The sequence below is a fragment of the Phormidium tenue FACHB-1052 genome, assembly GCF_014696675.1.
Taxonomy (GTDB): Bacteria; Cyanobacteriota; Cyanobacteriia; order Phormidesmidales; family Phormidesmidaceae; genus Nodosilinea; species Nodosilinea tenuis_A.
Map to the genome: position 1 here is coordinate 512,932 of NZ_JACJQN010000001.1, position 55,261 is coordinate 568,192.

The following is a 55,261-nucleotide window of genomic DNA, read 5'->3' on the forward strand; positions in this document are numbered from 1 at the left end:
CGCCGAAAAACTCAACGGTCGCCTAGCGATGCTGGGCTTCGTCTCAGCAGTGCTGTTTGAAGCCGCTACAGGCCATGGCATTGTCACCTGGTTGACCAGCTTATAGCTCCGGCTGTTGCTGGGCTTGAGCCTCAAGCTTAGTGACTTGAACGATTAAATTTTCACCACAGAAAAGTCATCGTTCCCACACCCAAACTTCAAAGAACTTGTGTTACGTTAAGTGACAGGATATTGATTTCGCACCTCTAATCATTTAGGAGATATCCACCATGGAAACCAAAGAGACCAAGTTCGGCTTTGTAGACTTTGCAGAAACCTGGAATGGTCGTCTGGCTATGCTGGGCTTCGTGATTGGTGTAGCTACCGAGTTTCTGACTGGGCAAGGCATTCTGTCCCAAATTGGCATCATGTAGGGTTTTATCGCCCTCCGAGTTAAAAAATTAAATACCAAACGGAAGGGGAGGTGCTGGTTCTAGCGCCTCCCCTTCCGTTTGCGGGTTCCCAAATTCACCTAAAAGCAACCCAATTTTAACGCTGCAAACCCACCTAGAACATGCGGGTGAGAGCAGTAATTTTCGACAGCTTGGCGGCATCTAGCCCCTCTAGCTCATCCAAACTCAACCAGCCTTCTTTCACCAAACTCGAAAAGACAAACAGTAAAGCTGACTCGCGATCGTCATATTTGCCGTCGAGTTCGTGGCGGCGGGCACTGAGAAAGTCGTGGAGTTGCCAAAGGTCATCCATGCTATTGAGGCTGCTGGCGCGATCGCGCACGACCTGAACCAAGCCGCTAATCTCGCGGCTGTAGGCGGTGGCGATCGCCTCCTTAGCAATGGCTTTTTCTTCAGTTGACCACTGGAGTTCGCTGGTATGCATTACGACTTAAAAAAGGAACCTTAGAAAAAGACCTGCGAAAAGCTCGATGGCCGCCAATCGGCTAACCCAGTTACTCGGCCAATGATGGTGTTTAACATTTCTCTATATTAGAGACATGTTGCAAAACTTTGCAATGTGGCATTGAGGCTAAGCAAGCCTCAGCCGCCGCTACCCCCCTTCTTAGCCAAGCTCAAAACAATACTGACTGTTAGATCTTACGTCTAGGGCAAGACCCAACAGTCAGACAAGGAATATAGGTAGCCAGCGATGAATCAATGGCCTCAAGTGGGCCTGGTTCAGATTAGATTCTCAGGCTGGCGATCGCCCAGCCACCCTCCACAACCATCGACCTAGCGCACCAGGTTAAGCAGTTCCTTGGGTGAGGCCAGCAGGTCAATGGCAACAAAGAAAATTTTGCCATCGGGGTTGATCAAAAACCGCCAGGCAATATTCATGCCGACGCCCGCGCCAAACCAAGGGGTCTGCACCTTACCGGTCACTTTGATTTGCGTAAAGCCATCTTCAGCCTGCTCAGTCACCCCCCTCTCTGGAATCAGCTTGAGATTCTGACAATCTTCTTGAAAGAAGCGGAGAATTGCCTCTTTGCCGGTAATCGGGCGCTGGAAGGGAGGCTGTAGCGCACCGTCGGGGGTGAAGAGTTCGATCAACGCGTCGAAGTCATTGGCGTTGAGGTTATTCATGTAGGCCAGCACCGTGGGGTTGGTGACCCCCTCAATGGTGACCTGGCTGCGCTTAGCCATATCCTGGGGTGGCGCAACGGGTTCAGAGACGCGGGTATAGCTGCCCATCTGCTTGGCGTCAAATCCCATATCGACCACCGCATTGCGCAGCACTGTAATCTGCTGCCCAGACTCCAGGGTACGAATCGACTGCAACACGGCGGCGGCATTGGCCGACAGCTTATATCCTTCAGGGATAGGTGCCACAGAGCCTTCTTCCATCCACTGGCCCAGGCGGTACCAAAAGCCGAGCTTGATATTGGGTGACCAGGTCGAGTAGGTGCGACCAATCGGGGTGTCGGCCCGGTTCGCCAGATCGCACATCGTCTGAGACTGCTCCTGAAAGGGCATTTTGCGAATTTGCTCCATGGTGGCTTCAGCAAATTGCATACTGGCCGCACCGGGGGCCGCGATGGTAATGCTGCTTCCCATTTCCAGGTAGGCGAACCAGATCAGCGCTAGTTGGTCTTCGGCGCTGAGTTGGGTAAAGCGGGCAATGGTTGCGGGTACAGAATCCGCCGTTAAAGTATTGGGGAAAATATTACGAGCTGAATCGATCGTAAAAGGCATATGGAGTTTCCTGAGGAAAGGCGGGGGTTGTCAATGATTTCAGGCATTTTTCTCATCAAAGCTTGACCCCTCAAGGCCCAGTCTACGCAGGTACGAGACATAGCCCCATAAAGAAATGAGAACCGATGGGGCTTCCCATAGAGGTTGATCTAGATAAGAGATAGCGTTTATCACCGGGAAAATCGTCGATCGATCAGGTTGATGGCTCTGGTTTGGGGCCAAAATCCTTAGAATGGAGATGGCCTCTCAATATTTTTGGTAGCTATAGCCCATGGAAACGCTTGCCCTTACCCCTCCCAATGTGGAACAGGTTTTAGATGAACTGCGTCCTTACCTGCTGGCCGATGGCGGCAACGTAGAGCTAGTTGAAATCGATGGCCCAGTGGTCAAACTCCGCCTCCAGGGAGCCTGCGGCTCTTGCCCCAGCTCTGCTATGACGCTGCGCATGGGCATTGAGCGTCGCCTGCGCGAGTTTATTCCTGAAATTGCCGAGATTGAGCAGGTATTTTAGGAATGCTGATATTCTGATCTATTGGCAAGGGGTTTTTTGTCAAAACATCAGATTTCAGATTGTAGAGGGCTGCTGTGCTAGATCTAAAACAAATCCGAGAAAACCCGGAGCGGGTAAAGTCTGCTCTGGGCAAGCGGGGCAAGTATGATTTGACCCCGCTGCTAGAGCTAGACCAGCAGCAGCGCCAGCTAGAGACGGTGCGATCGCAGCTCCAGGCCCGCAGCAACGAGATCGGCAAGCAGGTGGGCCAAACCATCAAAGCCGGGGCCACCCCCAACGGCCCAGAAGTCACCGCCCTCAAAGACGAAGGCAACCAGGTCAAGGCCGAGCTGCAAACCCTGGAACCCCAGGAGCGCGAGATTAAAGCCCAGATCGAGGCCATTCTGCTAGGCCTACCCAACCTGCCCAGTGACACCACCCCCATTGGCAAAGACGAAACCGAAAACGTCGAAGTGCGCCGCTGGGGCGACGAGTACCTGCCCACCACTGCCGCCAAACCCCACTGGGAGATCGGCGAAACTCTGGGCATTCTCGACTTTAAGCGCGCCGCCGAAAAGATTGCCCAAAGCCGCTTCGTTGTCCTCAAGGGCGCAGGTGCTGCGCTAGAAAGGGCACTGATCTCCTTCATGCTCGATCGCCATACCAAGGCGGGCTACGACGAGATCATTCCCCCCTACCTAATTAACTCGGCTGCGCTCACCGCCTCGGGTCAGCTGCCCAAGTTTGCCGAAGAAAGCTTCCAGTGCCGCAACGACGACCTGTGGCTGACCCCCACTGCCGAGGTGCCTCTCACCAACCTGCACCGCGACGACATCCTTGCCGCTGACCAGTTGCCCATTCACTACTGCGCGTACACGCCCTGCTTTCGCCGTGAGGCAGGCAGCTACGGCAAAGATACCCGTGGCCTCATTCGCCTCCACCAGTTCAACAAGGTGGAGATGTACAAATTCGTGCATCCCGACACCTCCTTTGACGAGCTAGAGGCGCTGGTGGGCGATGCCGAAAACATTCTGCAACAGCTCAAGCTGCCCTACCGAGTGCTGGCGCTTTGCACGGGCGACCTGGGCTTCTCAAGCTGCAAAACCTATGACCTTGAGGTGTGGATGCCGTCTTCTGAGACCTACCGCGAGATTTCTAGCTGCTCAAATTGCTTGGATTTTCAAGCCCGCCGCGCCAATATCCGCTTTAAATCGACGGGGCAAAAGGGTACTCAGTACGTTCACACCTTAAACGGATCGGGCTTAGCCATTGGCCGCACCATGGCCGCCATTCTGGAGAATTACCAAGAGGCCAATGGTTCAGTGCGGGTGCCTGAGGTGCTGCAACCCTACCTCAACCGCGAGTATCTGTAGACGCCTACAGAGGAAAGCGATAGACGATCGCCCCAGTATCTTTGACATCAAAGGACGCGTTGAGCACCTGAGCTTTTTGATCGAGAAACGCTTTGGCCTGCTCAACCGGCATCTGCGCCGCCGCCGCAAACTGGACAATGGTGAGATCACCGGCCTGACTTTGAAGCAGCTGTAAAAAAAGCTGCTCCTGTTGGATTGATACTGCCTGGATTGATACTGCCTGAGATAACTGCTGGTGGTTAGATCGCAAATGCCATGCCAGCCAGGTGCCTAGGGCCATGGGAGCGACACCAAACATGACCAACGCTAACCCAGTCTCGGCTCGATCTTCCCAGTCATCATCGTCGGAACCCATCAGTTGGGTTGTTGCTAAAAGCGTGATGGATAGCCCAAATAGCAAACAGGCTCCAGCCAAGGCCTTTTGTAACTTCCGCATAGCCGTCTCCTCTACCGGTCGCTCTCGGTTTTGACGGTTATCGTAACCCTTATATCTCCAGCTCGCCCATGGAGATTGGCCACGTCTAACCCTCTTTATCATAAGAAGCAACTCAGTTGCCCTGGCGACTTATTTCAGCGAATACTTCATTGGGCAGACCAATCCACCTGGCTCGTAGACGCCTATAGGGGAAAGCGATAGACTACGGCCCCATTGTCTAAAACGTCGAACGAGGCATTTAGCTGCTGCGCTTTTTCGTCGAGGTAGACTTTGGATTCTTCCAGCGACAGTTGGGTGGCGGTGGCAAACTGAATTACTGTCAGGTCGCCTTTTTGGTCTTGAAGGAGCTGGAGAAACTGCTGCTCTTGCTGGTCAGCTAGGTCTTCTAGCGATCGCTCGTGTTGCTGGCGCAGGTTCCAGATTAACCAGCCGCCCAAGGCCGTTGGCGGCAGGCCAAAGAATGCCAGGGCAGCCATCAACCCCGATCGATCTTCAGGGGAAGTATTGGGGTTGAGGCTCTCAACCGTTGCCATCATGATGATGGGCAGCCCAATGATCAAGCAAACCCCAGCCGACACTTTTTGTAGCAGCCGCATAGACATCCTCTACAGATCTAGATCGATTGTGGCAGTAATGTTGCCCATCAATGCCCCTAGCTTACCCGCAGATATTCAGCCCGTTGAGGCTCCATTCAAGTTGCTTAACTCGATGTTCAGCAATTTAAACGGAGTTTAAGACTTAGGCACGCCAAGCAAACAACTGCTTGAGCACCGACAGCCGAGAACAATCCCAATAGTCAATATGAGAAATCACCTTGCCATCGTCCCCTAGCCCTAGCTCGCTGCGACCGGGGATCCTCATGCGCGGCTGCCATGGTACCGGAGCTATCCAACTCAGCGTCCAGCGGGTGTCAATTTGGCTAGGGCTAGAGTAGTCGATCCCGTGCAGTTGCAGGTCAACATCTTTGAACCAGTGGCTGATGAAACTAATCATGCGCCGATAGCGATCGACGCCGCGAAATTGGTTTAGCGGATCTTTAAAGTAGACATCCTCAGCGTAGAGGTGGTAGCTCTGATCGTAGGGGAACCGCTCGTAGTCGAGGCGAATCTGTTCGAGAATATCCACCTAGAGAATCTGGGAGAGAAACTTCTGGGTGCGATCTTCGCGAGGATTGCTGAAAAACTCTTGGGGGGTGTTTTCTTCAATTAGATAACCACCGTCCATGAGCACGACGCGATCGGCCACCTCGCGGGCAAAGCCAACTTCGTGGGTCACGCACACCATGGTCATACCCGAGTCGGCCAGGCCGCGCATCACATCCAGCACTTCCCGCACCATCTCAGGGTCGAGGGCGGAGGTGGGTTCGTCGAACAGCATGACTTTGGGCTGCATGGCGAGGGAGCGGGCGATCGCCACCCGCTGCTGCTGCCCACCCGACAACTGACCGGGGAACTTGTGGGCCTGCTCTAAAATCCCCACCCGCTCTAGCAGCTGCATGGCAACTTCTTGGGCCTTAGCCTTGGGCCAGCGGCGCACCCAGATCGGGGCCAGAGTCACGTTTTGCAGCACAGTCAGGTGGGGGAACAGGTTGAACTGCTGAAACACCATGCCCACCTCACGGCGGATAGCCTCAATATTTTTTAGGTCGTGGGAAATAGTGATGCCATCGACCTCAATGGAGCCCTTCTGATAGGGTTCGAGGGCATTGAAGGTGCGAATAAAGGTTGATTTGCCTGACCCAGACGGCCCCATTACCACCAGCACTTCGCCCTTATAGACCGTCATGCTGACGCCCTTGAGCACGTGAAAGCCGTTGTCATACCACTTTTCCACGTCGCGGGCGACGATCACGGGTTCGGTGCTCATGGCATGGGCCGATGGGTGCTCCGTCTGAAACTGTGTCATGAAAGGGTTCCTCTTTATCGCGCCCTCGGGGCTGCTAACAACTCATGAATTGAACGTTTTCACCATAGCTCAACCCGACAGGCGGGGACGCTAGCGCAAGATAATGCTATTTTGCCTTAACCCTAGGAGGTTTCTGGATTCCAGACTGTCAACTGTTACACGGAGAGATATTTTGCCGGGGGCATCTAGTGTTCGGTGTTGAGCTTCTCCTCAATTTTGCGGCTGGCCAACGACATGGCGTAGCAGAAGAACCAGTAAATCACCGCTAAGAACAGGTAAACCTCGGCGTAGCGCCCCAGATAGGCCGGGTTGGCCAAGATAGATTTACCGATGCCCAGCAGTTCTGCTAGGCCCACAATCGACAGCAGCGTCGTGTCTTGAAATAGGCTAATAAACTGCCCCACGATCGCCGGAATCGCGATCTTGAGCGCTTGGGGCAGAATGATCAGGCCCAGGGTAGCGGGGGTATTGAGCCCCAAAGACATAGCGGCCTCGCGCTGGCCGCGAGGCACCGCCTGCAAACCGGCGCGCACGTTTTCGGCCAGGTAGGCGGCGCTAAACAGAGCCAGCGCAATGACCGCCCGCAAAATGCGATCGGGCCGCGACCCAATCGGCAAAAACAGCGGAATCATCACCTGACCCATAAACAGGAAGGCCACCAGAGGCACCCCTCGCACCAGCTCAATGTAGGCCGTAGCCAACCAGCGCACCACCGGCAGGGCGCTGCGCCGCCCCAAAGCCAGCAGCAGCCCCAGCGGAAAGCACAGCACAATGCCACTCACCGCCGTAAACAGGGTTAGAACTAAACCGCCCCAGTCGTTAGTTGAAACTTTGGTCAGCCCAAAGCCGCCGCCTAGCAGCCAGAGAGCAACAAAATACGACAAAAACCAGGCTAGCGAGATCCCCTTGCCCACCCCAGGAAACTTGCGCCCAATCTGCCGCCCCGCCGCCGCTGCTCCAGCTACTAGAGCAACCATTGGCAACAGCTGTAGCGAGCTGGGTCGAGTCGGCGGAAACAGCACAATGAATGCACAAATGCTCCCTAGACCGATTAGCACATTCCGGCTAAACAGGGTGGAGACATTGCGCCCCAGCACGCCCCATGACAACCCTGCTAACCCACAAATCACGGCCAACAAGGCCCAAATACGAGGATAGAGACCCGAGGGAAAGGTTCCGGTCATAAACAGACCAAAATTATTGGGTATGACCTGCCATTGGGCGACGGTCAAGGCCCAAAAAACAAGGCGAAAAATACCCCAGCCAAAGATACCGACAATGACAATGGTCAGTAGGCTGTTGAACCAGTCGCTAAACAGATTTTTTTTGGCCCAAGCCACTGGCCCTAGGGCCAGCACATCAGGACGTGCAGAGGAGAGAGAGTCGGGTGTTGCGGAGGTCATAGCTTAGCGCTCCTTAAACTGCACAGATCGGTTGAACTGGTTCATCACTACAGTTATGAGTAGACACAGGGTTAAATAGGTGGCCATCATGACCACAAAGACTTCAACCGGTCGGCCAGTTTGGTTGTAGGTAGTGGTGGCGATCGAATAAATTTCGGGAAAGGCGATCGCAAAAGCTAGGCTAGAGTTTTTAGTCAGGTTCATGTACTGACTGTTCATCGGTGGAATAATCACCCGCAGCGCCTGGGGAAACACCACCAGCCGCATCACCATACCGGCATTTAGCCCGAGGGTGCGGGCAGCTTCCCACTGCCCCTTCGACACCGACTGAATGCCCGCCCGCACAATCTCTGCCACAAAAGCAGAGGTATAGAACACCAGGGCCGTGAGAGAGGCCACATATTCCCGCGACAGACGCAGACCGCCGGTTACGCCACCTCCTTCAACGCCCTCCGGTATAGTCCAATCCATACCCAGGGTAATAATGGCCAGCCAGACCAACCCCACTACCGCCAGAGCAATGGACTGAGCTTGGCCCCCAACCCCAGTTTCAATGCGAATTTTGGTGCGCCAGCGCCAGAGATAGAGGGCGGCGATCGCCGCCCCAACCGTAGCCGCAATGCCCAATACCGCCAGCAGCGCACTACTGGCCCAGGGAATATAAACCCCCCGGTTATTCAAGAAGGCAAGACCCAGGACCCCGATCTGCGCTTCGGGCCGGGGCAGCGCGCCAAAGATGGCAAAGTACCAAAAAAACAGCTGAAGCAGCAGCGGAATATTTTGCACCAGCCCCACATAGAGACGGCTGAGCTTTTGCAACAGCCAATTCTTAGAAAAGCTCGCCACCCCAGCCACTACGCCCAGCAGAGTGGTCAAAACAATACCGCCTACTACCAGGGTCAAGGTATTGCCCAGGCCCACCATCAGCGCCCGCCAGTAGGGATCGTTAGGGCGGTATTGAATCAAACTTTCGCCAATGCTAAAGCCAGCCGGGTTCCGCAAAAAGCTAAAGCCAAAGGCCCGCCCCTGCTGAATCAGGTTGCGGTTCAAATTGCCCAGGAAAAAGCTCAACAAGAGCAGGACAACGATCAGCGTAATTACCTGGAAGGCGATCTTCCAAAAGCGCTCATCTCGCAGCATTGCCTTAAGGTCAAAGGTTTTGCTGCCGCTATCGTGGGCCATTTACGTCACCTGTGGTGTATCAGTGCAAGGTATATCAGTGCAAAGGGAGCAGTTCTGGCGCTGTAAGCAAAATAATCTAAGAGCGATGTCAAGAAAAGTTCAATTTGTTACAAGGATTTATGAAAAAGGCGCAGTCGAGCTGCGCCTTTTGACAGGGTTAATCGGGAGTAGAGGGTTTCGGTGAGAGCTAAAGACTCCCACCGAGCAGCGGGCGTTCCCTAGCGGAAGGGGGGAGAGTACATCAGGCCACCCTCGCTCCACAACGCATTTTGGCCACGCTCTAGGGCAAACTCAGAGTCAGCGCCGACGTTGCGATCGTAGACTTCGCCGTAGTTACCCACTTGGGTAATCACCTGCACCATGAAGTCGTTGGGCAGCCCCATATCGGTGCCCAGAGTGCCCTCTTGTCCCAGGAAGCGGGCAATGTCAGGGTTTTCAGTAGCTTCAAAGGTGGCAATATTCTCAGAGGTAATGCCAAACTCTTCGGCCTGGATCAACCCATAGGTGACCCATTTGACAACGTCATACCACGCAGAATCGTTGTTGGTGGTTACAGGCCCCAGGGGCTCTTTAGACATCGTGACTTCGAGCAGGGTGTGCTCGTCGGGGTTGGGTAGGGTGCTGCGGCGAGCCACTAGCTGCGATTTGTCAGAGGTCATGCCCTCGCAGCGGCCTTCGTCGTAGGCCGCGTAGGCGGCATCGGCATCCTGAAACACCACCGGCTCAAAATCAACATTGAGCTGGCGCATTTGGTCAGTTAGGTTGAGCTCAGTGGTGGTACCGGTCTCCACGCAGATGGCCTTACCGGCAAAATCTTCCAGGCCAGCGATGCCGCTGTCTGCACGCACCAACATGCCCTGGCCATCGAAGAAGGTAGTAGGCGCAAACTCAAGGCCCACGCTGGTGTCCCGGCTGATGGTCCAGGTGGTGTTGCGCGAAAGCATATCAACTTCACCGCCCGAGAGAGCCGTAAAGCGCTCAGTCGAGTCTAACCGGCGATATTCTACGGCTTCGGCATCGCCCAAAACGGCAGCGGCTACGGCCTTACAGATATCGACATCAAGACCGGTGTAGGTGCCGCTTTCATCCACAAAGCTAAAGCCCGGAATACCACCATCCACGCCACAGATCAGCTGTCCACGCCCTTTGACGACATCGAGACGGCCCCCACCTGCGGGAGCGGCTTCCCCATCGCCTGTGGCGGTAGTGGTTCCGCCACCACAGGCGGCCAGCGTTAGCCCGAGGGCAGCTGCGAGTAAACCCCACTTGCGCATGAATTAATCCTCACTCACAAAAGACACTGCAAAACTTATACCCAAACCGTTGGAGTGTTGCACTGGGTTAACACTCCAACGGTTTGGGTTTTCATTTTGCATCAAAGATAACAATATACTGGCGGGGAGTCCAAACCCATCTGGATCCGTCTGGCTTGACGGTCTAACTTACGCCGCGTGATACTAATTTAGTGCTCCTGCGCCAGGTCGCGAATTAGGGGGATTTTGTCGCGAATGTAGTGATGAAGCTGATCGGCTTCGGATTGATTGATTGGCTGCTGCCCAACAAATTGCTCTAACAGCCAGCACACTAAACCATGGTCATCTAGAGCGAGAAGATGACTGCTCTGGGACCGTTCTACCAAAGACCACAGGTGTCTCAGAAGCTGAGGGTTCATAGCAGCTGTTAATAATTTCTTTAGATTTATACTAGAGCATTGACTCACTGGCGCAACAGGGTCAATAGATTATTAATATTTCCTAAGGAAGCTATAGCCATCTATCTTGGGTTCGAAGTTTTTTTAGTCTCGGTGGAAGCTGCCCAGGCCGTGGGACGAGCGACGGTGCAGATGCCCTCTACAGCGATGCCGCTGCGCCGCAGAGCCTGGGCTGCCGATTGAGCAGTGGCTCCGGTGGTGAAGATATCGTCGAGCAGCCAGACCGTAGATCGTTGGAGCGCCTTGACTTGGGCTGAGTTAACGGCAAAGGCCTGATCCAGATTTTGCTGGCGGCTGCAACGGTCGAGGCTGTGCTGGGCCTGGGTAGCCTGCACGCGCACTAGGCCATGGCTGTAGAGCGGCAGCCCAGTCAGCCGACAAAACCACTGGCCGATCAGGTCGGCTTGGTTAAAGCCCCGTTGCTGCAATCGGGTGGGGTGGAGGGGAATGGGGACGATCGCCACCGGACGAGCCTGTTCCCTAGAATGAGGGTTGTGATCGAGCCAAGTTTGCCCTAGCTCGGTGCCCAAAAACTGCGCTAGTCCCGTGTGGCCATTGTATTTGAGGCTGCCGATCGCCTGACGCAGGCTGTCTTCGTAGCGCCCCCAGCTCAGTACTGTCAAATCTGGAATACTGCGATCGCAGGGTGTTGGCGACTGGCACTGACGCACCTGGCGGCAGCAGCCGGAGCAGAGCACGGCCGCTGTTGATCGCTGACACAGGGGGCAAGGCTCGGCCAAAAACAGGCTGAGCAGCTGGCGTTTGCCCTGGCCGAGCCAGGTCTGAATAGAGGAGCGGCTGTGCATGCGATCTGCCCTAATAGCTAATGGCCGAGATGGCGCTGGATCTATTGTCAGAGCCACAGCGGGCAGAGACGAGGGTAGAAATAGGGATCTCTGGTGGGAAAGCACCCTATCCCACTAGCAGGGTAGAGGGCGAAGACGATGGCCATCGCGTAAACTCATAGATATAAGATATTGACTTCAATAAAGCGCTTCGTTGCGATCGCCCCTGGGCACTGCCAGTCGAGAGTTGGGGCAGGCTAAGCAGCCGCAGGGGCTAGCGGTGCTGGCGTTATAAAACCGAATACCTTGGCCACCTCCCTCACGCGACCGCTGAGGACTAGCCCTGTACCCCAGAATGACCTGGCTTCGACAACTGCACACGCTGGACATCGCTGATCTGCGGGCCGTCGGGCAGAAAGCATATTATCTGGGCTTGCTCAAGCAGCAGGGGCTGCCTGTGGCTCAAGGTTGCGTACTGACGGCAGCGGCCTGGCACCACAGTCTAGAGCAGATGGCCTGGCCCAACGGCGATGGTGATCGGCTGGCTTCAGTGTGTCAAAACGGATTCAGAACCCTCCAGCAGAGCAGCCAGCAATGGCAAAAAGCTCTGCGAGACATTCCTGCGATCGCGGCGATCGCAGACAGTGGGTTAGATTGTCCCGAGCCCGATGGGTTTATTCCTGCCGCCTGGATGCTGCGCGCATCGCTTTGGGTAGACACGCTGGGTTTGAACCAGGCAAAGGCGTCTAGACTGCTAAGCCCAGGCCTGTTGTCGGCCCAGATTGAATCTGACTGGGCAAATCTAGCCGGGGCGCTGCCACAGTTTTGGAGCCAAGCGCTAACGGCTCGCTGTCTACCCGTCTGGGATCTCCACTGCAAGCGGCTGCGTGATCTCAGCCTGGCTACGCTGATTATGCCGGTATATCCAGCCCTGGTGTCAGGCACGCTCATTCTGAGCCAAGAGCAAATTACTGTGACGGCGGTAGTGGGGCTAGGCATGGCCCTCACCCAGGGAGAAGCCATTCCAGCCTGCTGCTGGATCAGCCCCGGCCAAGTAGCCTCAGCGACTTGGCTACCAGGGTTTCAGGAGCGCATTTACCAGCTCAGGCCCGCCTCTAAGTACCGCCCCCGCCCATTGGCCAGTGCCCAACCCATTCAGGTGATCGATCGCGATCGCCCCGAGCTGACCGCCCCCCTCACCCAAGACCAGCTCGTCCGTCTAGTGCAGGTTGCAGAACGGGCTCAAACGGCTCTGGGTGGAATTGGGGCACGTCTAGAATGGCTGCTACACCCCAGCGCCAACCCCGACCAGCCCACCTTGATCATCACCGAAGCCGCCCCTTGGCCCGCCCCGTCGGTGACGGCCCCCGCCCCAGAGCGACCACCCCCAACCCGGGCTCGGTCGCAGCCCCCGCTACTGCCCTTGGCCAGCACGGTCGTACGCGGTATTGGGGCGGCAGCGGGGTGCATTCAAGGGGTTGCCGTAGTCGCCCAACGGCCCCAAGACTTACCGAAACCCCTCCCTGAGGGCTGCATCGTGGTGCTACCCGACCTGCAGCCCGATGTCTTCTTTCAGCTGCCGTCGGTGGCGGGCATTGTCACCGAGCGCGGCGGTGCCACTTGCCACGCGGCTATTTTGGCGAGAGAGGTCGGCATTCCGGCGGTAGTGGGTGCGCCCCAAGCCACCCAGCTGCTCGACAACGGCATGGTGCTCTGGCTCGACGGCGATCGCGGTGTAGTCTATGGCCTCACCGATGAGGCAGCGGCCTCGTTTCGCCCCCCGGTGGCCCCGGTGCCTGAACCGCTACCCACCAATCAACCGGGCCGCTACCATCGGCTACGTACCCAGGTCATGGTCAACCTCAGCCAGCGCCAGGGCTTAGCCAACCTGTCTCTCAACCATGTAGCGGGCATTGGCCTACTGCGATCGGAATGGCTCTTGCTGGAGGTGTTAGAGGGCCGCCACCCCTGGGATTGGGTCAACCGGGGCCAGGAAGCAGAGCTGCAAAGTCGACTGGTGCAGCAGTTAGAGCCAATTTTGCAGACCCTAGGGCCTAGAACCCTGCGCTATCGCAGCCTCGATCTGCGATCGCACGAATGGCAGGCCCTCCGAGGCAGCCCTCCGGTAGAACCCAACCCAATGCTGGGGCTGCGCGGCACCCTGAGCTACGACATTGACGATCGCCTATTTCAGGTCGAGCTAGGGGCATTAGCCACTCTGCAACGGGCTGGCCATGGCAACCTACAGCTAATTTTGCCCTTTGTGCGCAGCGTCGAAGAAGCCATTACCTGTCGCCAGCGGGTCGAGCGGGCCGGCCTCACCGACGTCACCGGCTTTGCCCTGTGGATTATGGCCGAGGTGCCCTCGGTGTTATTTTTGCTGCCCGCCTACGCCCAGGCCGGTATTCAGGGCATTGCCATTGGATCTAACGACCTTACCCAACTGCTGCTGGCCATCGATCGCGACCAGCCCACCATGGCTTCCGCCTATGACGAGCGCCACCCGGTCGTGCGCCTGGCCATGGCCCACCTGGTGCAGGAGGCCCGCCGCAACGGCTTGCTCTGCTCGATCTGCGGCCAGGCTCCAGTGCGTCACCCTGAACTGATTGCCGATCTAGTCGGCTGGGGAATTAACTCCATTTCGGTAGAAGCGGCGGCGCTGCCGTTTACGCTGGAGGCGATTTGGCAGGCGGAGAATGGTGGAGGGAGTGGGGGGTGAGGGAGTTGGGGGGGTGGGGGAGTTGTTTTTTTTAGAGAATAGGAGGGATAGGGAAGTGTCATCTTGGCTTGGGGGATTGGCCCAACAACCGGACAGATGACCGATAATAACAACGTTGTGCAGACCATTACCCCCTATGTCTCTTCCTTCTAACCTCGCCACCCTAGACGGTGCCCCTTTAGCCCCCGACGTGCTAGCCGACAAGGTGATTCTCTTTGTGAATGTGGCTAGCAAATGTGGCCTGACGCCCCAGTACAGTGGTCTAGTGGAGCTGGATAAGGCCTATGGCGATCGCGGCCTTGTGATCGTGGGCGTGCCCTGCAACCAGTTTGGCAAGCAAGAGCCCGGCAGCCCTGAGGAAATCAAAGACTTCACCAAAACCAAGTACGACGTTGACTTTACCCTGCTCGAAAAGCAGGATGTCAACGGCCCCGATCGCAGCCCCCTCTACCAGTTTCTCGTTGGCGACGGCCCCGACATCGGCTGGAACTTTGGCAAGTTTTTGGTCGGTCGCGACGGCCAGGTAATCGAGCGCTTTGAGCCTCAAACCCCTCCCAACGACCCGGCTCTCAAAGCTGCGATCGAGCAGGCGTTGGGCTAGAGTGCGATCGCGTTCAAACAGCATTTCTAGGCCAAAGCAATTCAGCGCAGGTTTACAGGTTGAACCACTCAAACGGTTCAACCTGTAAACCTCAACGGCAAAGTCAGGGCTTTGCGATCGGCTCAAACCTTCGCCGAGGCCAGAATCACGACGACAGCACGTCCCGCAGCAGGTCTTGGTGCATGAGGGCGCGATCCACCCGCGAACTGATTTGTTCGGGCGACAGCGGGTCGCCGTTGGCATAGACCTCCAGCCAGGTTTGGGTCATCTGCTCGGGACTATCTGGCCAGCGATGGCTCACCGCTTGGGGGTTAAGGTCAAACCCCGGCAGATCGAGATCGGTCATCAGATGGCTAACCTTGGGGTCATAGCTGAGCCCAAAGCAGCGACAGCCCTCAGCCGCCGCCATAATTAGCGCATGCAGCCGCATGCCCAAAGTCATCTCGACACCTCTAAACAGCCCCTTGAGCTGGTGTGGGTCAGCCAAGGCATAAATATGGCTAGGGCCAGGCAGCCGGGGCTGGATATATTCGGCAATGGGCAAGTCTTTGATCGGCTGAAAGGGCACCAGCAGCAAGCAGGTCTGGGTCGCCTTTTGAAACGAGGCCAGAGCCTGAGTGAATTGATCTAGGCGACTTTCGGTCAACCAGGGATGGGGTCGCAGGGCAACGGCCACCCGAGGAGCAGGCAGATCCCACAGTCCGTCTACTGGCGTAGATTCCAAGGCCCACACTGGGTCTGGGGCCTGCATACCCGGCACCTGCCAGCGAGCCAGCCACGCCGCCGACCCATTGTCCCTCACGCTGACGGCATTGCAGTGGCCCAGGGCGTAGCGACCTAGTCCCTGACTGAGAGGGTGACTGAGGGGGCCAATGCCCTGTCCCCAGGCGATGGTTTTGAGCCCCAACCACTGGGCGAGCACCATCAGCCCGCCATAGTAAACCGGGTTTTGCAGACTGGTGGCGTCTTGCAGCAGACTGCCGCCTCCCCAAATCAGCACATCGGCCCCCCGCAGCGCACGAATGACTGGGCCTAAGGCCTTGCGGGGCACAGTTTCTACGCCGTAGCGCTGGGCGGTTTCGACGGGGTTGCCAGACAGCACCACGGGCGTTACCCCCGCAGGCAGCATTTGCAGCAGGGTAGCTAGCAGGGCTTCATCACCGCCGTTGCCCATGCCATAGTAGCCACACAAAACCGCTCGCATTCTTACCTGCCTCTAGCTAACCCGTGGGTCAAACCGCTATACGCCATACGCCGACCTCTCTACAATAGAGGCTGTTGTTACGCCCTGAACTCCATGCACGCCCTCTCGCTGCCCACCTGGATGATCCATATTTCAAGTGTGCTGGAGTGGATGGCGGCGATGTGGTTTATTTGGCAATTTGCCACTGTGACTCAGCGGCTAGTGTGGCGCTGGCTGGCGATCGGCATGCTTCCCGCCCTGGTGAGCGCCATGGCCGCCTGCACCTGGCACCTATTCGACAATGCCCCTGGGCTCGCCTGGCTAGTCACCCTACAGGCCGCCATGACCGTGATCGGCAACGGCACCCTCTGCCTCGCCGCCTGGTGGATCTGGCGACAAAGCAGTATCTCGACCGCTAGCCCCAAGTGAACCCAAACTTAGTACCTGAGAACGCTAAACGTGGCAAGGTCTAGCGGTCTAGGGTTCAGAGTTTGAGGTATACGGTTTAAGGACTGCTGTGAACCTTAGCCCCCATTAACTTCGGCTTGGCAAACTACTAACGAATTTTAGAACTGCGGATTTGAATAAAAGATTGTCTGCCTAAATTCTCTTCCCTCCACTCTCCTACCCATCCACCCCCTACCCATCCACTCCCTACCCATCCACTCCCCACCCATCCACTCCCCACACCCAACCATGCTCGACAAAAACACCCTCTTCGCCATGTCCCTCTTCCCCTACCTGGGGTTTCTCTGGTTTATGACCCGTACCCAGGAGACGCCGCGGCTGGCACTAACTGGCTTCTACGCGCTGCTGGTATTTGTGGCAGTAACTATTCCAGCAGGCATTTATGCCAAGGTGGGGCTTGGGGAAGAGCTAGCTAACGTGGATTGGCTCCACGGCAGTGCAGAGGCGTTTTTGACGCTGTCAAACATTCTTGTGGTGCTGGGGTTTCGCCAAGCGGTTGTGCAGCATCGGGCTGAGGCACAGGGGGAGAGTGATTAGTGGGGAGGGAGGGTGACGTTTAGGCGGATGGAAGATGAGGGGAATAGGGGGGATGGAGGTGGAATTCATGCTTTAGCGCCTCATCACCTTCCCCACCTTCCTCTCCCTCCCCGTCTTGCGAACCTTCCTCATGCTCATTCCAGGCCAATAAACTCCTCTGCGGTAGTGGGATGAATCGCCAGGGTGGTATCAAAATCGGCTTTGGTGGCACCCATGGTCACGGCGATCGCAACTCCCTGCATCAGCTCTGCGGCGTGGTTGCCAACCATGTGCGCCCCTAGCACTCGGTCGGTGGATTTTTGCACCACTAGCTTGATTAGGCCCTGGGTCTCTTGATCAGAGGGTCTGTAGTACAAAGGCTGAAACCGGGAGCAATAGGTTTGAATATCGTCTTTGCCAAACTTTTTGGCGGCTTCTGCTTCGGTGAAGCCAACGGTGCCCATTTCAGGCGTGGTAAACACAGCGGTGGGGATGGTGTCGTAGTCGAGGGTGACGGGTTGGTGGTCAAATTCGGCATCGGCGAATAGGCGGCCCTCCCGGATCGCTACGGGGGTGAGGCTGACGCGATCGATGACGTCCCCGATCGCAAAGATGTGGGGGACGGTGGTGCGATAGTGAGCGTCGACGGCGATCGCCCCCTTCTTCACGGTCACACCGGTATTCTCTAGCCCGAGGCCCTTCACGTTGGGGTTGCGTCCGGTGGCCGCCAAACTGACCGCATCGCTGAGCACGGTCTTTTGCCCCTGCTCAGTGGTTACGGTCAGGGTTAAGCCTGACTCGCCGGGGGCGATCGCAATCTGATCGCTATTGGTCACCATGGTGATGCCCTGTCGCTGCATCGCCCCATGAATTTCACGGCGCAGGTCGTCATCAAAGCCGCTCAGTACTCTGTCACCCTGAATGATTTGGGTAACTTCGGTGCCCAACCCATTGAGAATGCTGGCAAATTCGCAGCCGATATAGCCACCGCCAATAATCACCATGCGCTTTGGCTGCTGGGGCAGATGAAAGATATCGTCGGAGGTAATGGCGTGCTCAATACCATCAATATTGTTGGGCCGGGTGGGCTGACCGCCAGCAGCAATCAAAATTTTGGCAGCGGTGACGGTGGTTTCGCCCACGGCGAGGGTGTGCTCATCGACGAACTGCGCCCGATGGCGAAACATCTCTACGCCTGATTTGTCGAGCAGGTCTTGATAGACACCCCTGAGGCGATGCACTTCCCGATCGATGGCGGCAATTAGGGTGGGCCAGTCAAACCGGCGCTCCCCAACGGCCCAGCCGTAGCTGGTAGCCACGTCAGACTGTTCTGCAAACTGAGCGGCATAGACCATCAACTTTTTGGGTAAGCAACCGCGATTGACGCAGGTGCCGCCTATCTGCCTCGCCTCCGCTAGACCCACCCGGGCACCGTGGCTGGCAGCTCGCCGGGCTGCCGCTATACCGCCAGAGCCGCCACCAATTACTAGTAAATCAAAGTCGTAGGTCACGGCATTCCCCAGGGTAGTATCGCTCTCTAGGATTGACCGCAATCTATCTTAAAAACATCCTCAGTTAGGCACAGTTTGGGGCAATCGCGCTCCTGAAGGCGATCGCCAGGTCAACCGCTCACCCTGAACCATGAGACCAAACACCTTATTGAGCAGCCTCAGCAGCGGTAAAGGCCATTTGCCAGAAGTTCGCTTCGAGGTCGGCCACCTGCAAAAAGGCAGCTTCGGCCTGGGCCTGAACCTCTGGGCTAGCTATAGCTAGGGCGGCATCGGCCTGGGCGGCCAGCAGGTGCACGTAGTCGGTAAAGCCGGGGTTGCCCCAGCGATCGGCGAACTCGGTGTAGGGCTCAGGCATGGGGCCAGGTAACTGCCAGCCCTGGTTGTAGGCGTACTCGATCGCCCACAAAGCAGTAGCCTGTACCGAGTAGGGCCGCGCGGCCAGGCTGGCCATAAACTCGCAGTAGCGCTGGCAGGTGAGCTGGGGAGACGTGGATAGGTTGAGCGATCGCTCGGCGGCCTTAGCCTCAAACCACAGCAACTCATCCTTCAGGGCACCAAGCCCCGCCAACAGCCCATCGATATGGTCATCGGGGGCCGCCCCCAGCACCCGCCCCACCATGCGGGTAAAGTCTTTGACAAACAAAAAATCCTGCACCAGCCAGGTGTTGAACTGGGCGGGGTGCAGAGTGCCGCTCTGGCAGCCAGCTAGAAATGGGTGGGTGGTGGCGCTGTCCCAGGGAGCGGGGTGGGCTTGCAAGAGGGATTGACAGGTCAGAGGCATGGAAATCTTCCTCCTAATTCGGCACGATCTCGGTCACGACGCGGCCCCCGTCAACCACTATGGTCTGATCATCAATGCGGCCTACAGCGCGCGCGCCGTTGAGGTTGACGTTAGGGTTGACCTGGCGATAGTTAACGCCACCCTCGGCGACTAGGGTTTGGGTCTCTACGTTCCAGTCGAGGCGATCGCTGGTCATGCGGGCCTGGTTAGCTTCGCCCACGGCCACCACATCTTGGGAGAGAAAAATTTGCTGCGCCGCCAAATCCATGCGGCCCTGGCGGGCGGTAACCCTGATTTTATTTTCGGGATGGATCAGGGTGAGGGGCTGGTTGACGGTTACCTGCTCTTCGGCCACCTGCCAATCTAGAGCTTCGCTGGCCATATTGAGTGGAATATCTAGCATCTGCATGGCCACCTGCCCGCGTAGGTTCACTAGCTGCGTAGCCAGGTTTACCGTGCCGCGCTGGCCCACTACCACATCGGAAATCGCGTTTTGCTTAAACTGCTCTACCCGCAGGGGCTGAGCACTGTCGATGCGCTCCTCATCCCAAAACCAGGCGAGTTCCTGGGCCTGAAGCTTCAGCCAGGGCTCGGTTTTAGGGTCGGCAACCACCGTACTGGCCACCACATTACCGGCTAGCTCCATACGGTTTTCGCGGTTAAACACCCGCGCCTCGTCGGCTACAGCCCGCAGTTGCGGATGAGTACCGGTAATTTGGTCGCGCATAATCAGCACATCGTTCTCGGGACGCCACTCCATTTCGTTGCCCCGCAGCACGGAGCCATTCTTAACGCCAGTGGCCACAATATTGCCGCGCAGCAAAATTACGCTGCCGTTTTCGCGCACCTCGCCAGTGTCAGCCACCACTTGATAGATAACTTCGCCGTCTTGAAACAGGTCGCCATCGGGCCGGGTGATAAACGCCACCTGCTGGTCAGGGCTGTAGGTCACCTCCTTACCCTTAACCCGCCAGAGCAGCTGTCCCTGTTCGTTGGGCTGCTCTAGGGTGACATCTCGCAGTGTCAGTCCTGGGGGTGGATCTCCAGCAGCCGGGCCATCGGCACCCGGCTCTGAACCAGGTCGCCCAAGCAGGCTATACAGCCCCAGGCCCAGAGCTGCGATCGCAGCCCCACCAATCATCAACTGCCGCCATCGTGCCATGGTGCTGCGCCTGTAACACTACTCGCTGATTGTCACGCCGTCGTCTACCGCATCGCCGGCAGCCGCTAGGTTAGACAGAGGGCGGTAGGTGTAGCTGTGACTTGCAGAGGTGCGGGGCATTTTTCTAATGTCGTCTTTGATCCCTTCAAGATCGATGTAGCGATCGGCCACATTGATCAGGCTGTCGCTGGTCATCGATCGCAGACTCACCACCTCAACCCTCGCCCCCCGATAACTAGCAGCATCGGCAGCGTAGGCTAGATCGCCGTCACCGCTGACCAGCACAGCAGTGTCGTAGTAGCCGACCAAGGCCACCAAATCTACCGCTATTTCGACATCTAGATTGGCTTTTTTAGAGCCATCGGGCAGTTGCACCAGGTCTTTGGCAATCACTCGATAGCCGTTGCGCCGCATCCACAGCAAAAAGCCCTGCTGCTTTTCGTTCGTGCGGTCTACTCCAGTGTAGAAAAACGAGCGAAACAGCCGCGAGCCAGCCGTGAGCTTACACAGCAGCTTGGTATAGTCAATCTCAATGCCCAATTGCAGGGCCGCATAGAACAGATTCGAACCATCAATAAAAATGGCTACCCGGCCCCGATTTTCGAGCACTTGCTCAGGGGTGAAGATGCCGTCTTCGCCAAGTAAAGAGTGGTTGTTTAAGGAATGGCTGTGAGTATCTAACATGGTTTTTTATTAAGGTGTTAAATCGAGCTGAAAGAACAAGCTAAAAACAAACGTGAAACGAACTGGAGCGGTTTTAGGCTAAGGGCTGCTCACGGGTTCGGGCAGCTCTAGGCGCTGAAATACGGGGGAGGCTTCTCCCAAAACCTGAGCAGGGGGTAAATAGCCCCAGGCAGCATGGTCGGCATAGCTAATCTGCTGGCCGATGGCTTTGTCGTCAAAATCGATGGCAAAGCCTAGCTGAGCATAAATTTGGTTGCTAATGCCGGGGATGATCGGCGACAGCAGATAGGCAGCCTGCCGCACCGACTCCAGTACGGCGTATAAAACGGCCTCGGTTTCGGCCTGTTTGCCCTGTTTGTAGAGACTCCAGGGAGCTTGCTCATCAAGGAACTTGTTGCTGGCCTGCACTAGCGCCAAAATCGCGGTACAGGCTTGGCTAAAGGCCAGGTGAGTATAGGCCTCAAAGACGGTTTTAGGCAGCGCTGTGCCGATCGCCCGCAGAGAATGGTCAGTTGCAATGCTCTGAGGATCAACATCGGGCACATGGCCATCGCAGTAGCGCCCGGCCATCTTCAGAGTGCGGTTGAGCAGATTGCCCAAATCATTGGCCAGATCGGCATTCAGCACATTGATGAAGCGAGTTTCGTTAAAGTCGCCATCTTTGCCAAACTCGATTTCGCGCAAAAAGTAGTAGCGCACCGCATCAGGACCGTAGGTTTCCACCAGCGCCACCGGATCGAGGGTATTGCCCTGGCTCTTGCCCATCTTTTGGCCGTCTTTCGTTAAAAAGCCGTGGCCATAGACTCGTTTGGGCATCGGCAACCCCGCCGACATCAGCATGGCGGGCCAGTACACGGCATGAAACCGCAAAATGTCTTTGCCAATCAGGTGAGTATTAATGGGCCACCAGTGGGCGATCGCCTGCTCCAGGCTGGGCGGGTCGCTGGGATCTTGAAGGGCGGTAATGTAGCCCAGCAGCGCGTCAAACCACACGTAAAGGGTGTGATCGGGGTCGGTGGGAACTGGAAAGCCCCAGTCGAGGTTAACGCGCGAAATCGAGAAGTCTTGCAACCCCCGTTTCACAAAGCTGAGCACCTCGTTGCGACGGGCCTCTGGCTGAATAAAGTCGGGCTGCTCAGCGTAGAGCTGCTCAAGCTGCTCTTGGTATTTCGACAGTTTGAAGAAATAGTTTGACTCGTCGCGCCACTCCACCGGCTTGTTGGTGTGAATGGCGCAGTGCTGATTGGGCAGCAGATCACGCTCTTCTTTAAATTCTTCGCAGGACACACAGTACCAGCCCTGCTGCTGGCCTTTATAGATATCTCCCTGTTCCCACACCCGCTGAAAAAACTCGTTGACGATGGCGTTGTGGCGAGCAGAAGTAGTGCGAATGAAGCGATCGCAATCAATATTTAGCAGCCCCCACAGACGCTCAAACCCAGCCACAAATTCGTCGCAATGTTCCTGGGGTGAGACACCGCGATCTTCGGCAGTGCGCTGAATTTTTTGGCCGTGCTCATCGGTGCCAGTAATCATTAGCACCGGATGCCCCATCAGCCGATAAAATCGGGCCACTACATCGGCGGCAATGGTGGTATAGGCGCTGCCAATGTGGGGTAAGCCATTGACGTAATACAGCGGCGTAGTAATAGCAAAGGGCGGTTGGTCTACAGGGGTAAAAGTCATACAAAAACTGAAACATCAGCCCACTAAAAGGCCCATGAGATAACAGCAACAATCGGCGCGCTAGCCTCTAGACAAAAGGCTTTAAACTAACCCGACAAATACTAAGGATAGCAGCGCCAGGAAAAAGCTAGACCGAGGCCCCTTGCAAAACCCACAGGCCCAAGCTAGTATCCTAGACTGCTATGTTAGGGTTCCCTGAATAAGCCCCAGAAGTTTTAAGCATCTGGCTTAACCCCGCCCTAAAAATTGCCAATCAATCGTCAAGCAGGCCCAGGCGATCGGGTGGCCAAAATCGCACCACGGCTTTGCCAATGATATTTTCTTGGGGCACAAATCCCCAGGCGTGGCTGTCATAGCTGCTGTTGCGGTTATCGCCCAGCACCAGGTAAGAGGCATCTGGCACGGTCTCTGGGCCCCATTGGTAGTCAGGCGCAGCTTTGATGTAGGGCTCAGTCAGCACCTCGCCATTGCGAATCACCTCACCATCACGCACCTCGACCACGTCGCCCGGCAGACCAATAATGCGCTTGATATACGCGTCTCGGCGCTTTCCAGGGGGCGTGAGGCTGTCGGGCGGCCAAAACACGACAACATCCCCGTGCTCAGGGGGGTTGAGGTAATAGCTGATCTTTTCAATCACGAGGCGATCGTTAATTTGCAGCGTGGGTTCCATAGAGCCCGAGGGAATGTAGCGTGCCTCTGCCACAAAATGTCGAATGCCCAGGGCCAACACAACGCTCAGCCCGATGGTTTGCAGCCCTTCTACCCAGGGATTAGGCTGGGGTGCCTGCTGCTTTTGAGTCGGGCCTGGCGTTAGGGATGACTCGGGCGGCAGCGAAGATTTATTAGACTGGTCGGTCACAGGTGTGTCCCCGAAGATACAGAGAAAGATTAGCCCCAGTAGCTTCCAGGGCAAAGTCGCCCCAAACGTACCCGCTAGGCCTGTCCTAGTGTAGTCGATCTACTTTGCAACCATTCGTCTCCAGTGGACGGTTGGTTACAGAGATAACAGACAGCGGATTTAGTTATCCCCAGAGCGTTCCTTTAGGGAGTAGCAGGAGCCAAATCCTCAGACCACAGCCCTTTTTCTTCGAGCCAGGGACGGCTGTAGATGCGCGACTGGTAGCGGGAGCCGCCATCGCACAGCACGGTGACGATTTTGTGGCCGGGGCCGAGCTGCTGAGCCAACTTTACCGCCGCCGCCACGTTGATGCCCACCGAGCCACCCATAAACAGCCCGTCGTTGTAGAGCAGTTGATAGATGGTGCGCAGCGCCTCAGGATCCTCAATTTGGATGGCGTCGTCGATGGGCGCCCCCTCCATGTTGGCGGTGATGCGGCTATTGCCAATGCCCTCGGTAATGGAGTTGCCTTCAATGTGAACTTCGCCGGTTTTGACGTAGCTGTAAAGGCCGCTACCCATGGGGTCAGCCACCACACAACGAATGCTGGGGTTCTTCTCTTTGAGAAACATGGCTACGCCAGCGTAGGTGCCGCCAGTGCCCGTAGCTGCCACCCAGCCATCGACAGTGCCCTCGGTCTGCGCCCAGATCTCGGGGCCGGTGGTTTCGTAGTGAGCTAGGCGATTGGCCAAATTGTCGAACTGGTTGGCCCAGACAGCGTTGTCAAGCTCCGCCGCTAAGCGACCTGAGAGCTTCACATAGTTGTTGGGGTCGCGGTAGGGCACGGCGGGTACGGTGCGAACCTCGGCGCCGAGGGTGCGCAGCAGGTCAATTTTTTCCTGCGACTGAGTATCGGGGATAACGATGAGGCAGCGGTAGCCTTTTGCATTGCAGATATGGGCCATGCCAATGCCGGTGTTGCCAGCGGTACCCTCAACCACCGTGCCACCGGGCTGGAGCAACCCCTTTCTCTCGGCATCTTCGACAATGTAGAGCGCGGCCCGATCTTTGACCGAGCCACCGGGGTTAAGAAACTCTGCTTTACCCAGAATGTCGCAGCCGGTGGCCTCGCTCACGCTGTTGAGGCGAATGAGGGGAGTGTTGCCAATTGTGGCGACAAAACCTTGTTTGATATCCATGCCTTCCGTAACCGTTGACAACAGTCTGTTCGGGGCCAGGCGATCGCCCAACCTAGCGCCTGCCCAAGGCAATATCCCCAGCGCAGGTCGCCTCTTCATCCTACGGTGAAACGGCTGGCTTCTCGGCTATATCGGTCAGTTTTCTGGGGTTCGCTCGACAAGTTCAGCTTATAGGTAGAGTTTTCTAACCGGCAAAATTCCCCTGCTGGACTTCGCCTTTCTGAGCGTAGATTTGGGTTATCGTTGCGATCGCTTACTCTATTATCCTTGCCCCCTGTCTTGTGCCACGATGAAAACCCTTGAGGCGCTAATTTTTGATGTCGATGGCACCCTGGCCGAAACTGAGCGCGACGGCCACCGCGTGGCCTTTAACCAGGCGTTTCAGGAGTTTGGTCTGCGCTGGCACTGGCCGGTGGGTCTCTACGGTCAGCTGCTGCGGGTGGCGGGGGGCAAAGAGCGCATTCGCTACTACATTCAGCGCTACCAGCCCAAGTTTGAAGCGGAGGATATCGATGGGCTGGTGGTAGCCCTGCACCAGGCTAAGGCCCGGCACTTTCAGGCTCTTGTGGAAAGCAATGTGATACCGCTGCGGCCAGGGGTGCGGCGGCTGATCGAGGCGGCCCGGCGGGAGGGGGTGCGGTTGGCGATCGCCACCACCAGCGCCAAAGACAGCGTTATTCCCCTACTTGAGCGCCTGCTGGGGCCAGACTCACCCAGCTGGTTTGAGGTAATCGCTGCCGGAGACATGGTGCCCGCCAAAAAGCCCGCCCCCGACATCTACAATTTGGTGATCGACGCGATGAATCTCAGCCCCGCCACCTGCTTGGTGATTGAAGATAGCCCCCAAGGATTAGAAGCGGCAGTTGCCGCCGGACTCCCCACCGTGGTTACGGTCAACGACTACACCCGAAGCCATGCTATGCCCGGTGCTCGCCTGGTCATCAGTCATCTGGGCGAACCCAGCCTGCCCTTTGAAGTCCTTTGGGGCAAGGCCAGCAACGCCTACTATTTCTCTCTAGATCTGGCCCAGACGCTGTTGTCAGATTCAGCAGCCCAGGGGTAAGGACTTTTGGTGACCACATCATTACTCTAGCAATTGAGTCCCCCCAGGACACGCGCTGTGCGCTCCTGCCTTGGGCATACCAATCATCTTCCTACCCATTCACCTATCCACCCACTCTCCATGTCCCTATCCCTAGCCCTCTGGCACGCCAATGATGACCTGGCCCAGGACTGCCTCAACCACCCCTTCGTCCAGGGCATTGGCGATGGCACTCTGCCAGTAGAAAAATTCGCCTACTACGTGGGACAAGACGCCTTTTTTCTCGAAGCCTTTGCCCGCGCCTACAGCATCGCCGCCGCCAAAGCGTCTACTTGGGAAGACTTTCAAGTGTTCCACCAGCTGGCCGATGGGGTGCTGGCCGAGCTAAATCTGCACGGCGGCTACGCTCAGGAATGGGGAGTAAACTTAACCACCATTACCCCCGGCGCCGCCACCCGTCGCTACACAGATTTTTTACTCAGCACCGCCTGGGGGCAAACGCCTGGCGCGACGGCGGTAGCAATGGCCCCCTGCATGCGGCTCTACGCCTTTTTGGGTCAGTCTTTGGTGCAGCTTAACCCACCGCCCCATCGCTACAGTCCCTGGATTGACACCTACAGCAGCGACCAGTTTGAACCTCTGGCCGCTCAGCTCGAAGCGCTGATTGATAATTCGGCAGCAGACAGCCCCAACAACCAGACGGCCTACCGCTACGCCATGGAGTGCGAACTCGCCTTTTTTGAGGCCGCATGGCAGATAGACAGCTTCCAAAAGGATGACCTCAAGGATGGGTTAAGAGATGAACGTAGGTAGGACAGGGATTTAGTGTGTTGACCAGTGCCTGATCAGCTGTCCAAAACTCCGCTGACTCCAGATCGGCAACCGCGAGAAAAGCGGCATCGTAAAGGGTGGCTAGGTCGAAGGTCTCTGCCAGTTGCCAGGTTTTTGTGTGCAGGCGATCGCTGTCTAAATAGTTGATAGGCATCTGACAAAAGTCGTCATAGAAGCCTGCGGCCTGAGCTGCTGTAATTAGCCCTAGGCGAACTTTTTTGCGCAGTACTGAGCCCACCTCAGCCCACGCGAACCCCGGAGCAACTAGATATTCGCCCGATAGCAACAGAGGGGTAATCAAGCTTCTTGCTTCGCTTTGCAGGGGCTCAGGCACAAGGTAAGGAATCCACAGGCTGGTATCAATGCACTTAGCCACGTCGTCCCTCGCCGCCCCGCAACTGGCGAATCAAATCAACAGAACTGGGCTGAATGCCGGTTTGCCCTTCAACCTCGGCACTGCGAGCCAGAATGCGCTGATGGGCCGCAAGGGTTTTGCGCCGCTGTACTTCGCGAGCGATCGCCTCAATCACCAGCTCATTCAGCGATTCGCGACTTGCCTGAAAATGCTTTGCCTGCTCCAACAGGTCAGTGGGCAGCCGAATAGTTACCGCTTGGCGTTCCATACTTTTACCTATGACATCACGATGTGATGTCATCTAGTGTAACCATTGCCCTGTTTACTAGTGGTGAAATCGCCTTGGCCGGAGATAATAGACGCGGAACCCTCTACTGGCCGACCCCATGACTGCGGACATTCGTCTACTCGTGCTCGATATCGATGGCACCCTGGCTGGCGTGTCTAACCAGATCAGCGAGCCGGTGCTGGAGGCGGTGCGCGAGGTGCAGCAGCGGGGGATTGCGGTGGCGATCGCCACTGGGCGCATGTATCAATCGGCCCTGCGGTTCTACGAGGTGGTGGGCTCTACCCTGCCGCTGATGGCCTACCAGGGGGCGTTCATCAAAGACCCCGCCACGCAGAAACTGCACCGCCACACGCCGCTGCCCCGGCGGCTGGCCCTCGAAATTCTCGCCTACCTGGCCCCGATGGAGGCCAACAACGACCTGTCGATTCACCTCTATATCGACGATCAGCTCCACGTGCGGGCGATTATTGAAGACACCAAGGCCTACGCCGTGCGATCGGGTGTGCAGCCGATCGCAGCGGGAGACTTGGCCGCTCTGCTATCCGGTAACGTCGTCATCGAAACCACCAAGCTGCTGACCCTGAGCGAAAACGTGGACTTATTGAGCGACATTCTCAGCGATTTGGGGCAGCGCTACCCGCTGGATGATCTGTACCTGACGCGATCGGTGGAATATTTCGTCGAAGCCACTCATCCCAAGGCTAACAAGGGCGAAGCGGTGCGGTTTTTGGCCGAAGACCTGCTGGGCCTGAAGCCTGACCAGGTGATGACCGTGGGCGACAACTACAACGACCTCGAAATGCTGCGCTATGCGGGCATTGGCGTGGCCATGGGCGATGCCCCAGAGCCGGTTAAGCAGGGGGCTGACTGGGTGGCACCGGGGGTTGAGGCGGATGGGGTGGCGGCGGCGCTGCGGGAGTTTCTGCTGTAGGTTTGGCCGAGCTGTCGATTAGCAGGCTGTCGTACAGCTCAGAGAGGGTGACGGCGCGGTAGCCCTGTCGATCGATCAGCGCCAGCAGGGTGGGCAGAGCGTAGGCGGTCTGCACGCAGCGCTCCATTGAACCGCCGTGTATGACAAAAATCGCCCCCGGAAAAATGAACTGCGCCAGGTACCAGGTGTTGAGGTGGGGAGTACTCAGGCTGCGCATGGTGTCGAAGGGAACCATCGAGGCCAGGGCCACCAGCGACTCGTAGCCGGGAGCGAGGCGAATATGCTCGACCATGGCTCGGTTGTAAAGGCCGCGCCCAGGACGATACCAGCGCAGGGGCTGCTGAATCAGGTCGGTGATGCGATCGTGGGCCTCTTGAAAATGGCGGGCAAACTGGGCGGGCTGCAAAATGGCCGGGGTGGTGTCGGTGGTGCCGTGGTTGGCGATTTCGTGGCCGCTGGCCAGAATGTCTTGCAGAATGGTGCTGCCGGGGTTGAGGTGGTCGGTAATGACAAAGAATGTGGCATGTACCGGCTGTTTGGCGGTGCGGTTATAGGTATCCAACGCGTCGAGAATCATCCGGGTGGAACGATCGTCGCGATCGCCCGGCGTCGGCACATCATCAATGGTCAGCGCCACCAGGGGAGCTTTGGTCGGCGCATAGAACAGCGCATCCGGAAACATCCGGGCGACCTGGGTCAGCAGTTGGTGATGGGGAGGAGCCATAGCATTGGCGGCCATAGCCTTAACGACTGGTGGGATCTAGACTATCGCGGAGGCGATCGCCCAGCGTGTTAATGCAGAGTACTGTGAGAAAAATTGCCATGCCGGGAGACAGCACCAGATAGGGAGCACTCTCGATGTAGTTTTGGGCGTCGTAGAGCATGCGCCCCCAGGTGGGCACATCGGGCGGAAATCCAACCCCGAGAAAGCTGAGAGTAGACTCGGCCAAGAGGGCATTACCCACACCGATGGTCGCCGCCACAATCACTGGCCCTAAAATATTGGGCAGCAGGTGGGTTTTGACAATGCCCCAAGGGCGTGCCCCCAACGCCACGGCTGCCTGCACAAAGGTGCGCTGCCTCAGGCTCAAGAACCCGGCCCGCACCAGGCGGGCCACCGACATCCAGCTCAGACCGCCAATCAGCAGCACAATCAGCAAAAAAATGCCCCGCTCTGGCCCCAAAGTGCGGCGCACCGGGTCGCCCAGCAGGTAGACCACCAGCAGCACCAGCGGCAGCTGCGGTAGGGCCAGAAACAGATCGGTGACGCGCATCAACACGACATCTACCCAGCCGCCGCAAAACCCGGCCAGAGCCCCGATCGCCACCCCCAAGCTAATGCCCACCAAGGTTGCCGCCAGCCCCACCGCTAGCGAAATACGTCCGCCGATCAGCAGGCGGGCCAGCTGGTCTTGCCCCAGGTCGTTGGTGCCCAGGGGCTGCCCCACGCCGGGCGGCAAAAAGGCACGAGCAAAATCGATGGTGCTGGGAGAGCCGGAGTAGAGGATGGGGCCGAGGGCGATCGCCAGCATCAAAATTCCCAGCACTACTAGGGCAAGTTGAGCAGTGCGATCGCCCCACAGCCGCTCCCAAACCCGATTTTTGCTGCCGGTAGGAGCCACGACTCCCGGAGCAAGGTCGGTATTAATGGCCATAGCGCACCCGGGGGTCAATGATGCCGTAGAGCAAGTCGGCCACCAGGTTAAACGCCACCACTAGCACTGCGTAGATAAACGCAATCCCCATCACCACGGGCGTATCGCTGCGGTAGATCGACTCGATCAGCAGCGCCCCAATTCCCGGCACCCGAAACACCTGCTCTGTCACCAGCGCCCCCGTAAAAATCGTCGGAATATCCAGCGCCACCAGCGTCACCACCGGAATCAGCGCGTTGCGCAGCATGTGCAACGTGACGATACGCCAGCGGCCCAGCCCCTTCGCCCGCGCCGTTTTCACATAGTTCTGCGGAATTTCTTCGAGCATAGCGGCCCGCACAAACCGCAGCAGCACCGCCGTTTGAAACAACACCAACGTTGCGATCGGCATGATTGACTGCTTCAGCCACCGCCCCAGGGTCGCGGCATCGCTCACCACCAGCTGATTGTCGTAGATAAAAGGCAGCCACCCCAGCCGCACACTCAGCACAATGATCAGCACCAGCCCCGAAAAAAAAGGCGGCGTCGAAAACCCCATAAACGCCAGCGTCGTAATCGCTCGGTCAATCCAGGTGTTGTGCCGCAGCGCCGCCACCATCCCTAGGGGCAGCGCCAGGGTCACGCTCAGCAGGTAGGCCACCCCAATCACCCACAGGGTGACCGGCAACCGCTGGGCAATTAGCTCCACCACCGGCAGACGGCTGGTAAACGAATAGCCCAAATTGCCGCTAAACAGCGCCACCGTCCATTTCAAATAGCGAATGGGAATCGGCTGGTCAAGGCCGAGCGATCGCACAATGTTCTCCCGCACCTCCGGCGTAACCGCCGGATTCGTCGCCAGATCGCCCAGGGGATTGCTCGGTGCCAGCGCCAGGATGAAGAAGATCACCGCGCTAATAGCCAGCAGCGTGGGGATGGCAATCAGCAGACGTTTGAGCAGGTAGCCGAGCATAGGGGAGAGATGGGGAAGGTGAGGGGGGTGGAGAGAAGTTTTGAGTTTTGGATTTTGAGTTTTGAATTGTTTTGGCCAGAATTTAACTCAAAACTCAAAATTTAACACTCATAACTTATTCACTTCCCTACCCCGCCTTCGGAGCCAGCGCCGCCTTCGGGTAAGCAATTCGCTTGTGGTTGTACTGCTGCCACACCTGAACGAAAATTTCGGCAATCAGGGTCATGTGGTCGCGGGTGAGGCCCGATTCTACCAGTTGGTTATCTTTCCAGCGGGCGCGCAGAATGCGATTGACCATGGCCAGGGCTTCATCGGGGGTGGCATTGGTGAGCGATCGCAGCGCTGCCTCACAGGAGTCGGCCAACATGACAATACCGGTCTCGGGCGACTGGGGAATGGGGCCATCGTAGCGGAAGTCAGCTTCTTGCACCGTCAGGTTCGGTTCATTCTTGGCCAACTCCTGGGCTTGGTGGTAGAAGTAGCTGATCAGCATCGTGCCCTGGTGCTCAGGAATAAACGATCGCACCGCCTTGGGCAGGCGGCACTTACGGGCCATCACAATGCCCTCGGTGACGTGCTTTTTGATGATGGCGGCGCTGAGCCAGGGGTCGTTAAGTTCGTCGTGCTTGTTGGGGCCGCCCATCTGATTTTCGATAAAGCCTTGGGGGTCGTGCATTTTGCCGATGTCGTGGTAGAGCGTACCGGCCCGCACCAGCTCGACGTTGCACCCCAGGGCGCGGGCAGCGGCCTCGGCCAGGCTCGACACAAACACCGTGTGCTGAAAGGTGCCCGGCGCTTCGGAGGCCAGCCGCTTTAGCATGGGGCGGTTGGGGCTCGACAGCTCGGCCAGGCGAATCGGGGTGACCAGGTCAAACAGGTGCTCTAGGTAGGGGCTCAGGCCCTGGGCGGCAATGCTAGAGATCACCCCATAGATGCCCTGGAGCGCCGCGCCGGTGAGCATCCCCGACCAGGCAGAAATTAGCGAAACCGGGCTCACCACCAGGGTCAGCAGCAGGTAAACCACCCCCTGGGTGAGGCCGACACCACCGCCCAGCAGGGCCAGCTCTTCGCGCGATCGCATGCGGCTGGCTAGCAGGCTGCACACCAGCGCCCCCGCCGCCCCCGCTATAAACGAAATGCTGCTCACCGCAGAACCCACCGGCAGCAACACCGCCACCAGCACCACCAACGTGCCGCCCAGCACCGGGCCGTAGAAGCTGCCTGCCAACAGACCAATAGCCGGTAGCCCGTAGGCTGCTATCCCAAAAATTTGCATCACCCCGGTGCTGACCACCATCGCCGACAGCAGCAGATAGTCTTTTTGGCGCAGCCGCTGGGGCACCCAGTGCTCGACCAGCAAAAACAGGCCTACCCCGCCCGCCACCAGCCCACCAAACATGGCCAGCCCCCAGTAGTTAAAGCGGCGCTGGCTAAGATTAAAGGTGTCGAGCAGCACAAACTGTTCCTGACTGATGGCTTCTCCAGCGGACACAATCAGCGCGCCCTGCTGCGCCTCGACAATCACCGGCTTCACCGACTCTGCAGCCATGTCGGCCTGCTGCCGGGTGCGATCGCTATCTTCGACCAGGTTGGGCTCTAGGGACGAAAGCAAGAGCTGACGGGCAAGGGGCTCGATGGGGCGGGGCAGATTGTCTTTGAGCTGAAGGTAGGCGGCCCGATCGAGCATCTCGGGCGGCAGCCCAGCATGAATGCCCTGGGCCAGCATGCGCTCGGCAGCTTGGCGAATCTCGGCCTGGGCGCTGACCCAGTCTTGCACCGGCAGATCAAACAGCGGAGGAGCCTCAGTAACACCTTCGGCCTGGGCGGCCAGCAGGGTTAAATTGGCCATCGCCTCTTGATAGCTCTGCCGAGACTTTTCTACCGCTGTCAGCAGTTTTGCCAGCTCTTGGCTACTCGATCGCTGGCCGTAGGCCCACAGCTCGCCCAGGGCCGTCTGCTGGTCAGGGGTAATGGTTTGCTTGCGCAGCAGTGTCTCCAGGGGCACCTGCTCACCCCTGGCGCTGTCGTCGGCCAGGGGGTCGATCAGGCTGCGCAGCTTTAGCCAGGTGGCGTCGTCGGAGCGGCGCAGGTAGATCTGTACCTGAGTTGACAGTTTGCTGGTCGCCACAAAGGGCACCCCACCGGCCTGGCGGCGAATATCGCCCACTTGATCCATCAAGGCGTTCAGCGATCGCAGCACCGAGTCATCGACGGTGGGGTCAACTCGAAGCACCCGTAGGGCACCATTGCGGGCATCACGGCGGCGCTCTTCGGTGGTTTCTTCATCTTCTACGCGCACCGTGCTTGGAGCCAGCACGGTGTTAGGGGCAATGCTGCCCACCTGTAACTCTGGCTGATTGTAGAAACGCTGCCCCAGAATAGTTGTCAGCCCTAGCGTGGCGACCGCAAAGGCAAAATGGGGATGGCGAATATTTTTGCGCCGTCGGAGCGGGCGGCAGGGCTGTGGCCAGCCTTCCACGCGGCGCTGGGCTGAGGTAGCGATCACCCCGGCATCCACCGATTCCACAGTCAGAGATAGCGATCGCGGTGACAGCGTAGAACGTGGGGGAGTCGGCTTTGTAGCCCGCTGCTCTAGAGCCCACCAGCGCTCGACCGCAGCCACAATGTCCTGAATTGCCTTCATAAATTGAGACATTTAAAGGGGGCGGGCAGAGGCCGAGGAACTCCAGACTAAAGGTTTGAGCGCGCCGCTTCCCCGAACCACCAGGGCTTTGAGCCCAACGAAGACCTCTCAAACGCTATTATAGGCGGCGGCTATGGTCAACGCCTGTGCCCACCGCGTCAACCCCTCAGCCCCAAAGGAAAACTGGGCGCTAGGTTGGGCGGCGCTACCCCTGCCCAACGGCGATGCAGTGCCGCCGCCAGGACCGCCAGAGCACCGGCATCTAACCCTTGCCAGGGATCGGGCAGAGCAGGGCAATAGTCAATCAGCCAGCGCTGGCGCAGCGCGGTCCCTAGCCCAGCACGTCCGCCTGTTAGCCCCGTCAGCAGACCTACCAGGGCAATCGCCGCCGCCGACCATTCTCGATGACGAGCCAGGCCCAAGGCCACCGCCAACTGCCCCTGGCTCTGAACCACTAGGCTAAGGGCCTGCACCACCGGGCCATTGTCATGCCAAGCACTCACTCCACTGGGCAGGACAGGGGCTAGAGCACTTAGGCTATAAACCGATCCCATCCGCCGACAGAGGATGGCAAACAACTGCTCGCAGGCCACAGCCGCCGCCGGAGACAGTTCCAGGTCTTTTATCCAGCGATACACAGCGCCTCGGTGGTGGCCATGGGCATCAGCCATGACCCACAGATAGGGTAAAGCGTTCAGCGCCACCGCCGGACTAGTCAGCGATTGAAAGTGGGCTTGCCAATGCGGCCCCAGCAGCCGCTCTCCCCTAGCGCAGGCGGCAGCCGTTTGCAGCAGGCCCGCTTGCCACCCCAGGTCTGCGGTGACGTTAGGAAGGCAAGCGCTGCGATCGCTAATCACGACAGCCTCTAGGGCCGCCGCCAGACGATCGTGCTGTGTACTGGCTTGAACCATGGCGTATTTCGCTTATCCATCGACCCGAATGAAGTCCCGGTTGAATTTTAAGGGGTGTAGTAGTCTATTTGCTGACAGCAATCCTATAATGCTTGCTGTCAAGCCCTTGGGGTTCTCTTGCGTTCTGTCACCCTGCCTGGAGCCAAGTCTATGTTTTGTGTCTCCCCTTTTATACAACGGCTGACTCCAGGGGGAGGCCGCCGCGTCCGGGGAGCAGTCGCGGCGATTCCCCTTTGGGGAGGCTGCGCCATCGCCCTAGGCTTAAGCCTGACCACGTCCGTGAGCTGGGCTCAAACCCCAACCGAGGAGACGCCCCCGGCTAGCCAACCCGCTACGCCCACGGTGAGCGGCGGTCGCATTGTCCGGCCAACCCTTCAGCTAGGCAGCCAGGGGGAGTCAGTACGAGAACTACAGTCGATGCTGATGCTACTGGGCTACTACCCTGGCCCGGTCACCGGCATTTACCAAGAAGACACCGCCGCCGCCGCCCGCCGGTTTCAAACCGCTACAGGCATTACCGCCGACGGCATTGTTGGCCCTGCCACCTGGAGCCGCCTGTTTCCAACCCCGCCGGGGGAGGCCAACCCGCCGACGGCCACAACTGGCAGTACAACTTCATCGGCGACTGCGGCCCCTAGCGGTACAAGACCACCGGCAACCAATCCTCCAGCCACGACCAACCCTCCGGCCACGACTACTCCCTCAGCCACGACCACGCCCGCAAACCCTAGCAGCAGCACCCCAGCGGCTCTCCCCGTGCTGCGCCCCGGCATGGAGGGCGACGCTGTGCGGCAGCTCCAGCAGCGCCTGCGCACCAAGAAATTTTACAGCGGTGCCATTGATGGGGTATTTGGCAGCCAAACCGAGGCCGCCGTGCGTGCTGCCCAAGCCGCCAATGACCTGACCGTAGACGGCATTGTTGGCCCTGCCACCTGGCGAGCGCTCAACTAAAAGCACGACTGCCTACCGCAAACAACCAAAATAAAGCCGCCTAAGACACTTCTCGGCGGCTTAAATATATTTGTGTTGGGCGAAATCTTAGTCTGGCTGAATAAACCAGTCGTTTAAAGCGTTGGCCGACTCAGGCAGAGTAGCGCTGGCGTAGGTAAAGTAGGGGATATCTAGCGCTTCCATGGTAGACATCTGCTGGCTAGCGTGATCCATATAGAGCATGTAGTTGCCCATCAGAAAGTAAACCCCCATCAGGGCGGCAGCAGAGGAGGCCACCAAGAAACCCGCCAGCATCAGGGAAAATTCCTGACCCTTAACGGCCTGCTCCATTAAGCGGAGCGCCCAAGCCACCAAGGCAATAACAATAGTCAGGATAAGCAGCAGCATGGAACAATAACTGTTGTAACGATATGAATAGTCAGATTAATGACTAAGTCTATATGTTACACATCGTAACAGGCATTCATAAAACTGGCGTGGCTTCCACAGAATGTCTTTAGGTTTGACCTAGGGAGAGGAAACTTTAGGTCATGCGCACGGCCACCTGGCGATCGCGCAAATGCTCCTTCACCTGCTGCACCGTCAACTGTCCGTAGTGCAGTAGTGAGGCCAGCAGGGCCGCCTCGGCCTTCCCATCGGTGAGAGCCTGGTGAATATGGTCGCAGTTGCCCGCCCCGCCGGAGGCAATCACCGGCACCGGCACGCGATCGGCAATGGCGCGGGTGAGGTCGAGGTCGTAGCCCGCCTGGGTACCATCGGCATCCATGCTGGTGACCAGCAGCTCGCCCGCTCCTTGGTTGACGACTTCCTCGGCCCAGGCGAGGGCATCAAGCCCCGTATTCTCGCGCCCGCCACGCACGTAGACATCCCACCCCGGATTGGCAGGATCGAGGCGACGGCGGGCATCGATCGCCACCACAATGCACTGCGCTCCAAAGCGATCGCTGGCCGCTTTGATCAGCTCTGGCTGCTTAACCGCCGCCGAGTTGATGCTGACCTTGTCGGCCCCGGCCCGTAACAATTTTTTAATGGTCTCTAAGGATTGCACACCTCCCCCCACCGTGAGGGGAATGAACACCTGCTCCGCCGTGCGGTAGACCACGTCGTAGATAATGTCGCGGTCTTCGTGGGTGGCCGTGATATCGAGAAACACCAGTTCATCGGCTCCCGCCTGGTTGTAGGCCTGGGCTAGCTCCACCGGATCACCCGCATCGCGCAGGTCAACAAAATTGACCCCTTTTACCACCCGGCCAGCTTTGACATCTAGACAGGGCACAATCCGTTTGGCCAGCATTGCGTTCTCCTTACCAATGGCAAATTAACCCATTCCCCGGTTCCACAATAGAGGATTATGACGATCATCAGAGGCCAAGACGCTGATACACTGTCTCTTGGTTTTATCGTTGGAAACGCAGTTGGAGCCCTTAGTAGACATGGCTTTAGAGATTGGCCAGAAGGTGAAAGTATCCCGTCTTCGCGATCGGGTTTCTAAGAATGTGGCAGCTTACCTCGGCAAGCGCGGTGTCGTGAGCCAGTTTAAAATGGTGGACGGCAGCGACGTTGGCGTCGTGGTCGAGTTTGAGGATAGCTACACCACCTGGTTCTTTGAAGATGAGCTGTCTGCCGTTCAGTAGCGAACGGCCTCGCTGAGGCACGCTTGAGAGCTGCTAGGTGCTTGGCATGATGTCTCTGCCCCCGTCATCAAGGGGGCAGACGCGAGGCTTCTAACTATCGGCTTCTGAACGCGAAAGAGAAAGAATCTGAAGCCAATCTCCTCTTTTAGAGAGATTTCATCGCTATCAGACCCCGAGATGATCGATGTGGATTCCCCTGGTTTGGGATGCAGAGTCGATTGGCTCCAGGCGGCCTTGGCCCCCGTGGCAGCGGCAACAACTTGACCAACGCAAAGGCCCCGTTTTTCCTATGGCATTAATTCTCACCTATTTGGGTAAGGGCGGCAGCGGCAGCACAACTGTGGCGATCGCCGCCGCTAAGCAGCGGGCGCGGGCCGGTCAGCGGGTGCTGTTGGCCATTCAGGATGTAACGCCAGCTCCAGCACTGCTGCTGGGTCAGGCCCTGAGCGTCGAACCCCAGGAGCTAGAGCCCAAGCTGTGGGTCATGCAGTTTCAAACCGCAGCGCTGCTAGAAAAAAGCTGGGACGAAGTCAAAGCGCTGGAATCGCAGTATCTGCGGACGCCCTTTCTCAAGGCGGTCTATGGTCAAGAGCTGGGGGTGATGCCGGGCATCGATAGCGCCCTAGCGCTAAACACCTTGAGACAGCTCGATGGCAGCGATCGCTACGACGTGATCATTTATGACGGTAGCGAAGCTCTGGCCACCCTGCGCATGCTGGGTATGCCCGAAATTCTCGATTGGTACCTGCGGCGGTTTCGCGGCGTGTTTCAGCAGTCCGATGTGGGCCGGGTAATCTCACCCTTTTTGCAGCCTATGGCCTCGGCGGTGCTTGCCGTTGACTGGTCGGGGGATGTGCTCGATCAGCCCACCGGGCAGGTGCGATCGCAGCTCGAAGAGGGCCGCCAGGCCGTCACTAACCCCAGCCGCATGGCCGCCTTCTTAGTCACCACGCCCACGGCGGGGTCGGTGGCGACGGCTCGCTACCTGTGGGGCAGCGCCCAGCAGATTGGGCTGACAGTGGGCGGTGTTTTGGTCAACCACGGCGTGCTCGATGCCGAGCAGATCCACGCCTTTGCGCCCCTGCCCCAGGTGCCCCTGCCCTCAGTCATCGACCAGGGATGGGATGCAGCGGTGGAAGCTTTGCCCGACCCAGCCCAGTGGGCCGCCGCCGCCCCACGCCCCGTGACCGTGGATGCAGCGACGAAGACCGTGCGGCTCTTCTTACCTAGTTTCGATAAAACCCAGGTCAAGCTCACCCAGTATGGCCCCGAGGTCACCATTGAGGCGGGCGATCAGCGGCGCAACCTGCTGCTGCCCCCTGCACTCCAGGGCAAAGCGGTCGCCGGAGCCAAGTTTCAGGATCAGCACTTGGTGATTTCCTTTAGTTAGGGCGTTCGCGGCTAGCTGCTCGATGTCACGGGTTCGCAGGAAAATCTCTCCTCACCTTGACTAGGGTTTGATTCTGACCCAGGAAATGTGGCACCGTGGGTAGGGATGGCAATTCCCCCGCCCAAGTTTTGCTTAAGCTCTGATCGACGTTGTATCAACCTGTAGCAGTTTCCCCACCATGGCTGAACCACCGTCCTCCACACCGGTCAACGACGCTCCAGACCAAACCCCTGCTGCTGAGATTGCTGCTGAAATTGCACCCGAGGCCCAGGGCAACGCCGCCCGCCAGCTCTTGGGCATGAAGGGGGCGAAATCGGGCGAAACCTCGATCTGGAAAATTCGCCTCCAGCTAATGAAGCCGATCACCTGGATTCCGTTGATCTGGGGCGTGGTGTGTGGAGCAGCCTCCTCCGGCAACTACCGCTGGAGTTTAGAGCACGTGCTGATCGCCGCTGCCTGCATGCTGTTTGCGGGGCCGCTGCTAACGGGCTACACCCAAACCCTCAACGACTTCTACGATCGCGACATTGACGCCATCAACGAGCCCTATCGGCCCATCCCCTCGGGGGCAATCTCCATTCCCCAGGTAGTGACTCAAATTTTGGTGCTGCTGGTGGCTGGTATCGCCATTGCCTTTAGTCTCGATCGCTGGGCCGGGCACAGCTTCCCGATCATTACCGCTCTGGCGATCGGCGGCTCGTTTGTGTCGTACATTTACTCCGCCCCACCGTTGAAGCTCAAGCAAAACGGCTGGCTGGGCAACTACGCCTTAGGGGCCAGCTACATCGCGCTGCCTTGGTGGGCGGGCCACGCTCTGTTTGGCACCCTGACTTGGAAGATTGTGGTGCTTACCCTGTTCTACAGCCTAGCGGGCTTGGGCATTGCAGTGGTCAACGACTTTAAGAGCGTGGAGGGCGATCGCCAGATGGGCCTCAAGTCGCTGCCGGTGATGTTTGGTGTCACCACCGCCGCCTGGATTTGCGTGTTGGCGATCGACATTTTCCAGGGGGGCGTCGCCGCCTACCTGATGGCGATTCACCAAAATCTCTACGCCGTGCTGCTGGTGCTGTTGATCATTCCCCAGATCACGTTTCAAGATATGTATTTTCTGCGCGACCCGCTGGGCAACGACGTCAAATACCAGGCCAGCGCCCAGCCTTTTTTGGTGTTAGGTATGCTGGTAACAGGGCTGGCCTTGGGGCATACGGCACTTTAGGGATCCGCGCGATCGCGGCTGTACCCTTGAAGAAATGACCGAAACCCCATACAGTTCACAGAGGATGTGAAAGGCAAAGCTGCTATGGCTCGATCTTGGTTAACCCGGCTGCCGTTTCCTTCGAGGAAATCGTCGCATCCCTCAGGACGCAGCAGGTCTGGGGGTAGTGTGATCAGTGGCTCACGGTCTCGTCAGTCGGCAGAGTCTCAGCCTGGGCCATCGGGCGAAAAGCCGGAGTCACCGCGCAGCTATCGGCCTCTGTTTTTGCGCCCTTTGTTTTGGGTGGTGCTGCTGGCTGGGGCGGGCATAGCCGGAGGCGGCACCCGCGCTTACCGCGTCATTGAGGCGACTAACGCCAGTTTGCCCGCTCCTGACCAGGCCCTCACCTACCAGCGCGACGGCACCATCACCATGACGTCGGCGGACGGGGTGATCTTGCAAAAGCTTGGCCCCGCCTCCCGCGAGACCATTACCTACGACTCGATGCCCGAGCACCTGGTGCAGGCCTTTATCGCCTCCGAAGACCAGCGCTTCTACGAGCACAGCGGGGTTGACTATCGGGGCATTGCCCGCGCTGTCTGGGCTAACGTGCAAAACCGCGATCTGGTGGAAGGGGCCAGCACCATTACCCAGCAGCTAGCTCGCATCGTCTTTCTTGACCAAGAGCGGAGCTTTCAGCGCAAAATCAAAGAGGCCATGATGGCCACCAAGCTTGAAGAGAGCTTGACCAAAGAACAAATTATTGAGCGCTATCTCAACCTGGTATATCTCGGTTCTGGGGCCTACGGTGTAGCCGACGCCTCCTGGGTGTACTTCGGCAAAACCATCGACCAGCTCACGGTAGCTGAGTCGGCGATGATTGCCGGTATGGCCCCAGCCCCCAGCCTGTATTCCCCTACGGTCAATGCCGAGGCCGCCCGCAACCAGCGCGATCGCGTCATTCGCCGCATGCTAGCGACCGAAGCCATCAGCGGCGTCGAGGCAGAAGAGGCCATTACGGCAGAGGTGGCCGTCACCCCCAACCAGCCCAAGTTTCTCTACAGCGAGTTTCCCTACTTCACCATTTACATTCAAAAGCAGCTAGAGGCGCTGCTGCCCCCCGACCAGCTAGAAGCGGGCGGGCTAACGGTAGAAACCACCCTCAACGTCGTTTGGCAACGCCGGGCTGAAGAAACCGTTGAAGACGCCGTCGCCCGCTACAGCGGTTGGCAGAATGTGGGGCAGGTCTCGCTAGTGGCCGTAGACCCCCGCAACGGCGAAATTAAGGCCATGGTCGGGGGCACCGATTTTACCAGTGAAAACCAGTTCAACCGGGTGACCCAGGCGCAGCGACAGCCGGGCTCTACGTTTAAGACGTTTGTGTATGCGGCGGCGATCGCCGGGGGCATATCGCCCTACAAAAACTACATGGATGCCCGCTACGTAGTCGATGGCTACGAGCCAAAGAACTACGGCAAAGACTACAGCGGCAGCATGGAGTTGCTTCAGGCTCTGCGCAACTCGGTCAACATTGTGGCGGTGAAGCTGCTGGTGGATGTAGGCTTTGACCCGGTGGTAAAACTGGCAGAGCGCATGGGTATTGAGTCGCCGCTGCTGCCCGCCTATTCTCTCGCCCTGGGCACCTCTGAGGTCAACCTGCTAGAGCTGACCAGCGCCTATGGCACCCTAGCCAACAAAGGCATTCATCGCCCCGCCCACGGCATTCGCCGGGTGCTGAACAGCAGCGGCGAGGTGATCTACGAGCGCCCTAACGAGTCGGAACAGGCGATCGATGCCGACAGCGCGGCGATTATGACCTGGATGCTGCGCGGCGTCGTAGAAGGCGGCACTGGCAGCAATGCCTACTTAGGGCGACCTGTTGCTGGCAAGACCGGCACCTCCGAAGAGTACCGTGACCTCTGGTTTGTCGGCTACATTCCCCAGCTGGTGGCTGGCGTGTGGATGGGCAACGACGACAATACCCCCACTAACGGTGCTAGCAGTATGGCAGCTGGGGTGTGGCGTAGCTTTATGGCTAAGCTCACTGACGATATCCCCGTTGAGCAGTTTCCCAGTGTGCCGCGGCTAGGTGGACGTGAGGGCAGCATTACCCTCAGCCCGGTCAAGCCCGGTCGCGTGATTGCTGAGAGTGGCCCGTCGCGATCGGCAGAGGCGGCCTCTAGCTCTGGCGGTGGAGAGCGCCGCCGATCGCGACGCTCAGAGAGCAGTTCTAATACGAGTAGTGGCGGTGAAGCCGCAGCGCCGCCGGCACGAGCCTCTAACAATAGCTCTAGCGGCAATAGCTCTAGCAGCAGACCACCGGCATCACCCGAACCGGCAGCCCCTGCCCCAGCGGCTCCTGCCCCAGCGGCTCCTGCTCCGGCCCCAGCCCCACCGCCGATCAATACTGCCCCACCTGCACCGGCCCCGGCGGCTCCCGCTCCGGCCCCAGCCCCGCCGCCGATTGTGGCACCGCCGCCGCCCCTCGTAGCTCCGCCGCCCGCCGATGGGGAATAGGCCTTGGGGTAGAGTGCTGAGCTACAACCAAGCCCTACAGACCTCTCAAGGGTCAGACCTGGGGGTGATCCCTAGGGGTAACCTGCCGTCGTAGGATGATACACAACTGATTTTGGAGTTTAGTTAGCTATGTCACTCTATTTTGCGACCGCAGGTGAAGCTGCCGCAGGTTCGTCGTTTGTGCTGGTGTATGTAGTGGGCTTCATCGCCGCAGTCACCATTGGCTCTGTCGCCTGGTACAACTCCAAGCGCCCCGCAGGCTGGGAAAACAAAGAGAAGCCTGACTTTGTTCCCACTGTCAATGCAGAGGAAGGCGAGGAGGTTTAGGCCATCTGCAATCGCTACAGCTTCAGCCTCACTGCGGGCTAGGGGCATAGGGATGGCGTTTTAGCGATCGCGCTGCCGTCTGAGCTGTGGGCTTGGGCGGCGATTGTCTTGCGATTTTTCAGCGATCGCTATCTCTGGTAGGGCAGGTCATCCAGGCAGGCTTAATCAACTACCCGCAGTCGTCCCTGGCGAATCGCTTCAAATACCCGCTGGGCCGTAGCGTGGTCTTGATTGCTCAGGGTGGGCTGGCTGAGCAAATTCTCCATCAGCTCTCGCTGCACCTGGCGACTAATGCGGCGTTCGGCAAAGATTTGATCGACGAGGGCTTTGAGCGACTGGCTGGTGGTTTGAGGCATGGTGACGACCTGAACTATTGAGGCTATACCCAATATCGCCTGTAACTCCCAATTGCAGAGTGATACAGCCTTTTCTCAAGCATGATCCTAAGCTGGTCACGCGGTGACAGACCGCAGCTCTAGCTGTGGTTTAGATCACTGCAAAATAGTTTCTATGCTGTAGGCCAAGCGGCGGCTGAATTGATTGACGCAAACAAATCAAGCTTAATGAGGCGATCGGCCCAGCTATTGCATCTTCTCTACAGAAGCCCAAACCTGCCAGTAGGTTCCCCAGATCAGAGTCGATGATGGCTTTAGGTTTTCTGGCGCTGGCGATCGCCCCAGTAGCGCACATACTCGGCTATCCCGGCCAGCAGAGCAGAGCCCAAAATTAACACTACGCTGAGGGCATTGATATCGGGCTTAACCCCAGTGCGTACCCGGCTAAAGATTTCGATAGGCAGAGGGTTAGCGCCGCCCCCAGCGGTAAAGCTAGAGATCAGCAGGTCATCCATGCTGAGCACAAAGGCCAGCAGACAGCCCGCCAAAATCCCCGGTGCTAGCTGGGGTAGCAGCACTTTGAACAGAGCCTGGGTGTGGGTTGCCCCTAAATCTAGGGCGGCTTCTTCGAGGTTGGGGTCAAGACGCTGGATGCGGCTAGATACCACTACTGCAATGTAGGCCAGGCAAAACACCATGTGCGCGGCAATGATGGTGGCCAGACTGAGGGGTACTGCTACCGACGCCAAAAACACCAGGGTCGCCACCGCGATCGCAATGTCAGGAATAATCAGCGGCAGATACGACATGCCCCGATACAGCCCCTTACCTGGGAACCGATGGCGGGCCAAACCAATCGCCATCAGCGTGCCCAGCACCGCCGAAATCGCCACCGCCACGATCGCAATGATCAGACTATCTTGCAGGGCAGCCAGCAGACGGCGATCGCTAAACAGCGATTGGTACCAGCGCAGGCTAAAGCCGCCCCAGCTAGCGCTGTAGCGCGAGTCGCTAAAGCTGTATGCTCCCAGCACAATGATCGGGAAGTACATGAAGGCGTACATCAGCGCGGTGAAAAGGCTGGGCCAGGTGACGGAGCGGGATGGCATAGGTGAAGAGTGAGGGGGATGGGGAGTCAGGCTTCGGTGACGGTGTTGCGATCGCCGTAGCGGATCAGGAGGGCGATCGCCAGGCTGACCGCCAAAATCAGCACCATGCTGAGGGCTGAGCCAAACCCCCAGGCGCGGGTGGGGCCGAGAAACTGGTTGTAAATCAGTCGCGAAATATTCATCGACGAGGCCCCACCGAGCAATGTAGGCACGACAAAATCGCTGAGGGTGCTGATGAATACCAGCAGGCTGGCCGCTGCGATGCCGGGCAGGGTTTGGGGCACAGTGATTTTCCAAAAGCACTGGCGGGGGGTAGCCCCCAGGTCAGCCGCCGCTTCTAACAGCCGGGTGTCGAGCTTTTCGAGAGATGCGTAAAGAATCAGCACCATGTAGGGCAAAAAGCTGTAGGTGAGGCCAATAAACACCGCCGTCGGTGTATTGAGCCAGTTTTGGGCAGGTAGCCCGATCGCCGTCAGCATCGCGTTGAGCACGCCGCTGGGGCGCAGAATGGTCGTCCAGGCATAGGCCCGCAGCAGCGACGACGTCCACAGCGGCATAATAAAGGCCACCAGCAACAGGTTACGCCACCGCTGGGGCGACATCAGCGCCAGCCAGTAGGCCACCGGGAAGCCCAGCAGCAGGCACAGCGCTGTCGAGCCGACCGCAAACGCCACCGATCGCCCAATCACCCGCAGGTACACCGGCTGCAAAATTTGCAGGTAGTTGCCCAGGCCATAGCCTTCGCTGGGCTGCCCCAGCCGCAGCCCCGGCACCAGGCTGATCTCAAGAATCAGCAAGGTGGGCAGCACCAGCAGCACCAGCAGCCACACCCCCGCTGGCCCCAGCAGTGTCACCGGCCCCAGCCAGCGTCGAGGGGCAAGGCGATCGGCCCAGGTGGTCGAGGGAGTAGGGGAGGGGGCAGGGGTCATGGGGGAGGAGCCTGTAGAAATGCAAAATTCAAAGTTCAAAATTCAAAACTTTGAATTTTGAACTTTGAAGTCTCTAAGCGCTGGTCACTTCAGTCCAAAACTGGTCAAACAGATCGGTGCTGGCGGTATTGACGGCCACAATGCCTTCGCTCTTAGCCAAAATCTCATCAGGGGGATAAAGGTCGGCGTTGTTTTGAATATCAGCGGGCAGCAGGTCAAAGGCAGCCTGGTTGGCGGTGGCAAAGAACAGGCGCTCTACGGCGGAGCTAGCCACCTCTGGCTCCAGCAGAAAGTTGATCCACTGGTAGGCGGCATCGACGTTGGGAGCGGTGGCAGGGATCGCTAGGGTGTCAGTCCACAGGGATGCTCCGCTGGCGGGAATGATGTACTGCATGCGCTCGTCTTCGAGGGTGAGGGCGATCGCATCACTGGAGTAGGCCATCGACACGCTCAGGTCGCCACTGAGCAACTCATTCTCAAAGCCCGTAGTCTTAAAGGCCGCGATATGGGGCCGCAACTCTAGCAGGCGGTTGTAGGCGGCTTCAATCTCGTCTGGGTTGTTGGAGTTGTAGGAGTAGCCCAGCGACTTGAGGGTGGCTCCCAGGGTTTCGCGCATATCGTCCAGCATGGTGATACGGCGGGAAAGTTGAGCCTGGTTATCCCAGAGAAAGTTCCAGTCGGTGGGTTCGCCGGGGGAGGCCTCGCGGTTGTAGAGCAGCCCCGTGGTGCCCCAGCAGAAGGGCACGCTGTGGGCGTTGTTGGGGTCGTAGGCGGGGTTACTCCACTGAGCTCTGAGATTTTCTAGCCCAGTAATACGGCTTTGATCGAGAGCGGTGAGCAAGTCTAGCTCCAGCATTTCCGACACCATATAGTCGGAGGGGTAAATGATGCTGTAGGCGTCGCCGCCCCCCGCCTGTAGACGGGTGAGCATGATCTCGTTGGAATCGTATATGTCGACGACCACCGGAATGCCCGTGCGTTCGGTAAAGGCCTGGGCAAGGCCATCATCGGTGTAGTTGGCCCAGGTGTAAATGTGCAGAGCGCCGTCGTTTGAACCCCCACCCGCCGGTGGCCCCGCCAGGTTTTGGCGGCAGTTGGCTGCTGCCAAGCCTGTTACGACCGCTGCTGACCCCTGCAAAAACCGCCGCCGACTCACGGCAAAACGGCGCGAGTCGGCGGGCGTTTGTAGTCGCGTTCCAGGCACAGGCATTCTCCAGGGGGTTAAGGGGCTAGACATAGCAGCGGTCGCCGCCGTCTTTAGCGCGAAGAGGGAGCGACCTTACCTTTAGTTTCTAAGTATATGGCGATCGGCCTGGGGTAACGCTCGATCGCCGCGATCGCCGCCCCAAAGTCACCGCCGCCTAGGCCGCATCAAGCACCAGGCAATCGTCGGCGGCCCAGTGCACATACACGGCGGTATCAACTCCCACCAGCGATTCGGCCCGGTTGGGCTGGCGCACCATCAGCGTTTCGCCTGAGCCCAGACGCACTACGCAGTGGAGGTGGGTACCCAGATACATCAGATGGCTAATGTGCCCCTGATAGCAGTTATTAGCGGCAGTCGGCGCGCTGAGGCTAAGGTTAATTTTTTCGGGTCGCACACTCACAACCACGGTCTGAGCCTTGCTGCTGTCGGCTGCGCAGGCCAGCACCCGCAGACCACTGCCGGTAGTGACTTGCACCTGGCGGGGATAGACCTGATCAATGCGCCCAGGCAGCAGGTTGGTATCGCCAATAAAATCAGCGACAAAGGCGGTACGAGGGCGATCGTAGATGTCGCTGGGGGTGCCGATCTGCTCAATCTGACCGTTGTTCATCACGGCGATGCGGTTAGAGAGCGATAGAGCCTCCTCCTGATCGTGGGTGACCATAATAAAGGTGATGCCTAGCTGGCGGTGCAGGGTAGTCAGCTCGACCTGCATCTGCTTGCGCAGCTTTTGGTCGAGGGCACCCAGAGGCTCGTCGAGCAGCATTACCGCTGGGTGGTTGACCAAGGCGCGGGCCAGCGCCACCCGCTGCTGCTGCCCACCAGACAGTTGGGCGGGATAGCGGGTGGCCATAGATTCCAGGCGCACCAGGCGCAGGGCTTCGGCAACGCGATCGCGCACCTGGGCCGATGCCACGCGGCGAATTTTGAGGCCAAAGGCAATATTGTCTTTGACCGTCATGTGGTCAAACAGGGCATAGCTCTGAAAGACCGTGTTGACGGGGCGGCGGTGGGCGGGCACGGTGCTCACGTTGGCCCCCTGAATCAGCACATCGCCAGCGGTGGGCGTTTCAAACCCCGCAATTAGGCGCAGAGTGGTGGTTTTGCCGCAGCCTGAGGGGCCTAAAATACTAAAGAATTCGCCCGGTTGCACCGTCAGGTCGAGATCGCACACGGCCATCTCGGCTCCAAAGGCCTTGACCACCCGCCGCAGTTCGACATCCGGCAGGCTTGCTGAGGTTGCTGTCACTGCCGCAGAACGCACCGTCTGAGCCATGGCCGTTTCTCCTGGGTTCATCCCAACTGTAGCGATCGCCCCTGGGATAGACAAGTCGCTGCCGTCACAACCACTGCCCTGGTTTTAGCCCTAGTGTTAGGCCGATGCCAGCGCAGCACTGCCTTTACTTTACCCACCTTGGCGATCGCCGACGCATCCTGCCCTAAAAAAGCCGATATTCCCCGCCTTAGCCGCCAAAAAGACGGCATTGACCAGCCAGCAAAACGTTACCATGGCACCAAATAGTGCTCGGGAGTACAGTTATGCCCGCAAAACTTGACCAGTCGCCGCTTCAGCGCCGTCGGACTACCCTGGCAAGGTGGGCAATGGCGATCGCTGCGGGGGTTGCGATCGTCGGCTGCCGACCCAGCCCGCCGCCCCAAAGCGAAACCCTAACCCCTGCCCCAGCGTCCCCCACCGACTCTGCCCCTGAAACCCCAGCCGCACAGCCCACTCAAGCCCCGGCTCCGACCCCAGCCGCCCCAGCCAACACGCCCACCGCCACCCTGCCCAATACCCTAATCAGAGAATGGCAGCCCCTCAGCAACGTGTTGCTCGCCTTTGGCCCCATGACCCTAACCCCTGAGCAGGTGCAGTGGAGCAGTGGACAGGTCAGCCCCTACACCTTGATCAGTACCGAGGGTGGCTATCTGCTGGAACTAGAGGCCCGCCCCAGCTTTTACGACACCCAAAACCGCTACATCAAGCTGATTCCCAAAACCGACGCCAACACCGCCGAGTCGATTGAAGTAGCCTTTTATCCGGATGCCACCCAGCTTCAAAACGACGAATACATCATGTATGGCGGCTACTTCGCTGAGTAGTCATTCATCCTCAGCAAAAAATAGGGCAGATGCATCCAATCATTGCATCTGCCCGTTTAGTTAATCGTCTTCTTTACAGAAAACCTGTGAACCTTTACCCACCCAAATAGTCAGCTCGCAGCAGGAAAATGGATTATTCTTCCTGGCGACCTCTATTTTCCAAAATCTCTTGCACAGACTCACTGGGGGTGTACTGATAGCCAAAGGTCGACTGGTCTGAGTCATCTAGAATCTGGGGTGTCAGCAGCACAATCAGTTCTCGGCGCTGGTTGTCGGTCACCGTGCTGCGGAACAACGCCCCCAGAATGGGAATATCGCCCAAAATGGGAATTTTGTTGACGCTGTTGCGCTCCGACTCTTGAATGATGCCGGAAAGCAGCAGGGTTTGACCATCGCGAATGCGCACCTGACCCGAGCTAATTTGGCGCTCTGATAGCAAGAAAAACGTACCAGCGTCACTGGTGAAGCTGTCGGTCGGGGCCGAAATACTAGGAGCTACCGAGAGCGACACAAAGCCATTGTCATCAATGCGATCGACGTCAATTTGCAAAATCAAGCCAGCCGGCTCAGTTTCAATTTCTAAGGTAGTCAAGGTTCCCGTCTCGGTCACCTCAATGGTTTGCGTCAGCTCAGTCACCACATCTTGAGTGAGCTGAACTGTAGCCGTCTGCCCCTCCTGCACAATCAAAGTGGGGTCAGTAATGATCTTACCGTTGCCGTTTTGCACCGTTCCTAGCAGCTGAGCCAAGAAATTGCCGGAGGTATTATTGGCTCCAGGGCCACCTAGCGGACGCGGCGTGATCGGTGTGCCCGTGGGAGTGCCCTGGCTTATAGGATTAGGCGTACCACCATCGCCAATATTCAGAATACCGAGACCGCCAGAGCTAAGCACCCCAAACAGCCCGTTCTGGAATGAGAAGCTGGTACCAAAGGCATCTAGGGAGTTGAGATCAATGTCAATAACTCTGACGTTGACCGCAACCTGCCGTCTCCGCAAGTCAATGCGGGTGAGTTGCTCGGTGGCAATAGCGATCAGATCAGCCCGACCGACGAGGGTTACTGAGTTAGTGCGCTCATCAGCAACTACCTGCAACCCGCGAAGAATTCCTTGGCTATCTTCATAGTCGACCCGGCTCACCTCGATCTGTTCAACCGTTGAGGTCTGGGTTTCGGTAATTGGGGGAGTTCCCTCTGCAACGGTCACAGCATTGACGTTGGTGACCAAGCGCTCTCGACTGACGGCGCTCTCGGCACCCAGGGCCACCAGGAAGTTGGTGGCCACAGCAGCATCAACTTGATTCAGCCGTAGAGTTCTAGCAGAGACATTCTGGGCCGAAACCGGCAGCGTCGGGCCAACATAGACACTGCGGCCTACCCGGTTAGCCTGCAAACCAGTGACTCGCAGAACGTGGTTAAACACATCCTGCACAGATTCATTCTCAATATCCAGACTGACGGGCGGGCCATCAGCACTGCCACCTTCTGCCCCACCTTCAGTCCCGCCCCCAGCGGGGGTAAACACCAGGTTGAGGCCTGCCGCCCGCGCTAGCAGCGACAAAACCTCGCGGGCTGGGGCATCCCGCAGCAGCAGCTTGGGAATTCGCTCGTTGCTGCCCAAGTTGATGTTGTTAAAGGAGGGCACTCCCTCCGCCACGGCAATATCGCCAATTGGAGGAGCTACAGCCCGGGGCAAAAAGGGAGGCGTTTGCTGCACCTGAGGGCGAGGCACAGGGGTGCCATCAATGGTGACTTCAGGGCTGGGTACCAGCACATCGGGACTGGCCGGAGTGGGCACCTCTGGAGCAGCTTCGGGAGCCGGTTCCGGGGCCGGCTCTGGGGCGGCTTGGGCGACAGTAGGAGGAGTGGCCGGAGCAGGTACGGTTTCGATCTCAGCAGGCACGGGGGTAGGAGCCTGGGCGGTCTCACCATCGTTGCGAATCGACAGCACCACCTGGTTGTCGCTGGATTCTACGGCCCCAGTGGGGGGCTGGCTGGTGCCACTGACGGTGATGCGCACGCTGTTAGCGTCGAGGGGCACCACAGATACCTGGCTGATGCCGGGGGCCGGGTTAGCCTGGGTAAAGCTACCACCGTCGGGTAGGTTGAGCTGGGCGCGGGTGATGTCGGCCTGTAGGGTGTTGCCCTGGCTGACGGTAAAGATGCTGCTGTTGTCGCCTCCCTGGGTGTCAAACACCAGGTCTAACCCTGTGGCGGTGGGGTTGAGGCGGACATTGGTAATGCTGGTTACTGAGGCCAGGCCAGGCTGGGCGGCTAGGGCAACGAGGGTGCTGCCAAGTAGAAAGGGTTGCAGGTTCATTAGACGGTTCACGGTTCACTCCTCCATCACAGATGCGGCTGGGCCGCGCGGGGTTTGACTAGGCTAGGTGGGTAGATTAGGCCACTGGGGTGGCAGTAGCAACGGGGTTTGAAGGGCTGGACTAGCCACCCTCAGGCGGAGGCGCACCTTCGACGGGGGCTTCACCCTCGGCGGGAGCAGGCGGCGGGGGCGGCTCGGGCGGAACGCTGGGGTCGCCTATGGGCACGAGCACTTCGAGGGTGAAGTCGGTGAGCAGCAATCGGCTAATACCGAGCAGTTCCTCTTCGGTGGCGTCAGCTGGCGGCGGCGCAATGCTCTGCTGCATATCTTTAATAATGATCAGCGGCTCTAGGCGCTCAATGTTGCGCATAATGCTGAGCGTCTGCGGGAACAGCGCCTGCATCGATACATCGACAGTGACGCGCTCTAGTTTGCCGTTGAGTTCTGGGGCGCGGTCAGTAACTGGCTCTGGTGGGCTGGGGTTAAACCGCAGCAGCTCAGAAGAAAAGAGCTGTTTTTGTACTTGGGGAGTAGCAGCAAACTGAGTCTTGACCCGCTGAATCTGCTCTCGGGTAAGCCCTAGGGCCGCGAGTTGGGCATTGTCGAGGGTAGCGGGGTTGGCCCGCAGCACATCGGCGATCGCAGCGTTGCTGTTTTGAATCTGCTGGTTGATGTCGAGCAGCAGGGTATCGAGGGTTTGGGAACCACCCAATAGGCTGTAAACGCCCACCCGTTGCTCTAAAGCCGAATTTAGCTCAGCCTGTAGCGCAGCGCGGTCTTGAAGACTGGCCCGCTGCTGGTCAACCTGAGCCTGCTTTTCGGCGACCTGGATCTCCAGGGCATTTTTTTCCGCCACTACAGGCTTGACTAAAAAGTTGTACAGGGCAAAGGATCCGGCCAGACCCAGCACTGCCAGAGCAATACCCTGCAACTTGGGGGTGAAGTCAATACCAAAAACGTTGGGGTAAGTAGGGCCGACGTCTAAGGCCTGATTATCGTCGGCGGGAAGGAAATCACCCGATGCGGTCATTCGATCACTCCTTTTTCTCTCAGGGCTTGAAGACGGGTTACTAAACCGACCGTACCCTGGCGTTCAAGCTCATCCACCAGCTGGGAGGCTGGGGTATCAGTAATGTTGGCCCCGATGGTGTAGTCGATCAAAAAGTCAGGGTCGCCTACGGCAGTACCTGGGCAGCGGCCCTGGGTTTGGGGGTCAAGCAAGGTGGGTTGCTGCTGAGCCTGGCTAATCGCTACAGTCTCGGACTGCAACAGGGGCGATCGCTGGAGCACCAGGGCAAAATCATTGATCTCATCGTAGGAACACGCCACACCGTTAATGGAAATCCCTTCAGACGACTCCGGCACAACATTGGGATCAGTTGCTTCGGGGGTCGTCGTCGTCTCACTAAGGCTGACGATTTGAACGCGGGCTGGAGTGCGGGTACGAATATCTTGCAGCAGCGCCGACCAGGGCAAAATCTCGTTAAAAACCGTCACAAAGGCGTTAATTTCAGAGCGAACTAAGTCGATCTGCCCCTGAATACCGCTGATCTCTTGGAGCTGACTTTGCAGCTGGGCCGTCTCGGCGTCGAGCGCAGCACTGCGGGCTTGAAGCTGGTTGACCTGATTTTTCGTCACCGCCAAGTAGCCGCCCACCAGCGCTAGGAACGCTAGCGCCGCCGCCCCTCCAAAAATAAGCGGTTTGCGATCGCCTGGAGCCACTCCGCCACCCCGCGCTCGGGGCTTGGCCTCAAAGACGCGAACTTCGCGATCCTTGAGAAAGTTGATATCGAGACCGTACATAGCTACACCTCCCGCATGCCAAGACCGATTACTGTCGCCAACCCCGCCCGCTGACTCTCGGGAATATCCTCAGCCACCTCCAACGACAGCGCTGAGATCGGGTCGATTTGACTGGCGGGCAGACTCAGCCGCTGGGCCAAAAACTCGTCGAGCTGGCCAATGGAAGCCCCCGGCCCAGCCAGCAACAGCTGCGCCACCTCCATGTCTTCACCCTGGTTGAGGTAAAAGTCAATGGAGCGGCGCAGCTCGTCCGACAGCTCGCCCAGCACCCGCAGCATGGCCGTGGTGCCAGGGTTGGTGTTGCCCATCTGGGGCGCACCCACGGTATCCATCGTTTGAATGGGTACCGTCATGCCCTGGAGCAGTTCGGTGTTGCGGGAAGGAGGCAGATTCATGGCCCGGCTGAGGGCGCTTTGAATTTGGAAGGTGCCAATGGGGACGGTGCGCGAGAAGTGGGGCACCCCGTCAACCACAATGGAGATCTCGGTATTTTCAAACTCGATGTCGACGACAGCGGCGGCCTCCTGGGGCGTAAACTGCCGCAGCTGCTCCCGAATCGTGCGAATCAGGGCAAAGCTGGAGGTTTCGAGCACGTTGAGGGCTAGCCCCGCCTGCTGAAACACCTCAATGTAGGGGTCGGTGAGGTCTTTGCGCACTGCCACCAGCAGCACCTGCACCTTCTCAATGCCGTCTTCGTCAACGAAGTAGCCCAGCTTTTGGTAGTCAACATCGGCCTCCTCACGGGGGAAGGGCAGGTAGAGACTGGCCTCCTGGTTGAGCACCATTTCGCGCAGCTCGTTGTCGTCAAGCTCGGCGGGCACCGGAATAACGCGGGTAATCGCTCGCCCTGGGATAGCAGTGGTGGCCTGTTTGACCTTGAGCTTGCTCTCAGTGAGCACCGTTTGAATGGCATCGGCCATGGCGGCGGTGTCTAAAATCTGGCCTTCCTCGTAAATGCCCTCAGCCAGCTCTACCGAGGCCAGAGCTTCTAACTTAAGCGAGGTTCCCTGCTTTTTAAGGCGGGCCAAATTAACTCTCTCGGGAGTGAGCTCAATGCCAACTCCCCGAGGCTTGCGATTAAAAATGGCTTTGAGGCTATCCACGGTAGTATCCGAAAAACAGGTGGGTATATAGAAAACCTGCTCGGTTAAAGTGACAACCAAGCAGACCCAAACGAGCCCGTTTCTTCCTTCTCAAACAGCCATTTTCAGGCATTCAAGAAGAGATTCAGCGGCCCAGCAATTATCCCTAGGGGAAAAGTGCTAACGAATGGTACACAATTTAATTCAGATTTTCCACTTTTCTTTTGAAGCACTTTTTCTGGGCTGAGAGATAGCCGATGCTGTATCTCCGGCCCGCACACCCAATGGTCTCGCTGTCGCTCCTGAGGTGATGCCAAGCCCACTAGAGCTTGGTATCACCAGCGATGTTACACACAATTCTAAAAAGTGAGCACTTAATATTGAGAAACTATGGCTCTGTCGCTGTATTTCTTTACGCGCTGTTTTTCTTACCCGCCTGGAGCAACCCTGTTATGACTACGCCTCTATCGCCCTTAGCGCCCCTGGGCACCCCCTTAAACAACGATGCCCAGCGGTTGCTGCTGCTGGGGTCGGGTGAGCTGGGTCGAGAGGTAGCTCTAGAGGCCGTGCGCCTAGGGCTAGAGGTGATTGCCGTCGATCGCTACGACCAGGCCCCCGCCATGACCGTGGCCCACCGCCGCCACGTCATCGACATGCTGGATGGCGCAGCGCTCCGCAAAGTCGTCGAGCAGGAGAAACCAGGGTTGATCGTGCCGGAAGTGGAGGCGATCGCCACTGAGACCCTAGTGGCACTAGAAGCCGAAGGCTGGCGAGTCATCCCCACTGCCCGCGCCACCCAGCTGACCATGAACCGCGAGGGCATTCGGCGGCTGGCGGCAGAGGAATTAGGGCTGAAGACCTCGCCCTTTCGCTTTGCTGGCACCGAGGCGGAGTATCTAGAGGCCATAGAAGCGATCGGACTGCCCTGCGTGGTGAAGCCGATCATGAGTTCGTCGGGCAAGGGCCAGAGCACGGTGCGCCAGGAGTCCGAGGTGCTGACCGCATGGAAGTATGCGGGGGAAGCGGGTCGGGGCAAGAGCGATCGCGTCATTGTCGAAGGCTTCGTGCCCTTCGACACCGAGATTACCCTGCTGACGGTGCGGGCCAGTGACGGCACCCACTTCTGCCCCCCCATCGGCCACCGCCAGGAGGCGGGCGACTACCGCGAGTCGTGGCAGCCATGCGCCCTGCACCCCGATACTCTAGCGGCCTGCCAGGAAATGGCCAAAGCGGTCACCGATGCCCTGGGCGGCTGGGGCCTGTTTGGGGTGGAGCTATTCATTGCCGGAGAGGCGGATCAGCCTCAGACCGTGTACTTCAGTGAGATCAGCCCCCGGCCCCACGACACCGGCATGGTAACGATGGTGAGCCAGCACCAGTCAGAGTTTGAGCTACACGTGCGAGCCATCATGGGCCTGCCCATTGGCGAGATTACGCTGGTGCAGCCGGGGGCCTCGGCGGTAATTTTGGCAGGCGGAAAGAGCGATCATCCCCAATATGCTGGCCTGGACAAAGCCTTGCAGGTGCCCACCAGTAAAGTGCGGCTGTTTGGCAAGCCCACCGCTCATCCCAATCGCCGCATGGGAGTAGCCCTGACGTTGGGCGATACGATAGAAGAGGCCAAGGAGCGGGCGATCGCCTGCGCCCAGCAGGTGCAGGTAATTTTATAAACCCCCACCGCAACCGCACAAATTAAGCGAAAATGAACAACCGTGACTGGGTGCGCCCTTTTCCCACTTCGTTCTTCCTTCTTTTTTCGCCATGAGACTCCGCCCCTACGCCCGCTTTGGTCTGTTTGCCCTGTTGGGTCTGATGATGAGCTGGCTAGTGGCCTGCGGTAGCGGACAGCCCAGCGCTACCGCCCCCGCAGAGGGCGGCAGTCAAGAGGTCGAGTTTTGGACGATGCAGCTCCAGCCTGATTTTACCGACTATT

Annotated in this window: 58 protein-coding genes (2 of these 58 running past the window's edge); 21 read left to right on the top strand and 37 right to left on the bottom strand. The window is 58.1% G+C overall.

The features are described from left to right. Together H6G07_RS02330 and H6G07_RS02335 are read left to right on the top strand one after the other, a co-directional pair. Window positions 1–106, top strand: partial view of a CAB/ELIP/HLIP family chlorophyll-binding protein gene (locus tag H6G07_RS02330; protein WP_073606608.1) — the final stretch only. It extends 107 nt beyond the left edge of the window; 106 of the gene's 213 nt are visible here — the last part of the coding sequence; the start codon falls outside the window, past its left edge; its stop codon occupies window positions 104–106. Window positions 107–269: 163 nt separating this feature from the next. Further along, the gene (locus H6G07_RS02335; protein WP_073606607.1) at window positions 270–413 is read left to right on the top strand and encodes a CAB/ELIP/HLIP family chlorophyll-binding protein; all 144 of its coding nucleotides are present in this window, start codon (window positions 270–272) and stop codon (window positions 411–413) included. Between the two features lie 133 nt (window positions 414–546). Here the strand turns inward: H6G07_RS02335 and frp are convergent, their stop codons facing one another. Together frp and H6G07_RS02345 are read right to left on the bottom strand one after the other, a co-directional pair. Continuing rightward, window positions 547–876 carry a fluorescence recovery protein gene (gene frp, locus H6G07_RS02340; protein WP_073606606.1) on the bottom strand — a complete coding sequence of 110 codons (330 nt, stop codon included), beginning with the start codon at window positions 874–876 and terminating at the stop codon, window positions 547–549. A 350-nt stretch (window positions 877–1,226) separates the two neighbouring features. After that, window positions 1,227–2,186 carry an orange carotenoid-binding protein gene (locus H6G07_RS02345; RefSeq protein ID WP_073606605.1) on the bottom strand — a complete coding sequence of 320 codons (960 nt, stop codon included), beginning with the start codon at window positions 2,184–2,186 and terminating at the stop codon, window positions 1,227–1,229. A 271-nt stretch (window positions 2,187–2,457) separates the two neighbouring features. On the opposite strand from H6G07_RS02345, the gene H6G07_RS02350 reads away from it, so the two are divergent. Next, complete coding sequence (locus H6G07_RS02350) at window positions 2,458–2,697, top strand: NifU family protein (protein ID WP_017299982.1); 240 nt, start codon at window positions 2,458–2,460, stop codon at window positions 2,695–2,697. A 74-nt stretch (window positions 2,698–2,771) separates the two neighbouring features. Continuing rightward, window positions 2,772–4,049 (top strand): serine--tRNA ligase, encoded by a 1,278-nt coding sequence (gene serS / locus H6G07_RS02355; RefSeq protein ID WP_073606604.1) that lies wholly within the window; start codon window positions 2,772–2,774, stop codon window positions 4,047–4,049. Window positions 4,050–4,053: 4 nt separating this feature from the next. Here the strand turns inward: serS and H6G07_RS02360 are convergent, their stop codons facing one another. The 9 genes from H6G07_RS02360 to H6G07_RS02400 form a co-directional block, all read right to left on the bottom strand. Further along, window positions 4,054–4,485 (bottom strand): hypothetical protein, encoded by a 432-nt coding sequence (locus H6G07_RS02360; RefSeq protein ID WP_073606603.1) that lies wholly within the window; start codon window positions 4,483–4,485, stop codon window positions 4,054–4,056. 182 nt (window positions 4,486–4,667) lie between these two features. Beyond that, a complete protein-coding gene (locus H6G07_RS02365) occupies window positions 4,668–5,081 on the bottom strand; it encodes a hypothetical protein (RefSeq protein ID WP_073606602.1) in 414 nt (137 codons plus the stop codon). Window positions 5,082–5,223: 142 nt separating this feature from the next. Then, window positions 5,224–5,610 (bottom strand): C6orf136 family protein, encoded by a 387-nt coding sequence (locus tag H6G07_RS02370; protein WP_073606601.1) that lies wholly within the window; start codon window positions 5,608–5,610, stop codon window positions 5,224–5,226. After that, window positions 5,611–6,390: an amino acid ABC transporter ATP-binding protein gene (locus H6G07_RS02375; RefSeq protein ID WP_073606600.1), complete on the bottom strand. Its 780-nt coding sequence runs from the start codon at window positions 6,388–6,390 to the stop codon at window positions 5,611–5,613. A 185-nt stretch (window positions 6,391–6,575) separates the two neighbouring features. Beyond that, window positions 6,576–7,793: an amino acid ABC transporter permease gene (locus H6G07_RS02380; RefSeq protein WP_073606599.1), complete on the bottom strand. Its 1,218-nt coding sequence runs from the start codon at window positions 7,791–7,793 to the stop codon at window positions 6,576–6,578. 3 nt (window positions 7,794–7,796) lie between these two features. Next, window positions 7,797–8,975: an amino acid ABC transporter permease gene (locus H6G07_RS02385; RefSeq protein WP_084172824.1), complete on the bottom strand. Its 1,179-nt coding sequence runs from the start codon at window positions 8,973–8,975 to the stop codon at window positions 7,797–7,799. A 218-nt stretch (window positions 8,976–9,193) separates the two neighbouring features. Further along, window positions 9,194–10,249 carry an amino acid ABC transporter substrate-binding protein gene (locus H6G07_RS02390; RefSeq protein ID WP_073606598.1) on the bottom strand — a complete coding sequence of 352 codons (1,056 nt, stop codon included), beginning with the start codon at window positions 10,247–10,249 and terminating at the stop codon, window positions 9,194–9,196. 188 nt (window positions 10,250–10,437) lie between these two features. Continuing rightward, complete coding sequence (locus H6G07_RS02395; RefSeq protein ID WP_073606597.1) at window positions 10,438–10,647, bottom strand: hypothetical protein; 210 nt, start codon at window positions 10,645–10,647, stop codon at window positions 10,438–10,440. Between the two features lie 101 nt (window positions 10,648–10,748). After that, complete coding sequence (locus H6G07_RS02400; RefSeq protein WP_073606596.1) at window positions 10,749–11,492, bottom strand: ComF family protein; 744 nt, start codon at window positions 11,490–11,492, stop codon at window positions 10,749–10,751. Window positions 11,493–11,826: 334 nt separating this feature from the next. On the opposite strand from H6G07_RS02400, the gene H6G07_RS02405 reads away from it, so the two are divergent. Then, window positions 11,827–14,190: a putative PEP-binding protein gene (locus H6G07_RS02405; RefSeq protein ID WP_073606595.1), complete on the top strand. Its 2,364-nt coding sequence runs from the start codon at window positions 11,827–11,829 to the stop codon at window positions 14,188–14,190. A gap of 136 nt (window positions 14,191–14,326) precedes the next feature. Then, window positions 14,327–14,791 carry a glutathione peroxidase gene (locus H6G07_RS02410; protein WP_073606594.1) on the top strand — a complete coding sequence of 155 codons (465 nt, stop codon included), beginning with the start codon at window positions 14,327–14,329 and terminating at the stop codon, window positions 14,789–14,791. A gap of 145 nt (window positions 14,792–14,936) precedes the next feature. Here H6G07_RS02410 and csaB read toward each other — a convergent pair whose 3' ends face one another. Then, complete coding sequence (gene csaB, locus H6G07_RS02415; RefSeq protein ID WP_073606593.1) at window positions 14,937–15,995, bottom strand: polysaccharide pyruvyl transferase CsaB; 1,059 nt, start codon at window positions 15,993–15,995, stop codon at window positions 14,937–14,939. A gap of 93 nt (window positions 15,996–16,088) precedes the next feature. Between csaB and H6G07_RS02420 the strand changes: the two genes are divergently transcribed. Then, window positions 16,089–16,403, top strand: coding sequence for a DUF2499 domain-containing protein (locus H6G07_RS02420; protein WP_073606592.1), 315 nt, complete (start codon window positions 16,089–16,091; stop codon window positions 16,401–16,403). A gap of 267 nt (window positions 16,404–16,670) precedes the next feature. Beyond that, the gene (locus H6G07_RS02425; protein WP_073606591.1) at window positions 16,671–16,979 is read left to right on the top strand and encodes a DUF3593 domain-containing protein; all 309 of its coding nucleotides are present in this window, start codon (window positions 16,671–16,673) and stop codon (window positions 16,977–16,979) included. Window positions 16,980–17,113: 134 nt separating this feature from the next. Here H6G07_RS02425 and gorA read toward each other — a convergent pair whose 3' ends face one another. The 7 genes from gorA to H6G07_RS02460 all read right to left on the bottom strand — a co-directional run bounded on the left by gorA (window position 17,114) and on the right by H6G07_RS02460 (window position 24,822). Further along, complete coding sequence (gene gorA / locus H6G07_RS02430; protein ID WP_073606590.1) at window positions 17,114–18,469, bottom strand: glutathione-disulfide reductase; 1,356 nt, start codon at window positions 18,467–18,469, stop codon at window positions 17,114–17,116. A gap of 145 nt (window positions 18,470–18,614) precedes the next feature. Beyond that, on the bottom strand, window positions 18,615–19,250 hold the full coding sequence (locus H6G07_RS02435) for a TenA family protein (protein ID WP_073606589.1): 636 nt from the start codon (window positions 19,248–19,250) through the stop codon (window positions 18,615–18,617). 13 nt (window positions 19,251–19,263) lie between these two features. After that, window positions 19,264–20,412, bottom strand: a complete 1,149-nt coding sequence (lptC, locus tag H6G07_RS02440) for an LPS export ABC transporter periplasmic protein LptC (RefSeq protein WP_199311845.1) — start codon at window positions 20,410–20,412, stop codon at window positions 19,264–19,266. An 18-nt stretch (window positions 20,413–20,430) separates the two neighbouring features. Continuing rightward, a complete protein-coding gene (locus tag H6G07_RS02445) occupies window positions 20,431–21,096 on the bottom strand; it encodes a LabA-like NYN domain-containing protein (RefSeq protein ID WP_073606587.1) in 666 nt (221 codons plus the stop codon). 78 nt (window positions 21,097–21,174) lie between these two features. Then, a complete protein-coding gene (gene metG / locus H6G07_RS02450) occupies window positions 21,175–22,782 on the bottom strand; it encodes a methionine--tRNA ligase (RefSeq protein WP_073606586.1) in 1,608 nt (535 codons plus the stop codon). A gap of 253 nt (window positions 22,783–23,035) precedes the next feature. Further along, window positions 23,036–23,644 (bottom strand): signal peptidase I, encoded by a 609-nt coding sequence (gene lepB, locus H6G07_RS02455; RefSeq protein ID WP_084172823.1) that lies wholly within the window; start codon window positions 23,642–23,644, stop codon window positions 23,036–23,038. A gap of 182 nt (window positions 23,645–23,826) precedes the next feature. Beyond that, window positions 23,827–24,822, bottom strand: a complete 996-nt coding sequence (locus tag H6G07_RS02460) for a cysteine synthase A (RefSeq protein WP_073606584.1) — start codon at window positions 24,820–24,822, stop codon at window positions 23,827–23,829. A gap of 289 nt (window positions 24,823–25,111) precedes the next feature. Between H6G07_RS02460 and H6G07_RS02465 the strand changes: the two genes are divergently transcribed. Beyond that, window positions 25,112–25,885 (top strand): HAD family hydrolase, encoded by a 774-nt coding sequence (locus H6G07_RS02465; protein WP_073606583.1) that lies wholly within the window; start codon window positions 25,112–25,114, stop codon window positions 25,883–25,885. A 120-nt stretch (window positions 25,886–26,005) separates the two neighbouring features. After that, on the top strand, window positions 26,006–26,677 hold the full coding sequence (locus H6G07_RS02470; protein ID WP_073606582.1) for a TenA family protein: 672 nt from the start codon (window positions 26,006–26,008) through the stop codon (window positions 26,675–26,677). Here the strand turns inward: H6G07_RS02470 and H6G07_RS02475 are convergent. Together H6G07_RS02475 and H6G07_RS02480 are read right to left on the bottom strand one after the other, a co-directional pair. Then, the gene (locus H6G07_RS02475) at window positions 26,646–27,071 is read right to left on the bottom strand and encodes a type II toxin-antitoxin system VapC family toxin (RefSeq protein WP_073606581.1); all 426 of its coding nucleotides are present in this window, start codon (window positions 27,069–27,071) and stop codon (window positions 26,646–26,648) included. The genes H6G07_RS02470 and H6G07_RS02475 overlap by 32 nt on opposite strands. Next, a complete protein-coding gene (locus tag H6G07_RS02480; RefSeq protein WP_073606580.1) occupies window positions 27,064–27,318 on the bottom strand; it encodes a YlcI/YnfO family protein in 255 nt (84 codons plus the stop codon). Before H6G07_RS02480 ends, H6G07_RS02475 begins: the two co-directional genes overlap by 8 nt. Window positions 27,319–27,436: 118 nt before the next feature. Between H6G07_RS02480 and H6G07_RS02485 the strand changes: the two genes are divergently transcribed. Further along, window positions 27,437–28,270 (top strand): Cof-type HAD-IIB family hydrolase, encoded by an 834-nt coding sequence (locus H6G07_RS02485; RefSeq protein WP_073606579.1) that lies wholly within the window; start codon window positions 27,437–27,439, stop codon window positions 28,268–28,270. On the opposite strand, the gene H6G07_RS02490 is transcribed toward H6G07_RS02485, so the two are convergent. The 5 genes from H6G07_RS02490 to H6G07_RS02510 form a co-directional block, all read right to left on the bottom strand. Continuing rightward, a complete protein-coding gene (locus H6G07_RS02490) occupies window positions 28,191–29,009 on the bottom strand; it encodes a polysaccharide deacetylase family protein (RefSeq protein ID WP_073606578.1) in 819 nt (272 codons plus the stop codon). The two genes, H6G07_RS02485 and H6G07_RS02490, sit on opposite strands and share 80 nt — an antisense overlap. A gap of 4 nt (window positions 29,010–29,013) precedes the next feature. Then, window positions 29,014–29,925 carry an ABC transporter permease gene (locus H6G07_RS02495; protein WP_073606577.1) on the bottom strand — a complete coding sequence of 304 codons (912 nt, stop codon included), beginning with the start codon at window positions 29,923–29,925 and terminating at the stop codon, window positions 29,014–29,016. Next, complete coding sequence (locus H6G07_RS02500) at window positions 29,915–30,877, bottom strand: ABC transporter permease (RefSeq protein ID WP_073606576.1); 963 nt, start codon at window positions 30,875–30,877, stop codon at window positions 29,915–29,917. The genes H6G07_RS02495 and H6G07_RS02500 overlap by 11 nt, the downstream gene beginning before the upstream one ends. Before the next feature lie 127 nt (window positions 30,878–31,004). Next, on the bottom strand, window positions 31,005–33,521 hold the full coding sequence (locus H6G07_RS02505) for an HD family phosphohydrolase (protein WP_073606575.1): 2,517 nt from the start codon (window positions 33,519–33,521) through the stop codon (window positions 31,005–31,007). Between the two features lie 158 nt (window positions 33,522–33,679). Next, on the bottom strand, window positions 33,680–34,432 hold the full coding sequence (locus H6G07_RS02510) for a hypothetical protein (protein WP_073606574.1): 753 nt from the start codon (window positions 34,430–34,432) through the stop codon (window positions 33,680–33,682). A 150-nt stretch (window positions 34,433–34,582) separates the two neighbouring features. Here H6G07_RS02510 and H6G07_RS02515 point away from each other — a divergent pair, with 150 nt between their 5' ends. After that, entirely contained in the window at window positions 34,583–35,383 is an 801-nt protein-coding gene (locus tag H6G07_RS02515) for a peptidoglycan-binding domain-containing protein (RefSeq protein ID WP_084172822.1), read from the top strand. A gap of 87 nt (window positions 35,384–35,470) precedes the next feature. Here H6G07_RS02515 and H6G07_RS02520 read toward each other — a convergent pair whose 3' ends face one another. Next, window positions 35,471–35,770, bottom strand: coding sequence for a hypothetical protein (locus tag H6G07_RS02520; protein WP_073606572.1), 300 nt, complete (start codon window positions 35,768–35,770; stop codon window positions 35,471–35,473). Window positions 35,771–35,906: 136 nt separating this feature from the next. Further along, complete coding sequence (hisF, locus tag H6G07_RS02525) at window positions 35,907–36,677, bottom strand: imidazole glycerol phosphate synthase subunit HisF (protein ID WP_073606571.1); 771 nt, start codon at window positions 36,675–36,677, stop codon at window positions 35,907–35,909. A 139-nt stretch (window positions 36,678–36,816) separates the two neighbouring features. On the opposite strand from hisF, the gene petP reads away from it, so the two are divergent. The 5 genes from petP to psb35 all read left to right on the top strand — a co-directional run bounded on the left by petP (window position 36,817) and on the right by psb35 (window position 42,446). Then, complete coding sequence (petP, locus tag H6G07_RS02530; protein WP_073606570.1) at window positions 36,817–37,017, top strand: cytochrome b6f subunit PetP; 201 nt, start codon at window positions 36,817–36,819, stop codon at window positions 37,015–37,017. Between the two features lie 289 nt (window positions 37,018–37,306). Then, the gene (locus H6G07_RS02535; RefSeq protein WP_073607025.1) at window positions 37,307–38,407 is read left to right on the top strand and encodes a Get3/ArsA fold putative tail anchor-mediating ATPase NosAFP; all 1,101 of its coding nucleotides are present in this window, start codon (window positions 37,307–37,309) and stop codon (window positions 38,405–38,407) included. Window positions 38,408–38,585: 178 nt separating this feature from the next. After that, entirely contained in the window at window positions 38,586–39,623 is a 1,038-nt protein-coding gene (gene chlG, locus H6G07_RS02540) for a chlorophyll synthase ChlG (protein ID WP_073606569.1), read from the top strand. A gap of 168 nt (window positions 39,624–39,791) precedes the next feature. Beyond that, window positions 39,792–42,119, top strand: coding sequence for a transglycosylase domain-containing protein (locus H6G07_RS02545; RefSeq protein WP_199311846.1), 2,328 nt, complete (start codon window positions 39,792–39,794; stop codon window positions 42,117–42,119). 129 nt (window positions 42,120–42,248) lie between these two features. Then, on the top strand, window positions 42,249–42,446 hold the full coding sequence (gene psb35 / locus H6G07_RS02550; protein ID WP_073606568.1) for a photosystem II assembly protein Psb35: 198 nt from the start codon (window positions 42,249–42,251) through the stop codon (window positions 42,444–42,446). A gap of 161 nt (window positions 42,447–42,607) precedes the next feature. On the opposite strand, the gene H6G07_RS02555 is transcribed toward psb35, so the two are convergent. From H6G07_RS02555 to H6G07_RS02575, 5 genes are all read right to left on the bottom strand, one after another. Beyond that, window positions 42,608–42,802, bottom strand: a complete 195-nt coding sequence (locus tag H6G07_RS02555) for a hypothetical protein (RefSeq protein ID WP_073606567.1) — start codon at window positions 42,800–42,802, stop codon at window positions 42,608–42,610. A 293-nt stretch (window positions 42,803–43,095) separates the two neighbouring features. Beyond that, window positions 43,096–43,890, bottom strand: a complete 795-nt coding sequence (locus H6G07_RS02560; RefSeq protein ID WP_073606566.1) for an ABC transporter permease — start codon at window positions 43,888–43,890, stop codon at window positions 43,096–43,098. A 26-nt stretch (window positions 43,891–43,916) separates the two neighbouring features. Further along, window positions 43,917–44,819 (bottom strand): ABC transporter permease, encoded by a 903-nt coding sequence (locus H6G07_RS02565; RefSeq protein WP_073606565.1) that lies wholly within the window; start codon window positions 44,817–44,819, stop codon window positions 43,917–43,919. Window positions 44,820–44,892: 73 nt separating this feature from the next. After that, entirely contained in the window at window positions 44,893–46,056 is a 1,164-nt protein-coding gene (locus H6G07_RS02570; protein WP_206756248.1) for a polyamine ABC transporter substrate-binding protein, read from the bottom strand. Window positions 46,057–46,180: 124 nt separating this feature from the next. Beyond that, on the bottom strand, window positions 46,181–47,302 hold the full coding sequence (locus tag H6G07_RS02575) for an ABC transporter ATP-binding protein (protein ID WP_073607023.1): 1,122 nt from the start codon (window positions 47,300–47,302) through the stop codon (window positions 46,181–46,183). Window positions 47,303–47,395: 93 nt separating this feature from the next. Between H6G07_RS02575 and H6G07_RS02580 the strand changes: the two genes are divergently transcribed. Together H6G07_RS02580 and H6G07_RS02585 are read left to right on the top strand one after the other, a co-directional pair. Then, window positions 47,396–47,548, top strand: a complete 153-nt coding sequence (locus H6G07_RS02580; RefSeq protein WP_171972930.1) for a hypothetical protein — start codon at window positions 47,396–47,398, stop codon at window positions 47,546–47,548. A gap of 17 nt (window positions 47,549–47,565) precedes the next feature. Next, window positions 47,566–48,126: a hypothetical protein gene (locus H6G07_RS02585; RefSeq protein ID WP_139296888.1), complete on the top strand. Its 561-nt coding sequence runs from the start codon at window positions 47,566–47,568 to the stop codon at window positions 48,124–48,126. A 133-nt stretch (window positions 48,127–48,259) separates the two neighbouring features. Here H6G07_RS02585 and H6G07_RS02590 read toward each other — a convergent pair whose 3' ends face one another. The 4 genes from H6G07_RS02590 to pilM all read right to left on the bottom strand — a co-directional run bounded on the left by H6G07_RS02590 (window position 48,260) and on the right by pilM (window position 53,349). Continuing rightward, window positions 48,260–50,455, bottom strand: coding sequence for a secretin GspD/PilQ domain-containing protein (locus H6G07_RS02590; RefSeq protein ID WP_244901893.1), 2,196 nt, complete (start codon window positions 50,453–50,455; stop codon window positions 48,260–48,262). Between the two features lie 109 nt (window positions 50,456–50,564). Beyond that, complete coding sequence (locus tag H6G07_RS02595; protein WP_073606561.1) at window positions 50,565–51,473, bottom strand: hypothetical protein; 909 nt, start codon at window positions 51,471–51,473, stop codon at window positions 50,565–50,567. Then, entirely contained in the window at window positions 51,470–52,246 is a 777-nt protein-coding gene (locus H6G07_RS02600; RefSeq protein ID WP_073606560.1) for a PilN domain-containing protein, read from the bottom strand. Before H6G07_RS02600 ends, H6G07_RS02595 begins: the two co-directional genes overlap by 4 nt. A gap of 2 nt (window positions 52,247–52,248) precedes the next feature. Further along, on the bottom strand, window positions 52,249–53,349 hold the full coding sequence (gene pilM, locus H6G07_RS02605) for a type IV pilus assembly protein PilM (RefSeq protein WP_073607022.1): 1,101 nt from the start codon (window positions 53,347–53,349) through the stop codon (window positions 52,249–52,251). 431 nt (window positions 53,350–53,780) lie between these two features. On the opposite strand from pilM, the gene purT reads away from it, so the two are divergent. Together purT and H6G07_RS02615 are read left to right on the top strand one after the other, a co-directional pair. Then, window positions 53,781–54,998 carry a formate-dependent phosphoribosylglycinamide formyltransferase gene (gene purT / locus H6G07_RS02610; RefSeq protein WP_073606559.1) on the top strand — a complete coding sequence of 406 codons (1,218 nt, stop codon included), beginning with the start codon at window positions 53,781–53,783 and terminating at the stop codon, window positions 54,996–54,998. Between the two features lie 91 nt (window positions 54,999–55,089). Then, window positions 55,090–55,261, top strand: partial view of an ABC transporter substrate-binding protein gene (locus H6G07_RS02615; protein ID WP_073606558.1) — the beginning only. It continues 1,112 nt past the right edge of the window; the window shows 172 of its 1,284 coding nt (coding positions 1–172); the start codon lies at window positions 55,090–55,092; its stop codon lies beyond the right edge, outside the window.

Bases quoted from the DNA above. Each gene is read 5' to 3' on its own strand.
- H6G07_RS02335 (WP_073606607.1), top strand. From the start codon at position 270: ATGGAAACCAAAGAGACCAAGTTCGGCTTTGTAGACTTTGCAGAAACC.
- psb35 (WP_073606568.1), top strand. From the start codon at position 42,249: ATGTCACTCTATTTTGCGACCGCAGGTGAAGCTGCCGCAGGTTCGTCG.
- H6G07_RS02360 (WP_073606603.1), bottom strand. From the start codon at position 4,485: ATGCGGAAGTTACAAAAGGCCTTGGCTGGAGCCTGTTTGCTATTTGGG.
- H6G07_RS02600 (WP_073606560.1), bottom strand. From the start codon at position 52,246: ATGTACGGTCTCGATATCAACTTTCTCAAGGATCGCGAAGTTCGCGTC.
- H6G07_RS02405 (WP_073606595.1), top strand. From the start codon at position 11,827: ATGACCTGGCTTCGACAACTGCACACGCTGGACATCGCTGATCTGCGG.
- H6G07_RS02365 (WP_073606602.1), bottom strand. From the start codon at position 5,081: ATGCGGCTGCTACAAAAAGTGTCGGCTGGGGTTTGCTTGATCATTGGG.
- H6G07_RS02495 (WP_073606577.1), bottom strand. From the start codon at position 29,925: ATGGCCATTAATACCGACCTTGCTCCGGGAGTCGTGGCTCCTACCGGC.
- H6G07_RS02445 (WP_073606587.1), bottom strand. From the start codon at position 21,096: ATGTTAGATACTCACAGCCATTCCTTAAACAACCACTCTTTACTTGGC.
- H6G07_RS02425 (WP_073606591.1), top strand. From the start codon at position 16,671: ATGCTCGACAAAAACACCCTCTTCGCCATGTCCCTCTTCCCCTACCTG.
- H6G07_RS02375 (WP_073606600.1), bottom strand. From the start codon at position 6,390: ATGACACAGTTTCAGACGGAGCACCCATCGGCCCATGCCATGAGCACC.
- H6G07_RS02505 (WP_073606575.1), bottom strand. From the start codon at position 33,521: ATGAAGGCAATTCAGGACATTGTGGCTGCGGTCGAGCGCTGGTGGGCT.
- H6G07_RS02385 (WP_084172824.1), bottom strand. From the start codon at position 8,975: ATGGCCCACGATAGCGGCAGCAAAACCTTTGACCTTAAGGCAATGCTG.
- H6G07_RS02350 (WP_017299982.1), top strand. From the start codon at position 2,458: ATGGAAACGCTTGCCCTTACCCCTCCCAATGTGGAACAGGTTTTAGAT.
- H6G07_RS02410 (WP_073606594.1), top strand. From the start codon at position 14,327: ATGTCTCTTCCTTCTAACCTCGCCACCCTAGACGGTGCCCCTTTAGCC.
- H6G07_RS02565 (WP_073606565.1), bottom strand. From the start codon at position 44,819: ATGACCCCTGCCCCCTCCCCTACTCCCTCGACCACCTGGGCCGATCGC.
- H6G07_RS02595 (WP_073606561.1), bottom strand. From the start codon at position 51,473: ATGACCGCATCGGGTGATTTCCTTCCCGCCGACGATAATCAGGCCTTA.
- H6G07_RS02520 (WP_073606572.1), bottom strand. From the start codon at position 35,770: ATGCTGCTGCTTATCCTGACTATTGTTATTGCCTTGGTGGCTTGGGCG.
- H6G07_RS02465 (WP_073606583.1), top strand. From the start codon at position 25,112: ATGAAAACCCTTGAGGCGCTAATTTTTGATGTCGATGGCACCCTGGCC.
- H6G07_RS02585 (WP_139296888.1), top strand. From the start codon at position 47,566: ATGCCCGCAAAACTTGACCAGTCGCCGCTTCAGCGCCGTCGGACTACC.
- H6G07_RS02435 (WP_073606589.1), bottom strand. From the start codon at position 19,250: ATGCCTCTGACCTGTCAATCCCTCTTGCAAGCCCACCCCGCTCCCTGG.
- H6G07_RS02515 (WP_084172822.1), top strand. From the start codon at position 34,583: ATGTTTTGTGTCTCCCCTTTTATACAACGGCTGACTCCAGGGGGAGGC.
- H6G07_RS02460 (WP_073606584.1), bottom strand. From the start codon at position 24,822: ATGGATATCAAACAAGGTTTTGTCGCCACAATTGGCAACACTCCCCTC.
- chlG (WP_073606569.1), top strand. From the start codon at position 38,586: ATGGCTGAACCACCGTCCTCCACACCGGTCAACGACGCTCCAGACCAA.
- petP (WP_073606570.1), top strand. From the start codon at position 36,817: ATGGCTTTAGAGATTGGCCAGAAGGTGAAAGTATCCCGTCTTCGCGAT.
- H6G07_RS02500 (WP_073606576.1), bottom strand. From the start codon at position 30,877: ATGCTCGGCTACCTGCTCAAACGTCTGCTGATTGCCATCCCCACGCTG.
- H6G07_RS02390 (WP_073606598.1), bottom strand. From the start codon at position 10,249: ATGCGCAAGTGGGGTTTACTCGCAGCTGCCCTCGGGCTAACGCTGGCC.
- H6G07_RS02400 (WP_073606596.1), bottom strand. From the start codon at position 11,492: ATGCACAGCCGCTCCTCTATTCAGACCTGGCTCGGCCAGGGCAAACGC.
- H6G07_RS02490 (WP_073606578.1), bottom strand. From the start codon at position 29,009: ATGGCCGCCAATGCTATGGCTCCTCCCCATCACCAACTGCTGACCCAG.
- H6G07_RS02395 (WP_073606597.1), bottom strand. From the start codon at position 10,647: ATGAACCCTCAGCTTCTGAGACACCTGTGGTCTTTGGTAGAACGGTCC.
- H6G07_RS02345 (WP_073606605.1), bottom strand. From the start codon at position 2,186: ATGCCTTTTACGATCGATTCAGCTCGTAATATTTTCCCCAATACTTTA.
- hisF (WP_073606571.1), bottom strand. From the start codon at position 36,677: ATGCTGGCCAAACGGATTGTGCCCTGTCTAGATGTCAAAGCTGGCCGG.
- lptC (WP_199311845.1), bottom strand. From the start codon at position 20,412: ATGGCACGATGGCGGCAGTTGATGATTGGTGGGGCTGCGATCGCAGCT.
- H6G07_RS02570 (WP_206756248.1), bottom strand. From the start codon at position 46,056: ATGTCTAGCCCCTTAACCCCCTGGAGAATGCCTGTGCCTGGAACGCGA.
- H6G07_RS02485 (WP_073606579.1), top strand. From the start codon at position 27,437: ATGACTGCGGACATTCGTCTACTCGTGCTCGATATCGATGGCACCCTG.
- H6G07_RS02420 (WP_073606592.1), top strand. From the start codon at position 16,089: ATGCACGCCCTCTCGCTGCCCACCTGGATGATCCATATTTCAAGTGTG.
- csaB (WP_073606593.1), bottom strand. From the start codon at position 15,995: ATGCGAGCGGTTTTGTGTGGCTACTATGGCATGGGCAACGGCGGTGAT.
- purT (WP_073606559.1), top strand. From the start codon at position 53,781: ATGACTACGCCTCTATCGCCCTTAGCGCCCCTGGGCACCCCCTTAAAC.
- H6G07_RS02510 (WP_073606574.1), bottom strand. From the start codon at position 34,432: ATGGTTCAAGCCAGTACACAGCACGATCGTCTGGCGGCGGCCCTAGAG.
- H6G07_RS02575 (WP_073607023.1), bottom strand. From the start codon at position 47,302: ATGGCTCAGACGGTGCGTTCTGCGGCAGTGACAGCAACCTCAGCAAGC.
- H6G07_RS02470 (WP_073606582.1), top strand. From the start codon at position 26,006: ATGTCCCTATCCCTAGCCCTCTGGCACGCCAATGATGACCTGGCCCAG.
- H6G07_RS02480 (WP_073606580.1), bottom strand. From the start codon at position 27,318: ATGGAACGCCAAGCGGTAACTATTCGGCTGCCCACTGACCTGTTGGAG.
- H6G07_RS02560 (WP_073606566.1), bottom strand. From the start codon at position 43,890: ATGCCATCCCGCTCCGTCACCTGGCCCAGCCTTTTCACCGCGCTGATG.
- frp (WP_073606606.1), bottom strand. From the start codon at position 876: ATGCATACCAGCGAACTCCAGTGGTCAACTGAAGAAAAAGCCATTGCT.
- H6G07_RS02555 (WP_073606567.1), bottom strand. From the start codon at position 42,802: ATGCCTCAAACCACCAGCCAGTCGCTCAAAGCCCTCGTCGATCAAATC.
- H6G07_RS02380 (WP_073606599.1), bottom strand. From the start codon at position 7,793: ATGACCTCCGCAACACCCGACTCTCTCTCCTCTGCACGTCCTGATGTG.
- H6G07_RS02535 (WP_073607025.1), top strand. From the start codon at position 37,307: ATGGCATTAATTCTCACCTATTTGGGTAAGGGCGGCAGCGGCAGCACA.
- metG (WP_073606586.1), bottom strand. From the start codon at position 22,782: ATGACTTTTACCCCTGTAGACCAACCGCCCTTTGCTATTACTACGCCG.